We start from the raw sequence: 55,069 nt of genomic DNA, 5'->3' as shown, positions 1-55,069 counted from the left end.
CGACCTCGATGGCCCCGTCCTTCTTGCCCATGTCCTCCGCGTTTCGTCTTTGTGTGTCGACATACGTCTTGGTCGACGCAGCCCGCCGCGCACATACCCGACTAGCTTGGGGACACGCATGACGGAGACGGCGCAACGGGTGCGCCACCGAATCAGTGTACGCGTGCCCCGTGAACAGGAAAAATCAGCCCCCCATTACCGGGGCTTGGGCACGAACGGGGGTCACCCGTCCGAGTGAGACGACCGTCACGGGGACCACGATGGGCGACCGGCGCGGTGTCTTTCTGGTGGTCTTCGGGGCCTCCGGGTCCGAAGACCCACGCACCATCTCAGGGGGCGGTCAACACCCAGGGACCGTCTTCGGTGACCGCCACCGTGTGCTCCCAGTGTGCGGCCCGCGAGCCGTCGACCGTCACGACGGTCCAGCCGTCGGACAGCTCCTCCGTCGCGTGGCTGCCCAGCGTCAGCATCGGCTCGATGGCGATGGCCATGCCCGCACGCAGGCGGGGGCCCTTGCCCGGCTTGCCGAAGTTCGGCAAGAACGGCTCCATGTGCATGGACGTGCCGATCCCGTGGCCGCCGTACTCGCGGATGATGCCGTACGTCGTGCCCGCGGCCCGCTCGGTCGCGTGGACCGACTCCTCGATGGCGTGCGAGATGTCGGTCAGGCGGTTACCGATGACAACCGCCTTGATACCCGCCTCCATGGCCACGCGGGTGGCTTCCGACAGCGCCAGGTCCTCCGCCGGGACAGTGCCGACCGGGACCGTGACGGCCGAGTCGCCGTGCCAGCCTTCGAGGATCGCGCCGCAGTCCACGGAGATCAGGTCACCGTCGGACAGGACCTGGGTCTTCGACGGGATGCCGTGCACGATCTGGTGGTTGACCGACGCGCAGATCGTCGCCGGGTAACCGTGGTAGCCGAGGAACGACGGCACAGCCCCCGCGTCGCGGATGGTCTGTTCGGCCAGCTCGTCGAGCTCGGCCGTGCTCACCCCGGGGCGGACCGCAGCCACGACATCGGCCAGGGCCTTCGCGACCACCAGACCGGCGGCACGCATGGCCTCGATCTCGGCCGGGCTCTTCAGCTCGATCATGGAACGCCCACGCCACTGGCGCAGGGTGTCGACGAGCGCACGGGTCACGTCCGGTCGCGCAGCGCGGCGAGCACCCGGTCGGTGACCTCGTCGACCTCGCCGACGCCGTCCACGGTCACCAGGCGGTCCCGGTAGTAGTCGAGCAGCGGCGCGGTCTCCGACTGGTACACGTGCTGGCGGTGCCGGATGACGTCCTCGTTGTCATCCGAGCGGCCGCGTGCCAGCAGCCGCCCGACCACGACGTCCTCCTCGACCTCGAGCTGCACGACCGCGTCCAGCTTCTGGTCGGAGTCGGCCAGCTCCTTCGCGAGCACCTCGGCCTGGCCGATGTTGCGCGGGAAGCCGTCGAGCAGGAACCCGTTCTTCGTGTCCGCCTGGCGCAGCCGCTCGATCAGCATCTGGTTGGTGATCTCGTCCGGCACCAGCTTGCCGCTGTCGAGGATGTGCTTGACCTGCTGACCCAGCTCGGTCTCGTCCGCGATGTGCTTGCGGAACAGGTCACCGGTGGAGATGTGCGGGATGCCCAGCTTGTCGCCCAGCGCGGTCGCCTGAGTGCCCTTGCCCGCACCTGGCGGACCCACGAGAAGGAGTCGTGTCACTTCAGGAACCCTTCGTAGTTGCGCTGCATGAGCTGGCTTTCGATCTGCTTGACGGTGTCAAGTCCCACGCCAACCATGATCAGAACAGCGGTGCCACCGAAGGGGAAGTTCTGGTTCTGACCGTCACCGGTGATGTCCAGGAAGAAGTTGGGCAGCACAGCGATGATGCCGAGGTACATCGAGCCGGGCAGGGTGATCCGGCTGAGTACGAACTGCAGGTACTCGGCGGTCGGGCGGCCGGGGCGGATGCCCGGGATGAAGCCGCCGTACTTCTTCATGTCCTCGGCCCGCTCCTGCGGGTTGAACTGGATGCCGATGTAGAAGTACGTGAAGAAGATGATCATCGCGAAGTAGATCGCGATGTGCACCCAGTCCGACTGCTTGGTGAGGTGCTCGGAGACGAAGCGCGTCCACCAGTTGTTGTTGTTGCCCGCGAGCCTGGTGATCAGGTCGGGCAGGTACAGCAGGGAGGACGCGAAGATGATCGGGATGACGCCTGCCTGGTTGACCTTCATCGGCAGGTACGTCGAGGTGCCGCCGTACATGCGCCGGCCGACCATGCGCTTGGCGTACTGCACCGGGATGCGGCGCTGTCCCTGCTCGAGGAACACGACGCCGACGATGATCGCGAGGCCGAAGGCGCAGACGATCGTGAAGACCAGCGGGCCGTTCTGCGTGAGGATGTTGCCACCCTCGGCCGGGATGCGGGCCGCGATGTTGACGAACATCAGCAGGGACATGCCGTTGCCGATGCCGCGCTCGGTGATGAGCTCGCCGAACCACATGATCACGGCGGTGCCCGCGGTCATCGTCACGACGATGATGGCCAGTTCCCAGATGCCGTTCTTCGGGATGATCGGGTCCTGGCAGTCACCGAACAGGCCGCCGCGGTTCGCCATGGCGATGATGCCCGTGGCCTGCAGGATCGCGAGACCGATCGTCAGGTACCGGGTGTACTGCGTGAGCTTGCCCTGGCCGGACTGGCCTTCCTTCTTCAGCTGCTCGAACCGCGGGATGACCACGGTGAGCAGCTGGATGATGATGCTCGCGGTGATGTACGGCATGATCCCGAGCGCGAAAACGGACAACTGGAGCAGAGCGCCGCCGCTGAACAGGTTCAGCAGCTGGTAGATGCTCTGGTTGTCGACGTCGGCGATGCACTTCTGCACGTTCGGGTACGACACCCCTGGGGATGGAATCATCGCGCCGATGCGGTAGATCGCGATGATCATCAGGGTGAAGAGAATCTTGCGGCGCAGGTCCGGCGTCATGAGAGCCGAGCGGAAGGCGCTGAGCACGCAAGGACCTCCTAGGCGTCGCCGACGATCTTCGCCGACGATCGGCTTCGCCGGATTGGTCACCGGCCGGGGACACGCACCTGGCCGTCAGGTAACTGGCAAGCCAGAACGCTTCGGGGGACACTCCACCCGAAGCGTGCTCCGACTTTAACAGTTGCGCCGGGGGCTCCTGCACCCCCTCGGCTGTTCGGGCCGAGGTGGGGCCGTTCGGCCTACGGAGATCGGACACTCCGGCGACGACCGGGCGCACGGCGAAGGACCACCTCGGTTGCCCGCGAGGCGCTCCGAAGATCGCGGGTGCTCAGGTACGCGGCGGCTCGGCCAGCGGATCCTCGCTCGCCGGGACCGCGGGACCCGGCGGCGACGGCGGCGCCTCCGGCAGGACCACCGGCGCGGCCTGCGCCGGCGAGGCGCCGTTGACCCCCCGGACCGGCTCGGGTGAGAACGGCTGTACGGGTACGCCGGTCGGCGGGCTCTGCGTGAGCGGCTGTCCGGTGAGGGGGTCGACGGCCCCTGGTCGAACTGTCAGCTGGTCGACGGCCGGTGTGGGCAGCGGCTGCCCGGTCAGCGGGTCGACCGCGTGGACGCGGCCCTGTCCGGGGTCCACGGGTGCCATCGGGGCCATCCGCATCGGATGGACCACCGGGAGTCCCTGGGCCGCCTGCGGCGGGATGGGGATGCCGTAGGGGGGCGTCGGGAGGAACGGGTTCACCGGGGCCTGCGGGGGCACCCACTCGGGCCTGCGGGACGGCAGCAGCGACAGCACCGCCGCGACGAGGCCCAGCAGGGTCGCGAACAGGAGGAACCAGAAGCCCACGAGGTAGATGGCGTCCGTCGCGATGCCCTGGCTCAGCGTGCCGAGCAGGAGGATCGAGTCGACGGCGTTGGTGACCAGCAGTGCGATGGTCCAGACCGTGCCGACCATGAACGCGGCGCTGACCGCCGTGACGGTGCCCGCCACCCGACCCGCGGTGCGGCCCGCGCCCGGGTTCGCGGCGGCCCAGCACGCGACCGCGGCGCAGATCAGCCCCACCGCCGCGAACACCAGCGGGTAGCCGAGCCGGAGGGCCTCACCCGGGGCCGCGTTCATCGACGGGTCGTCGTACTCGACGCTCCACGCGTTGAACGTCATCTCCAGGCTGTTCTGGCCGCCGACAGTCCCCCCGTCGATCGTCAGCTCACCCGAGTACAGCGGCAGGAACAGGCCCGCGACGACCATCACCAGCGCGAAGAAGCACAGCACCGCCGCGGTCACCCTGGCGGGCTGCCAGCGGCCCGGCACCGTCATCGACTGCGGTAGCGCCGCCATCGCCACCTGGTACATGGGCATGGCCGGTCGCTCCCCCATCGTCATTCCTGGAGCGTCGCGTATCGGGCGCTCCGACCACAAGGCGGAATTGTCACGATTGAACGCGAAGCGGCCGGTGGGGTGAAACCCCACCGGCCGCTCTGTCGTACGCGAAGAAACTACAGCTTGGTGGCGCTGCCACCCGCCGCCGTCAGCTTCTCCTGCGCGCTCTTCGAGAACGCGTGCGCGGTGATGTCGAGCTTCACCGACAGCTCGCCGTCGCCGAGCACCTTGACGAGCTCGTTCTTGCGGACCAGGCCCGCCGCGACCAGCTCCTCGACCCCGACCTTGCCGCCGTCGGCGAACGCCGTGGCGATGGCGCCGAGGTTCACCGGCTGGTACTCGGTGCGGAAGCGGTTCGTGAAGCCACGCAGCTTCGGCAGCCGCATGTGGATCGGCATCTGGCCGCCCTCGAAGCGCGCGGGCACGTTCTTGCGTGCCTTCGTGCCCTTGGTACCGCGGCCGGCGGTCTTGCCGCCCTTGCCACCCTCACCACGACCGACCCGGTGCTTCTCCGTCTTGGCGCCGGGCGCCGGACGGAGGTGATGGATCTTGATGGCCATCAGTCTTCGACCTCCTCGACCGTCACCAGGTGACGGACGGTGTGAATCAGGCCGCGAACCTCCGGGGTGTCCTCACGCACGGTGGACTGGCGGATCTTCCGCAGGCCCAGCGTGCGTAGCGACTCCCGGTGGTTGCGCTTGGTCCCGATGACGCTGCGGACCTGGGTCACCTTGAGCTGTGCCATGTCACTTCCCCTGACCAGCCTGCGCACGCGCACGGAGCATGCCGGCGGGGGCCACGTCCTCCAGCGGCAGACCGCGGCGGGCCGCGACCTCCTCCGGACGCTGCAGGCCCTTCAGCGCGGCAACCGTGGCGTGCACGATGTTGATCGCGTTGTCGCTGCCGAGCGACTTCGACAGCACGTCGTGGACACCGGCGCACTCCAGCACGGCACGCACCGGGCCACCGGCGATGACACCGGTACCGGCGGAGGCCGGACGCAGGAGCACGACACCGGCGGCACGCTCGCCCTGGATCGGGTGCGGGATGGTGCCCGCGATCCTCGGGACCTTGAAGAAGTTCTTCTTCGCTTCCTCGACACCCTTGGCGATCGCGGCAGGCACCTCCTTCGCCTTGCCGTAGCCGACACCGACCATGCCGTCACCATCGCCCACCACGACCAGCGCGGTGAAGCTGAAGCGACGACCACCCTTCACGACCTTGGCGACCCGGTTGATGGCCACCACGCGCTCGAGGTGCGGGGTCTTGTCCTGGGCCGCCCCGCCACGGCCCCCATCGCGACGGTCCCGACGGTCCCGACGGTCACCGCGATCGTTGCCGCCGCGGTTGTCACCGCCCTGGCCGCCCTGCTGGTGGCCGCCGCCGAATTGCCGTGAACGTCCCGGCATCAGGCGATCCTTCCCGTGTTCTTGTGCATGTCTAGAACTCCAGCCCGGCTTCCCGAGCCGCGTCGGCGAGCGCCGCGATCCGGCCGTGGTAGTCGTGGCCACCCCGGTCGAACACGACCTTGGTGAACCCGGCGCTCTTGGCGCGGTCGGCGACCAGCTGGCCGACCTTGGCCGCGCGGGCCTTCTTGTCGCCGTCCAGGGCACGGACGTCGGCCTCGAGGCTGGTCGCCGAGGCGACCGTGTGCCCGGTGAGGTCGTCGACCAGCTGGGCCACGATGTGGCGCGAGGAACGCGTGACCGACAGGCGCGGACGCTCCGCGGTGCCCTGGAGCTTCCGGCGGACCCGGAAGTGCCTGCGGGCCTTCGCGACCCGGCGACGCGTCGAGATGTCCTTGCCAAGCGGCTTGCGCTTGGTAACAGTCGCTTCGCTCATGATCACTTACCCGTCTTTCCGACCTTGCGGCGGATCTTCTCGCCCGCGTACCGCACACCCTTGCCCTTGTACGGGTCGGGCTTGCGCAGCTTGCGAATGTTCGCGGCGACCTCGCCGACCCGCTGCTTGTCGATCCCCTGAACGGAGAACCGGGTCGGCGCCTCGACCGCGAAGGTGATGCCCTCCGGCGGCGAGACCTTGACCGGGTGGCTGAACCCGAGCGAGAACTCCAGGTCCGAGCCCTTGAGCTGCACGCGGTAACCGACGCCGTGGATCTCGAGCTTCTTCTCGTAGCCGTCGGTGACACCGACGACCAGGTTGTTCACCAGCGACCTGGTGAGGCCGTGCAGTGCGCGGTTGCGGCGCTCGTCGTCCGGGCGCTTGACCTCGAGGACGCCGTCCTCACCGCGCTCCACGACGATCGGCTCAGCGACCGTGTGCGCCAGGGTGCCCTTGGGGCCCTTCACGCTGACCTGCTGCCCGTCGATCTTCACGTCCACGTTGGCCGGGACGGGGATCGGCAGCTTTCCGATGCGAGACATCGTGTCTACTCCCCTTTCCCGCTACCAGACGTAGGCGAGGACTTCCCCGCCCATCCGCTGCTTGCTGGCCTGCCGGTCGGTGAGGAGGCCCGCGGACGTGGAGATGATCGCCACGCCGAGACCGCCGAGCACCTTCGGCAGGTTGGTCGACTTCGCGTAAACCCGAAGACCGGGCTTGGACACCCGGCGCAGACCGGCGATGCTGCGCTCGCGGTTCGGGCCGTACTTGAGCTCGACGACGAGGTTCTTGCCCTTCTCGCCGTCCTCGTCGCGGTAGCCCATGATGTAGCCCTCGCGCTTGAGGATCTCCGCGATGTTGGCCTTGAGCTTCGAGTGGGGCAGCACGACCTCGTCGTGGTACGCCGAGTTGGCGTTACGCAGACGGGTCAAGAAGTCTGCGATCGGGTCGGTCATCGTCATGGTGACCTGTCAACCTTTCTCGCCATGGTTCCCATACTCCCGGGGCAACCTGGGGTATTCCGGGCCTGTGGCGGGATGGATCCTGTGGGTTTACCAGCTGGACTTGGAGACGCCGGGGAGCTCGCCGCGGTGGGCCATCTCCCGCAGGCAGACACGGCAGAGACCGAACTTGCGGAACACCGCACGCGGACGGCCGCACCGCTGGCAGCGGGTGTAACCCCGCACCTTGAACTTCGGCTTCTGCGCAGCCTTGTGGACCAGAGCTTTCTTGGCCATGCCTCAGTTCTCCTTGAACGGGAAGCCGAGGCGCCGCAGCAGCGCCCTGCCCTCCGCGTCGTTGGTGGCGGTGGTGACCACCGTGATGTCCATGCCTCGCGGCCGGTCGATGGCGTCCGGGTTGATCTCGTGGAACATCGACTGCTCGTTGAGACCGAAGGTGTAGTTGCCGTTGCCGTCGAACTGCTTCGGCGACAGACCCCGGAAGTCACGGATACGCGGCAGCGCGATGGTCAGCAGCCGGTCCAGGAACTCCCACATGCGGTCGTTGCGCAGGGTCACCTTGGCGCCGATCGGCATGCCCTCACGCAGCTTGAACTGCGCGATGGACTTCGTGGCCCGCCGGACCTGGGGCTTCTGGCCGGTGATCAGCGAGAGGTCGCGCAGCGCGCCCTCGATCAGCTTGCCGTCGCGGGCGGCGTCGCCGACACCCATGTTCACCACGACCTTGACCACGCGGGGCACCTGCATCGCGTTGTCGTAGGTGAACTCGTCGCGCAGGCCGGCCACGATCTCCTCGCGGTACCGGGTCTTGAGCCGCGGAACGATTTTCTCTGCGGTGGTCATCAGACTTCCTTCGGCTCGCCGTTCTTGTCCAGGCCGGCCTTGCCGCGTGCGACGCGGACCTTCTTGCCGTCCTCGCCGATCTTGTAGCCGACACGGACGGCTTTGCCGTCATGGACCAGCATCACGTTGCTGACGTCGATCGCGGCTTCCTGCGTGACGATGCCGCCCGACTGGGCGCCGCGCTGCGTCTGCGTGATACGGGTGTGCTTCTTGATCCGGTTGACGCCCTCGACGAGGACCTTGCCGCGGTCGGGGTAGGCCTGGATGACCTTGCCCTTCGCGCCCTTGTCCCGGCCGGCGATGACGACGACCTCGTCACCCTTCTTGATCTTCATCTCAGAGCACCTCCGGAGCCAGCGAGATGATCTTCATGAACTTCTTGTCGCGCAGCTCGCGACCGACCGGTCCGAAGATGCGGGTGCCCCGCGGCTCGTTGTCCTGCTTGATCAGCACGGCGGCGTTCTCGTCGAAGCGGATGTAGCTGCCGTCCGGGCGGCGCTTCTCCTTGGTGGTCCGAACGATGACCGCCTTGACGACGTCACCCTTCTTCACACCGGCACCCGGGATCGCGTCCTTGACCGTCGCGACGATGATGTCGCCGATGCCCGCGTAGCGACGCGCGGAGCCGCCCAGCACACGGATGCAGAGGATCTCCTTCGCACCCGTGTTGTCGGCGACGCGCAGTCGCGATTCCTGCTGGATCACTTTGCCTTCTCCACGATCTCCACGAGCCGCCACCGCTTGGTGGCCGACAGCGGACGGGTCTCCATCAGCAGTACGCGGTCGCCCACGCCTGCCGTGTTCTCCTCGTCGTGCGCCTTGACCTTGGTCGTGGACCGCAGCACCTTGCTGTAGCGCGGGTGCTTCTTGCGGTCCTCGAGCGAGACCACGATCGTCTTGTCCATCTTGTCCGACACGACCAGGCCCTCGCGCACCTTGCGGCGACCGCGCGGCTTCGGCTGTGTCGTCTCGGTCTCGGTCGTCTCACTCATGCGGCACCCTCACCACTCGGAACCTCGTCGGGGGACACCGACAGGCCCAGCTCGCGCTCGCGCATCACGGTGTAGATCCTGGCGATGTCGTGCCGGATCATCCGAAGGCGGCGGTTGTTGTCCATCTGTCCGGTCGCCATCTGGAACCGAAGGTTGAACAGCTCCTCCTTCGCCTCGCGGAGGCGGAGGACCAGCTCCTCGTCGTTCAGCTCACGCATCTCGGAAGCCTGCGTACCAGCGGCCATCAGAAGTCACCACCCTCGCGCGTGACGATGCGGCACTTCATCGGGAGCTTGTGGATAGCCCTCGTGAGTGCCTCGCGCGCGACCGTCTCGTTGGGGAAGCTCAGCTCGAACATGACGCGACCCGGCTTGACGTTCGCGATCCAGTACTCCGGCGAGCCCTTGCCGGAACCCATGCGGGTCTCGGCGGGCTTCTTGGTCAGCGGGCGGTCCGGGAAGATGTTGATCCAGACCTTGCCGCCACGACGGATGTGCCGGTTGATGGCGATACGAGCGGACTCGATCTGCCGGTTGGTCACGTACGCCGGCTGGAGCGCCTGGATACCGAACTCACCGAAGGTGACCCGGGTACCGCCCTTGGCAGCCCCACCCCGCTTCGGGTGGTGCTGCTTGCGGTGCTTGACCTTGCGCGGGATGAGCACTGCTCAGCCCTCCCCATTGGTCGTCGAGGCCTCGCCGCTCCCGTTCACGGACGGGGTCTGCGGCTCGGCCGATTCTGCTGGTGCCGAGGCCTCTGCCGCGGCGCGGCCTGCCTCGGTACTCGTCGGCGTGGTGCCTGAGGAGCCGGAACGGCGGGCCCTGGTGGGACGCTCCCGGCGCGGCGCGCGCTCCTGCGGGGCCTGGCTGCGCGCCTCGACCTCGCGGCGACCGCCGACGACGTCACCCTTGTAGATCCACACCTTGACGCCGATGCGGCCGAAGGTCGTGCGGGCCTCGAAGAAGCCGTAGTCGATGTCGGCACGCAGCGTGTGCAGCGGCACCCGGCCCTCGCGGTAGTGCTCGGAGCGGGACATCTCGGCACCGCCGAGGCGGCCGCCGCACTGCACGCGGATGCCCTTCACCTGCGGCGAGCGCATGGCCGACTGGATGGCCTTGCGCATCGCGCGGCGGAAGGACACGCGGTTGGACAGCTGCTCGGCGGTCACCTGGGCGACCAGCTGCGCGTCGGCCTCGGGGTTCTTCACCTCGAGGATGTTCAGCTGCACCTGCTTGCCCGAGAGCTTCTCCAGCTCGCCGCGGATGCGGTCCGCCTCGGCGCCGCGGCGGCCGATGACGATGCCCGGGCGGGCGGTGTGGATGTCGACGCGGACCCGGTCGCGGGTGCGCTCGATCTCCACCTTCGAGATCCCGGCACGCTCCATGCCCTTGGACAGGAGCTTGCGGATCTTGACGTCCTCGGCCACGTACTCCGCGTACTGCTTGTCGGCATACCAGCGGGACTTCCAGTCAGTGGTGATCCCGAGCCGGAAGCCGTGCGGGTTGATCTTCTGACCCACTAGCTGGCACTCCTCTTCGCACTGGACTTACGGCTCTTGGCAGCCGCCTTCTTCACCGGCTCCTGCTTCGGCCGCGACTCCACCTCGACGGTGATGTGGCTGGTCCGCTTCCGGATCCGGTAGGCACGGCCCTGGGCCCGCGGGCGGAACCGCTTGAGGGTCGGGCCCTCGTCCACGTACACCTGGCTGATCCAGAGGGTCTCCGGGTCGAGGTCCAGGTTGTTCTCGGCGTTGGCCATGGCGCTCGCGAGCACCTTGGCCACCGGCTCGCTCGCGGCCTGCGGCGCGAACCGCAGGACGTTGAGCGCGTCCTCGGCGTTGCGGCCCCTGATGAGCTCGACCACCCGGCGCACCTTCATCGGCGTGGCGCGGACGTAGCGAGCCCGAGCAATCGCGCGGGGAAGCTCTTCCACCGCGGTCTCGTCACTCATCGCTTACTCCCTTGTCCTCTAGCGCCTACGCGCCTTGCGGTCGTCCTTCACGTGGCCCTTGAAGGTGCGCGTCGGGGCGAACTCGCCCAGCTTGTGCCCCACCATGGACTCCGAGATGAACACCGGCACGTGCTTGCGACCGTCGTGCACCCCGATCGTGTGCCCCAGCATGTCGGGGATGATCGTCGAGCGGCGCGACCAGGTCTTGATGACCGTCTTCTTGCCGGACTCGTTGAGCGCGTCCACCTTCTTGAGCAGGTGGTCGTCGACGAACGGGCCCTTCTTCAAACTCCTAGGCATCTGTCACTCCCTCCTGCTCTTTAGCGCTTCTTGCCGGTCCGGCGACGACGGACGATCATCCGGTCGCTGGCCTTGCCCTTGTGGCGGGTACGTCCTTCTGGCTTGCCCGCGGGGTTCACCGGGTGGCGACCACCGGAGGTCTTGCCCTCACCACCACCGTGCGGGTGGTCCACCGGGTTCATCGCGACACCGCGGACGGTCGGGCGCTTGCCCTTCCACCGCATGCGGCCCGCCTTGCCCCAGTTGATGTTGGCGTGCTCGGAGTTGCCGACCTCGCCGACCGTCGCGCGGCAGCGCACGTCCACGTTGCGGATCTCGCCGGAGGGCATACGCAGCTGGGCGTAGGGGCCTTCCTTCGCGACCAGCTGGACGCGGGTGCCCGCCGAGCGGGCGATCTTGGCGCCGCCACCGGGCCGCAGCTCGATGGCGTGGATCACCGTGCCGACCGGGATGTTGCGCAGCGGCAGGGCGTTGCCCGGCTTGATGTCCGCGCTCGGCCCGTTCTCGATCCGGTCGCCCTGCTTGAGCTTGTCCGGCGCGATGATGTACCGCTTCTCGCCGTCCGCGTAGTGCAGCAGCGCGATGCGCGCGGTGCGGTTCGGGTCGTACTCGATGTGCGCCACCTTGGCGGGCACACCGTCCTTGTCGTGCCGGCGGAAGTCGATCAGCCGGTACGCACGCTTGTGGCCACCGCCCTTGTGCCGGGTGGTGATCTTGCCGTGCACGTTGCGGCCGCCTCGGCCATGCAGCGGGCGGACCAGCGACTTCTCCGGCTCCGAGCGGGTGATCTCGGCGAAGTCGGAGACGCTCGCGCCACGACGCCCTGGCGTCGTCGGCTTGTACTTGCGAATGCCCATCTCTACGCAGTCCCTAGTGTCTCTGTTCGCCAGCTCAGGAAGCCGGGCCGCCGAAGATCTCGATCGGCTTGCTCTCCTCGGACAGGGTCACGATCGCGCGCTTGGTGTCCTTGCGCTTGCCGTAACCGGTCCGCGTGCGCTTGCGCTTGCCCTGCCGGTTCAGCGTGTTCACGTTGACGACCTGCACGCCGAACACCTTCTCGACCGCGATCTTGATCTCGGTCTTGTTCGCGTGCGGTGCGACGACGAACGTGTACTTGTTCTCCTCGAGCAGTCCGTAGGACTTCTCGGAGATCACCGGCGCGAGCAGCACGTCGCGGGGGTCGGGGATCACTTGTCCTCCTCCTGCTCGACCTCGCCGGAACGCGCGCTGCCCTTGGCGGAGCGGCCCTGGACCGGGCCCTCCAGGAAGGCCTGCAGCGCGTCCTTCGTGAAGACGACGTCGTCGTTGACCAGCACGTCGTAGGTGTTGAGCTGGTCAGGCGCGATCACGTGCACGTTCGGCAGGTTCCGCACGGACAGCCAGCTGGTCTCGTCCTCACGGGTCAGCACGACCAGCAGGTTCCTGGCCTCGGTGACCGAGGCGAGCACCGTGCGGGCGACCTTGGTGGACGGCTTCTCGCTGTCGACCAGAGCGCTCACCACGTGGACCTGGCCCGCGCGGGCGCGGTCGGAGAGGGCGCCCTTGAGAGCGGCGGCCTTCATCTTCTTGGGCACCCGCTGCGTGTAGTCACGCGGCTGGGGGCCGTGGACCGTGCCACCACCGGCGAACTGCGGCGCGCGGGTCGAGCCCTGACGGGCGCGGCCGGTGCCCTTCTGCCGGTACGGCTTCTTGCCACCGCCGCTGACCTCACCGCGGGTCTTCGTGCTGTGCGTGCCCTGACGGGCCGCGGCCTGCTGCGCGACGACCACCTGGTGCATCAGCGCGACGTTGGCCTGCACGTCGAAGATCGCCTCGGGCAGGTCGACGGTGCCGTCGGTCTTGCCGTCCGGGGTCTTGATCTCAACGCTGGTCACTGGGCATCACCCTTCGCGGCGGTCTTGAGGAACACCACGCCGCCCTTGGGCCCGGGGACCGCGCCCTTGAGGAGGATCAGCCCGTCCTCGGCGTCCACGCGGTGGACCGTGAGGTTCTGGGTGGTGACCTTGACGTGGCCCATGCGGCCGGCCATGCGCAGGCCCCTGAACACGCGGCCGGGGGTGGCGCAGCCACCGATGGAGCCGGGCGAGCGGTGCTTGCGCTGCGTGCCGTGGGAGGCGGACAGGCCCTTGAAGCCGTGCCGCTTCATGACACCCGCGGTGCCCTTGCCCTTGCTCGTGCCGGTGACGTCGATGACGGCGCCTGCCTCGAACACCTCTGCGGTGATCTCCTGGCCGAGCTCGTAGCTGTCGGCGTCGGTGGTGCGCAGCTCGGCGAGGTAGCGGCGCGGCGTGACGCCCGCCTTGCTGAAGTGACCCGTCCGCGGCTTGTTCACCTTGCGGGGGTCGATCTCGCCGAACGCCAGCTGCACCGCGACGTAACCGTCGGTGTCCTGGGTACGGACCTGGGTGACCACGTTCGGGCCGGCCTTCACGACGGTCACCGGGACGATCCGGTTGTTCTCGTCGAAGACCTGGGTCATCCCGAGCTTCGTGCCCAGGATCCCTTTCATCTGCCGGGAAGACATTAGTGCTCAGGCCTCACTGAATGTTGACGTCGACGCTGGCCGGGAGGTCGATGCGCATGAGGGCGTCAACCGTCTTCGGCGTCGGGTCGAGGATGTCGATCAGACGCTTGTGCGTGCGCATCTCGAAGTGCTCGCGCGAGTCCTTGTACTTGTGCGGCGAGCGGATGACGCAGTACACGTTCTTCTCGGTGGGCAGCGGCACCGGCCCGACGACCCGAGCGCCCGTGCGGGTAACCGTCTCCACGATCTTGCGCGCCGAAGCGTCGATCGCCTCGTGGTCGTAGGCCTTGAGCCGGATGCGGATCTTCTGTCCCGCCATGGTGGCTTGCCGTCCTTGTCTTAAGACTCGTGCCGCTCCGGTCCACGCGGTCGGGTGTGTCGCGCCCTATGCACAGACCGGCCCCTTGGACCTTTGTCCTTCGGGAGTGGTCATAAGTGGCCCGGCGATCCGTACTCGATGTCGAACACGGTAACCGCGAGCCCGCCCGAGCATGGCCGATCGCAAGACCGTCCATGACGAGCAACCTGTCAAGGATGCCACACGCGTTTGGAGGCACCCAAACCGGGGGGCCCCAGGTGCTTGACCTGGGGCCCCTGCCGGGCTAACTACTTGATGATCTTGGTGACGCGACCCGCGCCAACCGTCCGGCCACCCTCGCGGATGGCGAACCGCAGACCCTCGTCCATGGCGATCGGCTGGATCAGCTTGACCAGCATGCCCGTGTTGTCGCCCGGCATGACCATCTCGGTGCCCTCGGGGAGGGTCACGACACCGGTCACGTCGGTGGTGCGGAAGTAGAACTGCGGGCGGTAGTTGTTGAAGAACGGCGTGTGCCGCCCGCCCTCGTCCTTGCTCAGGATGACGACCTGGGCCTCGAACTCGGTGTGCGGCGTGGTGGTGCCGGGCTTCACGACGACCTGGCCGCGCTCGACGTCCTCACGCTTGATGCCGCGGAGCAGCAGACCCACGTTCTCACCGGCGCGCGCGTCCTCGAGAGTCTTGCGGAACATCTCGATGGCGGTGACGGTGGTCTTCTGGGCCTTCTCGCGGATGCCGACGATCTCGACTTCCTCCATCGGCTTGAGCACGCCGCGCTCGACACGACCGGTGACCACGGTGCCACGACCGGAGATCGTGAACACGTCCTCGACCGGCATCAGGAACGGCTTCGCGATCTCGCGCTCCGGCTCCGGGATGCTCTCGTCGACGGCGTCGAGCAGCTCGAGCAGCTTGCTGCCCCACTCGGCGTCGCCCTCGAGGGCCTTGAGCGCGGACACACGCACGACCGGGAGGTCGTCACCCGGGAACTCGTACTCGGTCAGCAGCTCGCGGACCTCGAGCTCGACGAGCTCCAGGATCTCCTCGTCGTCGACCATGTCGGCCTTGTTCAGCGCGACCACGATGTAGGGCACGCCGACCTGACGGGCGAGGAGCACGTGCTCCTTCGTCTGCGGCATCGGGCCGTCGGTAGCGGCCACCACCAGGATCGCGCCGTCCATCTGCGCGGCACCGGTGATCATGTTCTTGATGTAGTCCGCGTGACCCGGGCAGTCCACGTGCGCGTAGTGGCGCTTCTCGGTCTCGTACTCGATGTGCGCGATCGAGATCGTGATACCGCGCTGCTTCTCCTCCGGCGCCTTGTCGATCTCGTCGAACGGCGTGAAGGGGTTCAGGGTCGGGTACTTGTCGTGCAGAACCTTGGAGATGGCCGCGGTCAGCGTGGTCTTCCCATGGTCGATGTGACCGATGGTCCCGATGTTGACGTGCGGCTTGGTCCGCTCGAACTTCGCCTTCGCCACTTCTCTCGTCCTCCTGGACTTGTTCTCTCCACCGTCTTTTGGTTAGCGACGATGGCATTTAAAAGGTCAGTTGTGCGGAACCATAGAGGGCACTACCCAGGCAGCCCGCACCGGATTCAGTTACTCGCCGGTTGCCTTGGCGATGATCTCCTTCGCGACGTTCGTGGGAACCTCGGCGTAGGAGTCGAACTGCATGGAGTAGTTCGCCCGGCCCTGGGTCTTCGACCGGAGGTCGCCGACGTAGCCGAACATCTCCGACAGCGGCACCAGCGCCTTGACGACGCGGGAGCCTGCCCGCTCCTCCATGGCCTGGATCTGGCCACGGCGGGAGTTCAGGTCACCGATGACGTCACCCATGTACGTCTCCGGCGTGGTCACCTCGACGGCCATCATCGGCTCGAGGAGCGCCGGGCTCGCGAGGCGAGCGGCCTCCTTGAGCGCCATCCGGCCCGCGATCTTGAAGGCCATCTCCGAGGAGTCGACCTCGTGGTACGAACCGTCGAGGAGGGTCATCTTGATGCCGACCAGCGGGTAGCCCGCCAGCACGCCGTCCTGCATGGCGTCCTGCGCGCCGGCGTCCACCGACGGGATGTACTCCCTCGGCACACGCCCACCGGTGACCTTGTTGTCGAACTCGTACATCGCGCCGTCCGCGGTCGACATCGGCTCGATCTTGATGATGACCTTCGCGAACTGCCCGGAGCCACCGGTCTGCTTCTTGTGCACGTAGTCGTACTTGTCGACGGTCTTGCGGATCGTCTCGCGGTACGCCACCTGCGGCTTGCCGATGTTGGCCTCGACCTTGAACTCGCGGCGCATGCGGTCCACCAGGATGTCCAGGTGGAGCTCGCCCATGCCTGCGATGATCGTCTGACCGGTCTCGTCGTCCTGGTGGACCCGGAACGTCGGGTCCTCCTCCGCGAGCTTCTGGATCGCGGTCGACAGCTTCTCCTGGTCGGCCTTGGTCTTCGGCTCGATGGCGACCTGGATGACCGGCTCGGGGAACGTCATCGACTCGAGGACGATCGGGTTCGCCGGGTCGGACAGGGTCTCACCGGTGGTGGTGTCCTTCAGGCCGATCACCGCGTAGATGTGACCCGCCATGGCCTCGCCGACCGGGTTCTCCTTGTTGGCGTGCATCTGGAAGATCTTCCCGATGCGCTCCTTGCGGTCCTTGGTCGAGTTGATGACCTGGGCGCCGCTCGCCACCTTGCCCGAGTAGACCCGGATGTAGGTGAGCTTGCCGAAGAACGGGTGGACAGCGATCTTGAAGGCCAGCGCCGAGAACGGCTCGTCGGTGCTCGGCTTGCGGAAGGCCGGCGTCTCGCCGTCCTGCAGCGTGCCCTCGACCGGCGGCAGGTCCGTCGGCGCGGGCAGGTAGTCGATCACCGCGTCGAGCATGGGCTGGACGCCCTTGTTCTTGAACGCGGAGCCACACAGCACCGGGTAGGCGGTGCCCTCGCGGACGATCGTGCGCAGGCCCGTCTTGATCTGGTCGACCGTGAGCTCCTCGCCGCCGAGGTAGAGCTCCATGAGCTCGTCGTCGGTCTCGGCGACCGCCTCGATCAGCTTCTCGCGGTACTCGGCGGCCCGGTCGACGAGGTCGGCCGGGATCTCCTCGACCGCGTAGTCCTCGCCCTTCTGGACCTCGCCGCGCCACGTGAGCGCACGCATGTTCACCAGGTCGACGACGCCGATGAAGTCGCTCTCCGCGCCGATGGGCAGCTGGAGAGGCAGGGGCTTCGCACCGAGGCGCTCGGAGATGGTCCGGATGGTGAAGTAGAAGTCCGCACCCAGCTTGTCCATCTTGTTGACGAAGCAGATGCGCGGGACGTCGTACTTGGTCGCCTGCCGCCAGACCTGCTCGGACTGCGGCTCGACACCTTCCTTGCCGTCGAAGACCGCGACCGCACCATCGAGCACGCGCAGGTTCCGCTCCACCTCAACGGTGAAGTCGACGTGTCCCGGCGTGTCGATGAGGTTGATCTGGTGGTCCTTCCAGAAGCACGTCGTCGCGGCGGACGTGATCGTGATGCCGCGCTCCTGCTCCTGCTCCATCCAGTCCATCGTCGCGGCGCCGTCGTGCACCTCGCCGATCTTGTAGTTGATCCCGGTGTAGAACAGGATCCGCTCGGTCGTCGTGGTCTTGCCCGCGTCGATGTGGGCCATGATGCCGATGTTGCGCACCTTGGCCAAGTCGGTCAGCACGTCCTGTGCCACGGGTCTCTTCCCCTGTCTTCAATCAGCGTTGGTGCGGCCGGGTCTGTTCGGCCGCGGCCGTCACCAGCGGTAGTGGGCGAATGCCTTGTTCGACTCCGCCATCTTGTGCGTGTCCTCGCGGCGCTTCACGCTCGCCCCGAGGCCGTTGCTCGCGTCGAGCAGCTCGTTCATCAGCCGCTCCTGCATGGTCTTCTCCCGGCGCGCCCGCGAGAAGGTGACCAGCCAGCGCAGTGCCAGCGTCGTGGAGCGGCCCGGCTTGACCTCGATCGGCACCTGGTAGGTAGCGCCACCGACGCGGCGGCTCTTCACCTCGATGGTGGGCTTCACGTTGTCGAGCGCACGCTTGAGCGTGACCACCGGGTCGGTGCCGGTCTTGTCGCGCGCGCCCTCGAGGGCGCTGTACACGATCTTCTCGGCCACCGAGCGCTTGCCGTCGCGCAGCACCTTGTTGATCAGCTGCGTGACCAGCGGGGAGCTGTAGACCGGGTCGGTGATCAGCGGCCGCCGAGGAGCGGGTCCCTTGCGAGGCATCTCAGGCCTTCTCCTTCTTCGCGCCGTAGCGGCTGCGTGCCTGCTTCCGGTTCTTCACGCCCTGCGTGTCCAGCGAGCCACGAATGATCTTGTAGCGAACACCAGGCAGGTCCTTCACTCGGCCGCCACGCACGAGCACCATCGAGTGCTCCTGCAAGTTGTGGCCCTCACCCGGGATGTAAGCGGTGACCTCGATGCCACTGGTCAGCTTGACGCGCGCGACCTTGCGCAGCGCGGAGTTGGGCTTCTTCGGAGTGGTGGTGTACACACGGGTGCACACGCCACGCCGCTGCGGACTCCCCTTGAGGGCCGCAGTCTTCTGCTTGGCGACCTTGTCCTGGCGGCCCTTACGGACCAGCTGCTGGATCGTGGGCATGGACCGGCTTTCTCCCTGGTGTACTGCTTATTGCTGTTGTTGGCGCTCCCGCCGTATCACGAGGTCGGGCGTGTCGCCCTTCCCTGTAACGCTCGCGCAGGATTGAATCATCCCTACGAGGCTCGGAAGGAACTCCGCGGTTACTGCGAGGTGTCCGCTCACGCGAACTCCGCGCACAGGCACGCGGATCGACCCGACATAGGTCGGGCGCGAGTACCAACGATACCTGGCACCCCACAGAGGGTCAAAACCGGGGTCGACCTACGCTGCAACGCCCTACCGGTCCTTACTGTTCCCGGCACGGAAAGGGATCTTGCCAGCCAGCCGCCACCCTGGTCAGGGGCTATGTCAGACGCCGACGATCTCAACGAGGTCGCCGAGCCCCACGAAATCCGTCACGTTGCGGGTGTACAGCGGCAGCTCACGACACGATGCGATCGCGGCGATCATCAGGTCCATGGCGCGTGGCCGAGGATCCCGTTTCGCTGCCACAGTCATCGCGACCAGCGACCCGTACCTGGTAGCGGCCTCGCCGTCGAACGGCAACGGCTCGAAGGCGGCGATCGCCGCACCCAGCCTCTCGGTGCGCGCCGCCCTGGTCGCGGGATCCTTCGCTATGACCACACCTTTGTGCAGCTCTGCCAAGGTGATGGCGGTTATTGAAGAGCGCATCGGAATGACCGACCGGTCCAACAGATCGAGGTCGATGTACAGGCACGTGTCCAGCACCCCGGTCTCGTGGCGTTCAGCCACGGGCCCGCTCCCACGGGTCGTAGTCGCCTACCCGTTCCTCGCCGAAGAACTCGTCGGACTCACGACGCATCTCCTCGTAGTCCACCCGAGGTAGCTTCCGAAGACGCTCGACAAGCTCCTCCGTGGCCACCTGCTGGCGCCGACGTATCGGTCGCAACTCCGCGATCTCCACGCCGTTGCGGGTGACGTGGAACGTCTCTCCCGCCTCCACCGCGTCCATCACCGCTGCGGAGTTGTTGCGGAATTCTCGCTGGCTGATGACCTTCACAAGGACGGTGTAGCCGCGTGTCGCACGCGGGGCTACACAACGCCCCTGGTGACGTCGTGCAGGTGGTGGACCGGGTCGTGGACGAGGTAGCGGGCGAACGTGTCGACGGTGAAGTGCGCGCCGTCGCTCCGGCTGCCGGTCCGGTCCCACTGCTCACCGGCGACCTTCGCGAAGTCGCCCGCGAGGCGGTCGGCCGCCTCCGCCAGCTCCCCCGCGACCCTCGTCGGGTCCTGCTCGCCGTAGCGGTCCTCGACGGCCGTCGCGTCCTGGTCCCAGTTCGGGTAGGTCGGGCCGTCCTGGGTGAGCATCAGGTGCAGGCGTTCGGTGAAGACGCGGCACACGTCGCGGACGTGGGCGGCGTACTCCAGCGGCGACCAGGTGTTCTCGTCCGGGCGCTCGCGGACGGCCGGGCGGGTCAGGACCTCCTGCCAGGCCGAGGCGTTCGCGCGTAGCAGGTCGGGGATGTCGTCGTGGTGGATCTCGCTGGTGTCGAGCCCGCACTCGGGGCAGGGGCGCTCGAGGACCCAGGTCCAGTCCTTGGTGTCCGGTTCCATGCCGTCAGCCTCGGGGACGCGGCGGCCCGACACCAGCGAGGGTTGCTTCACGGTTCGTTAAGCGCGGCTTCAGATCCCGCAGTTCGGGGCGGACCAGAGCTGGCCGGACCGCAGCGCCACGTGGACGTGGTCGTTGTGGTCGGGGTAGCCGGGGCCGAGGATCTCGGTGAAGCCGTGGTTGCGTGCCTGGCGGGCGATGTTGCAGAAGCCCTGCGCACCGGCGCCGAGGTCGGCCGCGTCGCCGTAGAGGTGGCGGCTGTTGGTGGCGCCGCCCGCGTTGTTGTTGCACGTGACGCTGCGGAAGCCGCCGTTGACGGTGACTGGCCGGTCGCCCATGGCATGACGCAGAGCCTGGAGCTTCCACATGGTGACAAGTGCGTTCGCCTTGGCCGCGCTCGCCGAGACGCGGCCGCCGGACCAGTCGGAGTTGCAGTTGTTCAGCTCGTCGTAGCTGAAGTTGACGGGGGTGCAGTCGTTGTCCTGCAGGTCGTAGAGCTTCGCGAAGGTCTGCGGGCCCGCGATGCCGTCGGCGGACAGGCCATAGGCCTGCTGGAAGCGGGTGACCGCGGCCTTGGTGGCCGGGCCGAACTCACCGTCGAGGCCGAGCACCGCGTTGTAGCCGGGGTAGCCGGCGACGCGGATCTGGAGCTGGCGCACGTCGTCGCCCGTGGCGCCCTGGGAGAGCGAGCGACTCCACGTGTAGCAGGCGTCCGCGGCGTGGACGTCCTGCGTGGTGACCTGGCCGGGGTCGGCGGTGGCGGCGGTGGTCGCGGCGGTCAGCGCGAGTAAGCCCGCCGCCAGCACGGACATGAGGATCTTCATCTGTGGGGCACCTTTCGAGGCAGGGGTGAAGGCACGCCCAGGAAGGTTGTCCGAAAGATCGCGTTTCGGTCAATGAATCACGACAAAGTGCCCTGTTTCGGTCGTATCCCACCAGCTGGTTGGCCTAATACTTTCGGCGGGATTGACGTGGGTCAGAGTCGTGTGCCGCAGTCCGAACAGAACACCGAACCCGGCTTGTTCGCCGCGGAACCGCAGCCGCCGCACGTCGTGGTCACCGCGAGGGACGACCCGCAGGACGAGCAGAACTTGCCGCCGTCCACCTTGCTGCCGCACGACGGGCAGCTCACCTTGGCCCGCGTGGCGAGGTCCAGGTCGGCGGTCCAGTCGGTCTCCCTGGCCCTGTCCCAGATCTGGCCGCGCTGTGCCTCGGCCTGCGCGCGGGACATCTCCTCCGCGACGCTCGGCGAGCAGCGCAGACACTGCCCGATCTCGTCGTTCCAGCACTGGGACGAGCACATCCAGTCGCCGCATCCCCGGCACTGGCGGAAGTTCGGGCTGATCTCCTGGACCGCGGCGGCCAGTGCGGCGTCTTTGGCGGGCGAATTCGAGGCGCGGTTGTAGCGCCACTGCTCGGCGGAGTAGCTGATCTCCTGGAGCTTGCCACCGAAGAGCGAGCCGACGGCCCGCAGGGCGCTGCGGCCCAGCTCCATCTTGTCCCTGACGAACGCCGATCGGAAACCGTTGCCGCAGCGTTCGCAACGGAACTCGAACTGGTAGCCGTCCTGGTTGGACAGGTCGCTGACGTTGTCGGTGAAGGGAACCGGAGTAGGCACGGTCGGAAACTATCATCGCGTCCGGCCATGTGAAGGTTGTTCGTGACAACGGCATCACCGCAGGTCGCCCGCTATGCGACAGATGCCCGAGTTCTCTGAGGACAGTCCCCGGAACGCGAGGGAGCCCCCGACCGAGATGGTCGGGGGCTCCCTTTCACATCGCTTATCGGTAGTCGCGGCCGAAGTCGTAGTCGTCCAGGGGGACGGCTGCGCCCGTGCCGGTGCCGAACACATCCGGGGTGTAGTAGCCGTCGTCGTAGCTCGGGATCGCGTACGCCGCGACCCGCGCCTCCTCGGTCGGCTGGACCTGGATGTTGCGGTACTTGTTGATGCCGGTCCCCGCGGGGATCAGCTTGCCGATGATCACGTTCTCCTTCAGGCCGACCAGCTTGTCCGACCGGCCGTTGATCGCGGCGTCGGTCAGGACACGCGTGGTCTCCTGGAAGGAGGCCGCCGACAGCCACGAGTCAGTGGCCAGCGACGCCTTGGTGATGCCCATCAGCACCGGGCGGCCGGAGGCCGGCTCGCCACCTGCGGCGACGACCCGACGGTTCTCCCGCTCGAACTCGGCCCGCTCGATGAGCGCGCCGGGCAGGAACTCCGCCGAACCCGAGTCGAGGATCGTGACCCGGCGCAGCATCTGCCGGACGATGACCTCGATGTGCTTGTCGTGGATGGACACACCCTGCGCCCGGTACACCTTCTGGACCTCGTCGACGAGGTGCAGCTGCGCCTCGCGCGGACCCATGACACGCAGAACCTCGTGCGGGTCAGGCGTACCTTCGAGCAGCTGCTGACCGACCTTCACGTGGTCGCCGTCCGCGAGCGGGCCGTCCGGCGTCACCGCGAGGCGCTGACGCTTCGACAGCTTCTCGAAGATGATCTCCTCGCTGCCGTCGTCCGGGACCAGCGTGATCTTCCAGTAGCGGTCGCCGTCCTCGATGCGCACGCGGCCGTCGACCTCGGCGATCGGGGCCTTGCCCTTGGGCTGGCGGGCCTCGAACAGCTCCTGGACACGCGGCAGACCGGTCGTGATGTCCTCGCCGGCCACACCACCCTGGTGGAACGTACGCATCGTGAGCTGGGTACCCGGCTCACCGATGGACTGCGCCGCCACGATGCCGACCGCCTCGCCGACGTCCACCAGCTGGCCGGTCGCCATGGACCGCCCGTAGCAGGTGGCGCAGACACCGACCACCGACTCGCAGGTGAGCACCGACCGGACCTTCGCGTCGGTGACACCGGAACCGAGCAGCTTCTCGATCGCCGGGTCGCCGAGGTCGTCGCCCCGGTTGAGCAGGACGTTGCCGTCCTTGTCGGTGATCTCCGAGGACAGCGTGCGCGCGTAGACCGAGGTCTCCACGTGCTCGGCGCGGAACGCCGTGCCATCCGGACCGCCCGGCTCGCCGACCTTCATCATGATGCCGCGCGTGGTGCCGCAGTCGACCTCGCGGACGATGACGTCCTGCGACACGTCCACCAGACGACGGGTCAGGTAACCCGAGTCGGCGGTACGCAGCGCGGTGTCGGCCAGACCCTTGCGGGCACCGTGCGTCGCGATGAAGTACTCCAGCACCGACAGGCCCTCACGGAAGTTGGCCTTGATCGGACGCGGGATGAACTCACCACGCGGGTTCGTCACCAGGCCGTTCATGCCGGAGAGCTGACGGATCTGGGTCATGTTGCCCGCCGCGCCCGACTTCACGATCGTGGGGATCGGGTTGGTGTCGGGGTAGTTGGCCTCCATGGCCTTCGCGACGTCCTCCGTCGCGAGGCTCCAGACCTTGACCAGCTCGTTGTTCCGCTCGGTGGCGGAGAGCTGACCACGCTGGTACCGCTTCTCGACCGCGTCGGCCTTCAGCTCGTACCCGTCGAGGATCTCCTGCTTGTTCGGCGGCACGACCACGTCGGAGATCGCGATGGTGACACCCGAACGAGTGGCCCAGTGGAAGCCGGCGTCCTTCAGCTTGTCCAGCGTCCTGGCCACGGTGACCATCGGGTACCGCTCGGCGAGGTCGTTCACGATCGCGGCCTGACGCTTCTTGGGCATCGGCTCGTTCATGAACGGGTAGTCGTCGGGCAGCAGGTCGTTGAACAGCACGCGACCGAGGGTGGTCTCGGCCAGCCACGGCTGACCGGGCTGCCAGTCCTCCGGCTGCATGCCCGGGCCGGGCGTGCGGTCGGCGATGCGGATCTTGATCAGGGCCTGCAGGTCGATCACTTCGCGGTCGAAGGCCATGATGGCCTCGGCAGGCGACGAGAACGCCAGTCCGGTGCCCTTGCCGTCCTCCTTGAGGCGGGTCAGGTGGAACAGACCCGTCACCATGTCCAGTCGCGGCATGGCCAGGGGGCGACCCGAGGCAGGCGACAGGATGTTGTTGGACGACAGCATCAGGATGCGTGCCTCGGCCTGGGCCTCGGCCGACAGCGGCAGGTGGACCGCCATCTGGTCACCGTCGAAGTCCGCGTTGAACGCCTCGCAGACCAGCGGGTGCAGCTGGATGGCCTTGCCTTCCACCAGCTGCGGCTCGAAGGCCTGGATGCCGAGGCGGTGCAGCGTCGGCGCGCGGTTGAGCATCACGGGGTGCTCGGTGATGACCTCTTCCAGCACGTCCCACACCGCGGGGCGTGCGCGCTCCACCATCCGCTTGGCGGACTTGATGTTCTGCGCGTGGTTGAGGTCGACCAGCCGCTTCATGACGAACGGCTTGAACAGCTCGAGCGCCATCGCCTTGGGCAGACCGCACTGGTGCAGCTTGAGCTGCGGGCCGACCACGATGACCGAACGGCCGGAGTAGTCGACACGCTTGCCGAGCAGGTTCTGGCGGAACCGGCCCTGCTTGCCCTTGAGCAGGTCGGACAGCGACTTGAGCGGCCGGTTGCCCGGGCCCGTCACCGGCCGGCCGCGGCGGCCGTTGTCGAACAGCGCGTCGACGGCCTCCTGCAGCATCCGCTTCTCGTTGTTGACGATGATCTCGGGCGCGCCGAGGTCGATCAGCCGCTTCAACCGGTTGTTGCGGTTGATGACGCGGCGGTACAGGTCGTTCAGGTCCGAGGTGGCGAAACGGCCACCGTCGAGCTGGACCATCGGCCGCAGGTCCGGCGGGATCACCGGGATGCAGTCGAGGACCATGCCCATCGGCGAGTTGTTCGTCTGCGAGAACGCCGCGACGACCTTCAGCCGCTTGAGGGCGCGGAGCTTCTTCTGCCCCTTGCCGTTGCGGATGGTGTCGCGCAGGTTGTCGGCCTCGGCGTTGACGTCGAAGTCGGCGGCCAGCTTCTGGATGGCCTCCGCGCCCATGGCACCGGTGAAGTGGTCGCCGTAGCGGTCGACCAGCTCGCGGTACAGGAGCTCGTCCGCGATCAGCTGCTTGGGCTCGAGCTTGGTGAAGGTGGTCCAGATCTCCTCGAGCCGGTCCAGCTCACGCTGGGTCCGGTCGCGGAGCTGGCGCATCTCCCGCTCGCCGCCCTCCTTGACCTTGCGGCGGACGTCGGACTTGGCACCCTCCTCCTCGAGGGCGGCCAGGTCGGCCTCGAGCTTCTGCGCGCGGGCCTCGATGTCGGCGTCGCGCCGGTTCTCGACCTGCTTGCGCTCGACCTGCATCTCGCTCTCGAGCGTGGGCAGGTCGGTGTGCCGCTGCTCGGTGTCCACCGTGGTGATCACGTACGCGGCGAAGTAGATGATCTTTTCCAGGTCCTTCGGCGCCAGGTCGAGCAGATAGCCCAGCCGCGAAGGCACACCCTTGAAGTACCAGATGTGAGTGACAGGCGCGGCCAGCTCGATGTGGCCCATGCGCTCACGGCGCACCTTGGCGCGTGTGACCTCGACGCCACAGCGCTCACAGATGATGCCCTTGAAGCGCACGCGCTTGTACTTGCCGCAGTAGCACTCCCAGTCCCGGGTGGGGCCGAAGATCTTCTCGCAGAAGAGTCCGTCCTTCTCCGGCTTCAGGGTGCGGTAGTTGATGGTCTCCGGCTTCTTGACCTCGCCGAAGGACCACTGGCGGATGTCGTCAGCGGTCGCCAGGCCGATGCGGAGCTCATCGAAGAAGTTGACGTCAAGCACGTCGGGTCTTCCCCTTTTGTTGGTTCAAGCCTTGAAGATTCTTCTGGGGATCGGGGCGGGCGCGGCGAGAAGGCCGCGCCCGCGACCCGGTCAGTTCACGACGTCGTCAACAGACGGCGACTCATTGCGAGAGAGGTTGATGCCGAGGTTCGCGGCCGCACGCTCGAGGTCCTCGTCGTCCCCGTCGCGCATCTCGATCGCGGCGCCGTCGGACGACAGCACCTCGACGTTGAGGCACAGGGACTGCAGTTCCTTGAGCAGCACCTTGAACGACTCCGGGATGCCCGGCTCCGGGATGTTCTCGCCCTTGACGATCGCCTCGTAGACCTTGACGCGACCGAGCACGTCGTCGGACTTGATCGTCAGGAGCTCCTGGAGCGTGTACGCCGCGCCGTAGGCCTGCATGGCCCAGCACTCCATCTCACCGAAGCGCTGGCCACCGAACTGCGCCTTACCACCCAGCGGCTGCTGCGTGATCATCGAGTAAGGGCCGGTCGAGCGGGCGTGGATCTTGTCGTCCACCAGATGGTGCAGCTTGAGGATGTACATGTAGCCGACGGCCACCGGGTACGGGAACGGCTCGCCCGAACGCCCGTCCAGGAGCGTCGCCTTGCCGGCCTCGCTGACCATCCGCTCGCCGTCCCGGTTGGGGAGCGTCGAGCCGAGCAGCCCGGTGATCTCGTTCTCCTTGGCACCGTCGAACACCGGCGTCGCGGTGTTCGTGTCCGGGGCCACGTCGTACAGCTCCTCGGGCAGGTTCTTCGCCCAGTCCGGGCTGCCCTCGACCTTCCATCCCTGGGAAGCGAGCCAGCCCAGGTGCAGCTCCAGCACCTGGCCGATGTTCATACGACGGGGCACACCGTGGGTGTTCAGGACGACGTCGACCGGGGTGCCGTCGGACATGAACGGCATGTCCTCGACGGGCAGCACCTTGCCGATGACGCCCTTGTTGCCGTGGCGGCCGGCGAGCTTGTCGCCGTCCTGGATCTTGCGCTTCTGCGCCACGTACACCCGGACCAGCTCGTTGACACCCGGGGGCAGCTCGTCCTCGTCCTCGCGGGAGAAGACACGCACGCCGATGACCTTGCCGGTCTCGCCGTGGGGCACCTTCAGCGAGGTGTCGCGGACCTCGCGCGCCTTCTCGCCGAAGATCGCGCGGAGCAGCCGCTCCTCGGGGGTCAGCTCGGTCTCGCCCTTCGGGGTGACCTTGCCGACCAGGATGTCGCCGTCGCTGACCTCGGCACCGATGCGGACGATGCCGCGCTCGTCGAGGTCGGCCAGGACCTCCTCGGAGACGTTCGGGATGTCCCGCGTGATCTCCTCGGCGCCCAGCTTCGTGTCGCGCGCGTCGATCTCGTGCTCCTCGATGTGGATCGAGGTGAGCACGTCGTCCTGGATGAGCCGCTGCGAGATGACGATGGCGTCCTCGTAGTTGTGGCCCTCCCACGGCATGATCGCGACGAGCAGGTTCTTGCCGAGCGCCATCTCACCGTTCTCGGTGCACGGCCCGTCGGCGATGACCTGGCCCGCCAGGACCCGGTCGCCCTCGCCGATGATCGGCCGCTGGTTGACGCAGGTGCCCTGGTTGGACCGGCGGAACTTGTGCAGCCCGTAGGTCCGGCGGGTGCCGTCGTCGGCCATCACCGTGATGAAGTCCGCGGACAGCTCCTCGACGACGCCGTCCTTCTCGTTGACGACGACGTCACCGGCGTCGACGGCGGCCTTGAGCTCGGTGCCCGTGCCCACCAGCGGCGACTCGCTGCGCAGCAGCGGGACGGCCTGGCGCTGCATGTTCGCGCCCATGAGGGCACGGTTGGCGGCGTCGTGCTCGAGGAACGGGATCATCGCGGTCGCGACGGAGACCATCTGACGCGGCGAGACGTCCATGTAGTCCACGTCGAACGGCTCGATGAACTCGACCTCGCCGCCCTTCTTGCGGACCAGGACGCGGTCCTCGGCGAAGTGGCCCTCGGGGTCGAGCGGCGCGTTCGCCTGGGCGATGACGTGCCGGTCCTCCTCGTCGGCGGTCAGGTAGTCGATCGTGTCGGTTACCTGGCCCTCGATGACCTTGCGGTACGGCGTCTCGATGAAGCCGAACGGGTTGACCCGCGCGTACGACGAGAGCGAGCCGATCAGGCCGATGTTCGGGCCTTCCGGGGTCTCGATCGGGCACATGCGGCCGTAGTGGCTGTGGTGGACGTCGCGGACCTCCATGCCGGCACGCTCACGCGACAGACCGCCCGGACCCAGCGCGGAAAGGCGGCGCTTGTGGGTCAGACCGGCGACCGGGTTGGTCTGGTCCATGAACTGCGAGAGCTGCGAGGTACCGAAGAACTCCTTGATCGCGGCGACGACCGGCCGGATGTTGATCAGGGTCTGCGGCGTGATGGCCTCGACGTCCTGCGTGGTCATGCGCTCGCGGACGACACGCTCCATGCGGGACAGGCCGACGCGGATCTGGTTCTGGATCAGCTCGCCGACGGTGCGGAGGCGGCGGTTGCCGAAGTGGTCGATGTCGTCGACCTCGACGGGCACGTCGTCCTCGTTGGCGCCACGCATGGTGGTCTCACCGGCGTGCAGGCGGACGAGGTACTCGATCGTGGTGACGATGTCGTCCTCGGTCAGCACCCCGATGTCGCTGGCGGTGGTCAGGCCAAGCTTCTTGTTGACCTTGTACCGGCCCACCTTGGCCAGGTCGTAGCGCTTGTCCTTGAAGAACAGGTTCTCCAGCAGCGTCTGCGCGGACTCCTTGGTCGGCGGCTCACCCGGGCGCAGCTTGCGGTAGATGTCGAGCAGCGCCTCGTCGGTGCCGGCCGTGTGGTCCTTCTCCAGGGTCGCGAGGAGCGTCTCGGAGAACTCGAAGCGCTCCCGGATCTGCTCCGTGGTCCAGCCGAGGGCCTTGAGCAGGACCGTCACCGGCTGGCGGCGCTTGCGGTCGATGCGGACACCCACCGTGTCACGCTTGTCGACGTCGAACTCCAGCCAGGCACCACGGCTGGGGATGACCTTGGCGACGTACACGTCCTTGTCGGTGGTCTTGTCGACGGACGTGTCGAAGTAGACGCCCGGCGAACGGACCAGCTGCGACACCACGACGCGCTCGGTGCCGTTGATGATGAAGGTGCCCTTGTCCGTCATGACCGGGAAGTCACCCATGAACACCGTCTGGCTCTTGATCTCGCCAGTCTGGTGGTTGGTGAACTCGGCCGTCACGAACAGTGGGGCCGCGTAGGTCATGTCCTTGTCCTTGCACTCCTCGGTCGAGGCCTTGACCTCGTCGAAGCGCGGGTCGTCGAAGGACAGCGACATGGAGCCGGAGAAGTCCTCGATGGGGGAGATCTCGTTGAGAACCTCCTGGAGACCACCCACCGGGTTCTCGTCACCGGCGTCGACACGGCGTTGGAACCACGCCTCGTCACCGGTGAACCACTGGAACGATTGGATCTGCAGGTCGAGCAAGTTCGGCGTGCCCAGCGGCTCGCGGATCTTCGCGAACGAGACCCGTAGCGGCGCGCCTGGGATGCCAGAGTTCGACATGGTGGAGTTGGTCGCAGCAGTGGCTTGGGTCGCGCGGGAGACTGCCAAGATGCGTCCTTCCAGGACTAATGTGCGGTTGAGCAGCCTCGTTAGCAACTGTAACTGAACTGCTCAGGGGTGCGGTCGTGCCCAACTAGTCTAGGGCAAGCAAAAGTGGGCAGCGCAAAGGGGCAGTCTAGCCATAGAGTTGGCGACTGTCTAGGCCCGCACTCAACCGTCCTCCCGCCGAAGGCGTGCTTGGTGAATAGCGTGACCCTGAGGTGGCCCTGAGTCAAGATGCCGCGCCATGATCTCACGGGCTTTTCCGGTGGGATGTCAGCGATGTTCAAGCGGTAGTTCAGCAGGTGAACGCAGGTAAGCGGGGTTCTGAACCGAGCCAGCCGCGCTTCGGCGGAGCTGGTTGACGGGTACCGTTCCGCGACGAAGTGTTATGTGCGCAACATCACATTTTCTGGTCTTGTCAGTCGTCGTCCTCGTCGCCGATGACGGCCGGGGCCACTGGTGGGGAGTCGTCCCAGAAGTCGTCGTGGTAGTCGACGAGGTAGGCGGGGCCGCGGTGCTCGTCGTCCTCGTCGTCCCGGCCGCGTCCGGCGCCGACCGGGGTGATTCCGGTGCTCCCGGCCCTGCCGGCAGGCTGGGCGGTACCGGCTCGTACTGCCTCCCCATTCGCCCCGCGGGCGCCGACACCTCGCAGCCCGCCTCGTCCGTCTGGTCCGGGCTCGCCCGTGACGCCGCCGCGCGGTGAGGCCGTGGTCGGCCGTTCGCCGAAACCGGTCAGGCCGACGAGTGGCGCCGAACCCGCCTGACGTGGTGTGTCGACCGCACCAGGCGCGGGTCCGAACGAGGCCCCGGGGCCAGGTGATGACGACAAGCCCTGGCCGGTGGCCGCGCCTGGTGTGGTTGCTGCCGGGCTCTCTCCGGTCGTGGATCCAGGTGGGCGGTGGTCGGGACCCGACTGTGGCCGTGGCGTGCTGTCCGGCTCGCCGACCTCGCCCGTTCGGGGACCAACCGGCGGTGGCGTGCTCACCCTGGGGCCGTCCACCTTGATCACGTCCGGCGACTCGGCCCTGGACACGGTGGCAGCGGGCGCCGGCTCGAACCGGGGAAGCGCGCCCGCCGCGTCAGCCGCGGCGGTGTCGTAGGACCGCGCGAGGTCCCGTGCTCGCTGCTCGGCCTCGTTGGCGGCGGCCTCGTGCGCGGCGACGTCGTGGAAGTACTGCGCGATGTTCCCGGCCTGTGCCTCGAGGAAGATGTTCTGGCTGGGTGCCGGGGTGGGTTCGGGCAGCGCGAGCGCGGTCGCCTTCGCGTGGGCGAGCTGGCCCACCGTCGTGAAGCCCGCCTGGGTGGCGGCGTCCTTGGCCCGGAGGGCGTGCTCGGCCAGCGGGCTCGCGGCGTCCCGCATGGCGTCGGCCGCCGCGCCCTCCCACTCGATACCGGCTGCTCGCAACGCCTCGTCGACCTTGTCCGCGGCGGCCTGGAAACGCGCGGCCACGTCGTCTGTCACGGCATCGGTCCAGGCCTGCATCTCCACCAGCCGCGGCTCGGCGAACCATTCCCACAACTGCTGGTGCGACACAGCATCCCAGTTGATCTGTTCCCCGAACGGCTCGTACTCACTCATCGCCGCCCCCTCAAGCGTCCGGCAGATTTCTGATGACCTCACTCATGATTTCCTCGGCGAAGCCACACGGGTCACCCTTCCCCGGCGCGTTCGCCGAGACCCTGGTCAGCTCCATGTTCAGTGTCTGCTCGTTGGAGACACCCATGATCAGAGCGCAGGACTGAGTGGCGAAGTTGACACGCACACCCGGATATCCGTCGACGTTGGTCTCGGCGAAGTTGTCGAACGAGTTCTTGGACCTGTATGCGCGATCAAGTCCGTCGCCGAGGACGGTGTTCGGGGAGAAGCTAATGCCGACAACCGAGCCCCCAAGATCACACAACTGCTCTCCCCATGGCGACATTTCCTTCTCGTCAGGAGCGGTGAGCTGGAGCTCCGCTCGTTGCTCCGGCGTGACGAACTCGCACGGATCGATGCCACGGAGATCCTTGGGTTTCTCCACCGATGGTGACAACCGCTCCGAGGTCGACGGGGACGTGCTGTCGGCCGTGTCCGGACGGTCGGAGGAGGCCCTGGGTGATCCCGCCACCGCGCTCTCGCACCCGGCCAGCATCAGCGCCACCAGCAGCATCATCGTGCCGAGAGCCGCGCGCCGAGTCGTCATGACCGCAACCGCCGAGTCCGACTCTGCGCCTCGTCCTCGCTGCCCTGGTAACCGGCCATTACCCGATCCAACTGGTCGATCACGCTTTGATACTCGGCAGCCGCACTGTCCGCCGCCATTGTCACGGACCCTCGGTCCCCATAGCCGACCTCGGCCAGGACGGAGAGGTACCGGTCCACGACAGGATTTACACTTCCACCGCTCAGGAACTGCATGTCGGTCATCGCCCGCCGCGCCTTCTTCAGCATCAGGATGGCTTCCTCGAAGGCGGCCCTGACGGCCGGGGCGGCGGCTGGGTCCACCCTGAAGCCGCCGGCAAGGTGTCTCGGCGCGCCCGACTTCGTCAGCGAACCGTCACCCGAGATGTTGGTCGAGAACCACTCGTCCCGACTGGCCATGTCACCCTCCCCCGTCACGACCAGTAGCTGCTCAACTCTGTCATGCGACGGAAGCTCGCCGCTAGCGGTTCCGGGAACCGACCACCCCTTCGGAGTGCAGTTCCCGTACGACCGTGACCAGCCAGTGCGTGCTCGCGCCCACGATCGTGCGATAGCCGCGACGTTCGTAGGTGGCGTAACGCCCTCGATCGGTGTCGAGAACATGGATCACCCACGGGACCCGAGTGCCCCTCCCCCACTGGTCGTAGGCCGTCGCGCCGATCTGACCCGCACGCAGCCTGCGTGCCTCGACCACATCGCGCCAGACCCGGGCATCGTCGCGGGACACCCCAGCGGCGACCAGCCGACGCTGGAAGAGCCCGGCGTCACCATTGCTCTCACGGGACGCACGCCCCACCGCCTCGGCGGGCGTGGTCACCGACCGACCAGCACCAGGCGGCGACTCGCCCAGCACCGCCACCAACTCGTCCGGCGCCGCGACGCTCCTGACCCCTCGGAGCGTCACCGACTCGCCGTCCCACAGAGCGAGGACACCGCTCCTACCACGCACCGCAACGAGACCCCGCAGCTCCGCCACGCCCCCACCGCGCGCCCAGCGGAGGTCCACCTGCGTGGCAGGCCGGGCGACCGTGTTCAACAGCCCGGCCACCTTCACCGCCGGGTCGTCACGAACCAGCAGGTCACGCCGTCGAAGCGCCTCAGCGGCCCGCGCGGACAGTCGGGCCGCCTCTGCCAGCGTCGCCCCCTGCGCCGGAACGTTCAGCTCCAGTGGCCGGGCCGGCAGGTCGAGCCGCCGCCACAACAGGTTGAACTCCGCAGGCTCCAGCCGCACTCGACACCCCCTGTTACCAAGTGTGCCCCGAGTGTAGGCACGCTAACAGGTGGTGACAGCCACGGAACGACTCAGCAGGTCGGCGCTGGCTTGCCGTTGAACAACGGCTGGCCGAACATGTCGAACTCGGTGATCTTCCAGTGGCCGCCGTCGCGTTTGGCCTGTACTGCGAACTGGCCGCCGACCGCGACGGTCTTGTTCACGTCGACCCTCGTGGAGAGTTGGTCGATGTAGACGAGGGCCTCTGCCCGGTCGCCGTCGATGCGGACCACCGCCAGCTCGCGGACCGTGGTGTCCAGGACGATCTTCTGCTGCGGCGCGTACTGCTTGACCTCCCCGAACAGGAGGTTGTACTCACACAGCGCCTTGCCGGTCAGGTTCTCCTTGACGGCCTTCTCCGTCGAGCCGAGGTCGGTGTAGTTGTAGCTGAACGTCTGCTTGATGGCGTTCGTCAGCTGACCCTTCACCTGGCTGGTGGTCGCGCTGTCCGTGAGTGCCGTGTTCGAGTCGTCGCTGGCCAGAGCGTCGGCCTTCCCTCGGAAGAACACCGCCAGGCCTGCCAGGACCACCGCGACCACGACCAGGATGATCGCCACCGAAATCTGGGTCTGGGCGGGCGTGCGGGTCGGGCGCTGCGGCGGGCGCGGGCGGCGGGGCTCCGTGTCGGTCTCGGCCGCCGACAGGTCGTCGGGGCGAACGCTGCCGGTGGACCGGCGTTTGCCTGCCGGGCGGACCGCGACCTTCGCCACCTGTGCGGTCTTCCTGCGTGGCTCGGGGCTCGGGGCGAGTTCGGGCTCGTCGACGACCGCGGGGGGCTCGTTCGTCTCCGGGTCGATCTCGCGGTCGTCCTCGGCCCGCGGCTCGTCGTCGGTGATCCTCGGCAGGACGGTCGTCTCGGCGTCGTCTTCGGGCCTGGACGGCGGGGTGCCGCGCAGTCCACTCAGGACACCAGTGACCCGGTCCTCCGAGAACTCGTCCACGTCGGACGGGCGGTTGCGCATCCCCGCGACCTTGGGGCGGCGGATCGGCGGTGCCTGGCCCTGGCTGGGGGCCGGGCGGCGGCGGTGCGGTGGCACGTCAGTCCTCCCTCACTGGCCCGGCTGCAGATACGGGACCTGCCCGATCTCGTACAGCTTCCAGCCGTCGGCGGTGCGCTGGAGCTTGCCTGCCAGACGCATGTACTTGTCGGCGGGCTGCTGGCCCTTCACGGCCACGTTCACCTTCAACGCGACCAGCACCGACGCCTGGCCCGCCCGGTCGTCGAGCTCCGAGACGGCCGAGGACAGCACGGTCGCCTTCGTCACCGACTGGGCGGCGACGATGGCGTCGCGGCTGTCCTTCTTGCCCTTCACGACCTCGTTGTGCAGGTCGCCGGTGGTGGCGGACTCCCAGTCCTTCAGCCCCTGGTCGACGCTGCGGTAGTCCAGCGTGTTCATCGTGACGATCGCGGCCTGGCCGACGCGGTTGACCTCGTCGCGGGTGCGCGAGAACGACAGCGAGTCGTCGTTCGACGCGTTGAACCACGACACGCCGTACCAGCCGGCCACCGCGGCCGCGGCGACGAGCAGCGCGACCGCGACCGTCATGAACAGCTGCGGCCCCTTCGGCCTGCCCGAACCGACGCGGGCGTCGGCGTCCTTCACGTCCTCGTCGCCGGACGAGGTCTTCGAGTCAGACAACGTGCATCACCCCGGTAGTCCGAGAAGTGTGGCGAGGCTGAGTGGGTCGCCACCCGGCTGGCTCACCGACCCCGGCAGGACGGCGAGTGGGTTCCTTGCGGCGTCCGAGCCGCCACCCGGCGGCGTGGCCGGCTGGTCCTGCGCGACCGGCACCCCACCGAACGGCGCGTTCGCCGAGCCGCGGACGTTGACGGGACTGCCCGTCGGCTCGGCACAGTAAGTCTGCTCCGGCACCGGCTGGGGTGCTGCCCCGATGTCGGTGCCGTTGCGGCGCGGTGTCTGCTCGTACCCCTTGGTGCACGGCGGCGGGTTGAACAGGTTGAGCACCAGCCCGAGGTGGACCTGCCCGGGGTCGGCCCCCAGCAGCCCCTGCCCGGCCGCACTGAACAGCGGGTACGCCACGAACGCGTACTCGAGCCCGTCCTTGCGTGCTCGCAGGATGTCGGAGGTGGTGAGCAGGTTCGCGACCGTCACGCCGAGGCCCGGACCCGACTCGGCCAGGAGGTCGGTCACCTGCGAGGCCACCCTCGGCGCCTGGGTGATCAGGTTGCGCAGGTCCGGGTCGGAGGACTTCAGCTGGTCGGACAGCAGGTGCAGCGAGTTCGCGAACGACGTGATGTTGCCTGCCTGCGCGTTCTGCGTGTCGAGCACCGAGCCGCCGTCGTCGATCAGCGTGATCGTCTGCGGCAGGTGCTCGCGGGCCATGGTCGTGAAGTCGCGCGTCGAGTCGAGCAGGACCTGCAGGTCGTCGCCGGTGCCCGCGAAGGCCTCGTCCAGCTCGTCGACGACCGTGCGCAGCGAGTCGGTCGGCACGGAGCTGGCGAGGCTGTCCAGGTCGCGGATGACCGTGTCGGTGCCGACCGGCGTGACCGTCCGGTCCGCCGAGATCACCGACGCCCCGGACAGGTACGGGCCGTCGCCGTCACGCGGCCGCAGGTCGACGTACTGCTCGCCGACCGCGGACCGGTTGGCGACCACGGCGTCGAGGTCCTCCGGGATCCGCGGCGCGTCCGAGTCGATGTTCAGGTCGACCTGGATGCCGTCGTGGGTCAGGTGGATCTCCCCCACCCGACCGACGTTGAAGCCACGGTAGGTGACCTCGGCGTTGGTGAAGATGCCGCCGGACTCCTTCAGGTTCATCTTCACCGTGTAGCCGTCGGCGCCGAAGACCTTGCCGACGTCGGTGAACCGGAACGCCGCGTACACGATCGCGACGACCGCGATCACCGCGAACGCGATCAGCTGGATGCGGACCCGCCTGGTGAGCACTACTTCCCACCTCCCAGCAGGCCACCCAGCAAGCCGCCCAGTCCGCCGCTGTCGGCCGGCGGCTGCTGTTGCTGGCCGGACGAGGAACCGCCGATGATCGGGATCGGCAGCAGCGGGCTGTCCGCACCACCCGACTGGCCGCCCAGGATGTCACCGACGACCGGCACGTTCTGCAGCGGGTTGTTCCTGCTGCGGGACAGGTTGTCGACGATGTCCTGCAGGTTGAGGTCGATCTTGGCGTACAGGTTGAAGTAGTCGCCCTCGATGCCGTTCACGGCCTCGTCGCTGAACGGGATGGTCAGCAGCAGCTCGAGCGACTTCGGCAGGTCCGCGCCCGCCTCGCCCAGCTTCTGCAGCGCGGGGGTCAGCGCCTTCAGGTCGGCGACGATGTCCGCCTGGCTCGCGTTCACCGTGTCCACGGCGACGTCCGACAGCGAGTCCAGCGACTGGAGCATGGTCACGAGCTGCGACCGCTGGTCGTTGAGCACCTGGAGGCCGGGGCCTAGCGAGTCGATGGCACCTGCCAGCTCGTCCTTCTCACTGGCCAGGGTGCCCGCGAGCTGGTTGACGCCGTCGATGGCCCTGACGATGTCCGACTTGCTCTCGTCGAGCGTGCCGACCAGCGTGTCGAGGTTCGTGAGCGTGGCACGCAGGTCGGGCTCCTTGCCCTCGAGCGCGGCGTTGAGCTCCTTCGTGATGCTCTGCAGCTGCTCGACGCCACCACCGTTGAGCAGCATGGACAGCGCGCCGAGCACCTCCTCGATGTCGGTGTTGCGGTTGGTCCGCGCGAGCGGGATCACCGCGTCGTCCGCGAGCCTCCCGGTCGCCTCGCCCTGCGGTGGCGCGGACAGCTCGACGTACTTCTCACCGAGCAGGCTCGACTGGCGCAGCATGGCGAGCGCGTTGGCAGGCAGCTCGACGTCGCCGTTGACCCGCATGGTGACCTCGGCGGTCCAGCCGTCGGGTGCGAGCTGGATGTCCTCCACCCGGCCGACGGGCACCTCGTTGACCTTGACGCCCGACTGCGGCACGAGGTCCAGTACGTCCTTGAAGTGCGCCTTCACCGTGTAGGGGTGGTCGCCGAGATCCGCGCCGCCCGGCAGCGGGATGTCGTAGATGCCGGTGAACGAGCTGCACCCGGACAACGCGAGCACGGCGGCCAGCAGCGGGACCAGGCGCTTCATCAGTTGCCCCCCGCGATGGTGCCGGGGATGGGCAGCTGCGGTGCCGTGCCGTTCTGCAGCGCGGTGAGGATCTGCGCCGGCGTCGGCAGCGCCCCTTCGAGCAGTGGTTTGAGCTGGTCACAGGTGTCCGCAAGCGCTTGCGGCAGCTGGTCGGGAGTGATCTGGCGGACCAGGTTGCAGACTGTCACGATCGGCGGCTGGGCCAGCTCGTTGAGGTCGGCACGCGCGTCGAGGGTGCCGGACGAGCCGTTGTAGGCGTTGATGATGTTCGACAGGGCGACGGGCGCGATGTCGAGGGTCTCCGCCAGCGCCGCCCGCTGGTCGACCAGCACCTGGGTGATCGACGCGAGCTTGTCGACGTTGGTCTTGAGGTGCTCGCGGTTGTCGTTGATGAACTGCTGCACGAGGCCGAGCGCGATGCCGAGCTGCCGGACGGCCTCGCCGAGGTCGCCACGCTCGTCGGCGAGGAACTTGGTCGCGTCGGCGGCCTGCTCGGCGAACGCGTTGACCGAGTCGTCGTTCGCGGCCAGTGACGAGGTGAACTTCTGCAGGTTGTCGACGGTGGCGAACAGGTCGTCGTCGCTGCCGGAGAGCGTCTTCGCGGCCTGTGAGAGCTGGGTGATGGTCTCGTTGGTGATCGCGCCGTTGCCGGACAGGTTCTTCGCGAGCACGTTCAGCAGGTCGGCGAGCGCGCCGTCCTTGTTCACGCCGTTGGGGCCGAGGGTGACGCTCACCCGGTTGAGGCTCGCGTAGAGGTCGTCGACCTCCAGCGGCGTCGCGGTGCGCTCCTTCGGCAGGACCGTGCCCTCGCTCAGGGTGGCGCCGCTGGTGTAGACCGGGGTGAACTGCACGTACCGGTCGCTGACGAGTGACGGCGCGACGATCACGGCCTTGGCGACGGCCGGGATCGTCACCGTGCGGTCGACCAGCATGTCGACGCGGACCGTGTCGCCCTCCGGGGTGACCTTGTCGACGTGGCCGACCTTGACGCCCAGGATCCGCACGTCGTTGGACTCGTAGAGCCCGACGACGCCGGTGAACACGGCCGAGTACCGGCGCTGGTTGCCCTCGACGAGTGCCCACCACAGGAAGAACGCGATCAGCAGCCCGAGCACGACGGCGATGGCGACGCCACGGGCGAGGTCGCGGGACAGCCGGGAGGCGAAGCTGCTCATGACGTTGCCCCCAGACAGCCTTCCTGGTTGACCGGTCCGACGGCCGGTGGCAGCAGGCCGCAGATGTAGTTGTCGAACCAGCGGCCGTTGCCGACCGCGTTGTTGAACAGCCGCACGAACGGGGCCATGTTCTTGATGCCCTGGCTGAGCGCGTCCTGGTTGCGGGCCAGCATGCCGGTCAGCTGGTCGAGGCTCGTGAGCACGGGCCCGAGCTGCTTCTGGTTGTCCCCGACCAGGCCCTGCAGCTCCTTCGCGAGCGCCTGCGTGCCGTCCAGGAGCGTGCCGATGGCCTCGCGACGGTTGTTGATCTCCTCCAGCAGCAGGTTGCCGTCCTGCAGGAGCTTCACGACCTCGGCGTCGCGGTCGGCGAGCGTGTCGCTGATCTCGCGGGTGTTGGACAGGAGCGTGGCGAGCTGCTGGTCGCGGCTGGAGACCGTCTGCGACAGCTGCTGCAGGCCGGTCAGGGCGCCGCGCACGTCGTCGGAGGTGTCGCCGAAGGTCTCGCCGATCACCTGGAAGCTCTGCGCGAGCTGGGTCGTGTCGATGGCGTTCGTGGTCTCGGCGAGTCCTCGGAACGCCTCGAGCACGTCGTAGGGCGCCACTGTTCTGTTCCGTGGGATCGGCGTCGACGGGTCGAGCACGTCATGCCCGTCCGGGTCCAGCGACAGGTACTTCTGACCGAGCACGTTCTTGATCTTGATGGCGGCGGACGACTGGTCGCCCACCCACGCGTCCTTGACCTTGAACGTGACGACGACCCTGTCGCCGGACAGCTCCACGTCGGTCACCTTGCCGACCTTCACCCCGGCGATGCGGACCTCGTCGTCGTCGCCAAGCCCGGCCGCCTCGCTGAACTCCGCGGAGTAGCTCGTGCCGCCGCCGATGATCGGCAGGTCGTCGGAGAACATCGCGACCGTCAGGGCGAGCCCGATCACCACCAGACCGGCGATACCGATCGGCATCGGATTCCGTGAACGGAACGACCTCATCGGGTGCACCTCGCCGAGCTGGCCGACGTGATCGGGACGTCGATGGGCTGGGTGATTATCCCCGGGATGCCGATCGAGCCCTCCGCCGAGCAGAGGTAGAAGTTGAACCAGGAGCCGTAGCTCACGAGGCGGGTCAGCTTCGCGGTCTTCTCCGGCAGGAACTGGATGAAGTGCTCGACCACCGACTCGCTGTCGTTGAGGTTGTTGACCAGGCCGCCGAGTGCGGAGATGTCGTCCTTCAGCGGCTGGCGGGCCTGTTCGAGCAGGCCGGCGGTGGTGTCGGTGAGCCCGCCGAGCGCGTCGATGGCATCACCGATCGGTTCGCGGTCGGCGGCGAGGCCGGACACCAGCTGTTGGACCGTCACGATCAGGTCGGAGAGCTTCTCCCCACGCTGGTTGATCGTGCCGAGCGCGCTGTTGAGGTTGTTGATCACCTCGCCGATCACCTGGTCCCGGCCGGCGATCGCGCTGGTCAGCGAGGCCGTGTGGGACAGGAGCGACTCGACGGTGCCACCCTCGCCCTGCAGCACCTGGATGATCTCGTAGGACAGCTTGTTGACGTCGTCCGGCGACAACGCCCGGAACAGCGGCTTGAAGCCGTTGAACAGCTCGGTCAGGTCGAGCGCGGGCCGGGTGTGCTGCAGCGGGATGGTCTCTCCTGGCTCCAGCACGTCGTTGGGGTCGCCGCCGCTGCCCTGCGCCAGCGACACGTACCGCTGGCCGACCAGGTTGCGGAACTTGATCTGCGCGGTGACGTTCCTCGGCAGCTTGCGCCCGGCGGCGACGGAGAAGGTGACCTCGGCCTGCTTGCGGTCGACGATGCCGACGTCCTCGACCTCGCCGACACGCACCCCCGCGATGCGCACCTCGTCACCGGGCAGCAGCAGGGTCGCGTCGGTGAAGCGGGCCTTGTAGTCGGTGGTGTCGGACAGGTCGACGTTCGCGATGCTGATCGCCAGGAGCGCGGTCGCGGACACCGTGACCAGCGTGAAGATGATCAGCTTGACGAGCGGCGCGACGATCCCCCTCATGCCGGCACCTCGCCCGCTCCTCGGCAACGCGCTCGATGGTTGGCTCCGCTACCCCGGCACCCCCCACGGTCGAGGCGCCGGCCTGACCATCGATGATTCGCGCTCATTTGACCGTCACCTCCGCTCCCCTGAACATCGGCCCGAGCAGGTAGGTCGCCCAGCCGGGCACCTGCGAGGGCGCGATGCCCATCTGCGGCGCGATCAGCTGCGCGAGGAAGTCGTTCTCGGCCGGGGTGTTGGCGATGGAGTCCGCGCTGCTCATCGCCGCGTTCGGGGACGTGGTGAAGCCCGAGGCGTTCGCGGGCGGCGACACGCCGTCCTCCTGCGTCCGGTTGGCCGGGCCGTGGGAGGTGCCGTCCCGCAGCTCACCGTCCGGCGGCTGGTCGGGGAACGGTGTGCCCATCTGGGCGGGGTCGTAGCAGCGCGGGCCGCGGTGCTCGTTGAACTCCGGGGTGTCCTTGCCCGGCTCGTACGGGCCCTTGTCGACGACGACCTCGATCGTCGCGTGCAGCCCCGGCTGGTCGGTGCCCCCGCCGAACACCGGCTTCGCCGCGTCGACCAGCGACGCCATCTGCTTGAGGAAGCACGGGTAGGACGGCGAGTACTTCGCGAGGATCTCCAGGGTGTCCCGCGAGCTGTCCGCCAGGTTGATCAGGTTGTCGGAGTTGGCACGCAGGAAGGACTCCAGGTCGCGGCCGGCCGTGGTCAGGTCGGCGAACAACGCGCTCAGCTCGGCACGCTGCTCGTAGATCGTCCGGGAGGTGACCGTCAGGTCGTCGAGCGCGCCGACGAAGTCGGGGATGGCCTGTGAGTAGGTGTCGCTGACGTCGACGAGTGCCTGCAGGTCGTGGGTCAGCTGCGGCACGTGCGGGTTGATCTCGTCGACCAGCTGGCCGAGCTGGACCAGGGTGTCGCCGAGCTGCTTGCCCCGGCCGTCGAGCGCGGTCGAGATGGCGGTGAGCGTGGTCGACAGCTTCTGCGGCTGGACCGCCTGCAGGACCGGCAGGAGGTGGTCGAGTGCCGTCGACAGCTCCACGGCAGGCGCGGACGTGTCCTGCTTGATCAGGTCGCCGTCGGACAGCGTGCGCTGGGCGGGTGTCCTGGGGATCTGCAGCGCCACGTACCGGTCGCCGAAGAGCGTCTTCGGGATGAACCGCGCGGTGACGTTGTCCGGGATGAGGTCGACCTTGTCCGGGTCGAGCGCGAGGTCGAGCTCCGCGCCGTGTTCGGTCGGCGTGATCCTGGAGATGGAGCCGACGATCAGGCCACGCACCTTGACGTCACCGAGCGGCTGGAGCTGGTTGCCGAGCTTGTCGGTCGTCAGCTTCACGTTCACCACGGGCGTGAACGCCTTGTTGTAGAGGGCGATCGAGAGGCTGACGAGCCCGGCGATCACGACGATGAAGCCGATGCCGAGCAGGCGCCGGCGGACCGTGGCCCACGTTCCCGTCCTCATCCGCCGATCCTCACCGTCACGTTCGTGCCCCAGATGGCGAAGCCGATGAAGAAGTTCAGCAGCGCCGCGGTCACGATCGTGGTCCTGACCGAGCGGCCGACCGCCACGCCGACACCGGCAGGGCCGCCGGAGGCGCGGTAGCCGTAGTAGCAGTGCACCAGGATGATCACCACGGCGAAGATCAGCACCTTGCCGAAGGACCAGAACACGTCCTGCGGCGGTAGGAACAGGTTGAAGTAGTGGTCGTACGTGCCCGCCGACTGGCCGTAGAAGTAGACGACGATCATGCGTGACGCGAGATAGCTGGACAGCAGCCCGATGATGTAGAGCGGGATGACCGCGACGAACCCGGCGATGATCCGCGTGGTCACCAGGAACGGCAGGCTCGGCACACCCATGACCTCGAGTGCGTCGATCTCCTCGGAGATCCGCATGGCGCCGAGCTGTGCGGTGAAGCCCGCGCCGACCGTGGCGCTCAGTGCGAGGCCCGCGACGAGTGGCGCGACCTCGCGGGTGTTGATGTAGGCGGAGGCGAACCCGGAGAACGCGGCGGTGCCGATCTGGTCGAGGGCCGCGTAGCCCTGGAGGCCGACGACCGTGCCGGTGAAGACGGTCATGCCGACCATCACGCCGATGGTGCCGCCGATGACGGCGAGCGCGCCGGAGCCGAAGCTGACCTCGGCGAGGATGCGCAGCGTCTCGCGCAGGTAGCGGCGGAGGGTGCGGGGGATCCACCCGAGTGCGCGCAGGTAGAAGGAGAGCTGGTCGCCGAGGGTGTCCAGCCACTTGAGCGGGGCGTTCGCCACCCGCCGCGCGGTGTCGCCGACGGCCATCTCAGCTGCCCTTCTGCGGGACGATGGTCAGGTACACGGCGGTCAGGATGAAGTTGACGAAGAACAGCAGCAGGAACGTGATCACGACGGACTGGTTGACCGCGTCACCGACGCCCTTGGGGCCGCCCTTGGGGTTGAGCCCCCGGTAGGCGGCCACGACGCCTGCGATGAACCCGTAGATCACGGCCTTGATCTCGGAGATCCAGAGGTCGGGGAGCTGGGCGAGGGCTGAGAAGCTGGCGAGGTAGGCGCCGGGGGTGCCGCCCTGGAGGACGACGTTGAAGAAGTAGGACCCGAGCACACCGACGACCGACACGAGACCGTTGAGCAGAACCGCGATGACCATGGCGGCGAGCACGCGGGGGACGACGAGCCGCTGGATGGGGTTGACGCCGAGGACCTCCATGGCGTCGATCTCCTCGCGGATGGTCCGCGCGCCGAGGTCGGCACAGATCGCGGAGCCGCCGGCGCCGGCGACCATGAGCGCGGTTACGAGGGGGGCGGCCTGCTGGATGATCGCGAGAACGGCGGCAGCACCGGTAAAGGACTGGGCGCCGAGCTGGACGATCAGCGAGCCCAGCTCCAGGGCGACGACCGCGCCGAACGGGATCGCGACCAGTGCGGTCGGCAGGATCGTGACGCTGGCGATGAACCAGCACTGCTGGATGAACTCCCGGAGCTGGAACGGCCGCCGGAAGGTCTGGACGATGACGTCGAGCGCGAGCGCGAACAGCCGCCCGGTCTCGCGAAGTGCGCCGGCGCCGGGAAAGTTGACGGGCTGACTACGGGTGGCGGTCATAAGACGCCCACCAGCAATTTCGCCGCTGCTGAAACAGCGACCCCAGATGGTTGCGCAGGCAGCCCCCACCCTGTCCCGGGGGCACCCCGCCACGCCAGTCTACTCGATGGCACTGACAAAAACGCTGGTCGGAGCGGGCTGTGGACAACATTGGCCATCGGGGTCGAGCGAATGGGACACCCGTGCGCTGCCGGGGTCATGCGCCACCGCCGGGCGGGGCGTTGCGCCAGCTCGAGTTGGGCAGCTCCGCCACTTCGCCGTCGCCCAGGTCACCGGACGAGCTGCGCCACTCGCCGGAGTCTCTCGGGCGCGGGCTGGGCCGGAACTGGCTGGCACCCACGCCGTAGCGGGCCTTCTCGTCCTCGGTCAGCGACTCCTTGATGCCCTCCTGCGCCGCGGGCGGCAGTGTGTGCAGGATCGACATGACCCGGTCGAGGCGCCGACCGACGGCGGACCGCTCACCGAGTCCCGGCGTCGGCTGGATCTGCGGGACGACACCACTCACGTCGTCGGTGGAGCCATCGTGGTGACCCGCGTCCACGTGCGCCTGCTCGGCGGCCATCGTGGCCTCGTCCTTCTCCTCGGACATGCCGATCGGACCGAGCCGCGAGCCGTTCAGGAACTGCTTGACGACCGGTTCCTCGCTGGTCAGGAGCACCTCGCGCGGGCCGAACATCACCAGCTCGCGGCGGAACAGCATGCCGATGTTGTCCGGCACCGTCCGCGCGAGGTTGATGTTGTGGGACACGATCAGGATCGTGGCGTCGATCTGTGTGTTCAGGTCGATCAGCAGCTGGGAGATGTAGCTGGTGCGGACCGGGTCGAGGCCCGAGTCCGGCTCGTCGACCAAGATGATCTCGGGATCGAGCACGAGCGCGCGGGCCAGGCCGGCACGCTTGCGCATGCCGCCGGAGATCTCGCCGGGGAGCTTCTTCTCCGCGCCGTTGAGACCGGTCATGTCGAGCTTCTCGAGGACGATCTTGCGGATCTCGGCCTCGGACTTCTTCGTGTGCTCGCGCAGCGGGAAGGCGACGTTGTCGTACAGGTTCATCGACCCGAAGAGCGCGCCGTCCTGGAACAGGACTCCGAAGAGCTTCCGGATCTCGTAGAGCTTGTGCTCCGAACAGGTGACGATGTCGACGCCGTTGATCTCGCAGCTGCCGCGCTCCGGCTTCAGCAACCCGATGATCGACTTGAGGAACACGGACTTGCCGGTGCCCGACGGGCCGAGCATGACGCTGACCTCACCGGGTGGCAGCGTCAGCGTGACATCCCGCCAGATCGTCTGGCGCCCGAAGGACTTCGTCAGGCCCTCGACGACAACCTCGGCGCCCATCCGACCCTCCCGCTCCACTGCGGCACACCACCGACACGTGCCGTCGTACGTGCAACGAGCACATCCCACCTTGGTTACTGGTGAGTCAGCACCCGCATGGAGGGCGAAGGTACTCAGTTACTCACCGTGCGTGAACCCCGGGGTGCACCCGAACGAAGGAACGGGCCGGCACCCAAATGGGTACCGGCCCGTTTCGTCCTGTTAGGACGGAGTCACTTGAGGCTGACGGTCGCGCCCGCGCCTTCCAGCTTCTCCTTGGCGGCCTCGGCGGCCTCCTTGGTGATCTTCTCCAGGACGGCCTTGGGGGCGCTCTCGACGAGCTCCTTGGCCTCCTTCAGGCCGAGGCCGGAGACGACCTCGCGCACGACCTTGATGACCTGGATCTTCTTGTCACCAGCGGCCTCGAGGACGACGTCGAACTCGTCCTGCTCCTCGGCAGCCTCGGCGACGGCCGGGCCGGCACCCGGGGCGGCAACCGCGACCGGAGCGGCGGCGGTGACGTCGAAGGTGGTCTCGAACTCCTTCAGGAAACCTGAGAGCTCGAGAAGCGTCATCTCCTTGAACGCGTCGAGCAGCTCGTCGGTGCTGAGCTTCGCCATGACGGCATTTCCTTTCTAGAAGTGATTTCAGCTCTCGGCGGGAGCCGCTTGCTCGGCGGACGCCTTCTTCTCCTGCAGTGCTGCCGCCAGGCGAGCCATCTGCGAGGCCGGGGCGTTGAACAGCCCGGCGGCCTTGGAGAGGTTGCCCTTCATGGCGCCCGCCAGCTTGGCGAGCAGCACCTCGCGGGAGTCGAGGTCGGCGATCTTGTCGACCTCGTCGACCGTGAGCGGGCGGCCGTCCATGTAGCCGCCCTTGATGACCAGGCCCTTGTTGTCCTTGGCGAACTCGCGAAGTGCCTTCGCGGCGTCCACGGGCTCGCCCTCGACGAACGCGATCGCGGTCGGACCGACGAACAGGGCGTCCAGGCCCTGGATCTCGGCGTCTTCCGCGGCACGCTTGACGAGGGTGTTCTTAGCGACCTGGTAGGTGGTGCCCTTGCCGAGAGCGCGACGCAGGGACGTCAGCTGGGACACGGTCAGCCCGGTGTACTCGGTGACAACGGCTGCCGAGCTGCTGCGGAACCGGTCCGCGATCTCAGCGACGGCCTCGACCTTGCCTGCCTTCGCCATGGTCGCCTCCTCTCTGTGGCTGTAGCCACTGGCCCTTTCGGGGCCCGGAGACGACGAACGCCCCGGCGCAGAACGGCACGGGGCGTAGCTTGGTGCACGAGTGCACGGCCTCGTTCTCGCCTGCGCGGGCCGCCCGCGGTCGCGGGACCTTCGCCTGCCCGTGGGCAGGAACCAGCGGTCTTCGGTAGAACCACCGACAATCGTACGTTGCGGTTGTGAGACCCCCCGAACCGGGTGTACCCGTGAGCCGACACGGCATGATGGGGGCCGTGGCCACCAACGAGCACCCGGGTGAGGAACCCCCCGCGCTACCGCCTGGCCTGGTGCCGGGCCCGGGCCCCGCTCCCCCGCCCGCGCAACGGCCACCCAACGACATCACGCCGGAGCAGGTCCGCCAGTTCCAGGAGTTCCAACGCTTCCAGGAGCTGATGCGCAAGGCCGCCGACGAGGGCATGCCGCCCGGCAACCCGCCACCCGGCCTCCTCCAGCCGTGGGGTCAGCCCCCGCCGAAGGAGAGCCTGCCGAAACGCATGCTGAAGGCGGCCGTCAGCAAGATCATCACGGGCCTCGTCGTGCTCGCGGTTCTGGTAGTGGCGGGTTATTTCGCCGTCGACTACTTCCTCGGCGAGGACCACGACCAGCCGCCCGCGCACGAAACCGGCGGCGGCAAGGCGACCACGAACCTGATCTTCGAAACGTCGCCGAGAAACGCGGTGCAGAAGGTCTACGACGACATCGCGCAGGGCGACGCCAAGAGCGCGTGCAGCCGTTTCACCGACGACGGGCGCGCCCAGTTCACCGAGAACATGTCCGAGTACGGGAACACGTGCTCGCAGATCGTGATGACCATCCACAACGGAATCGCCGCGAAGCACATGAAGTCCGAGTACGCCAACCCGTGGATCCCCACTTCCGCGGTGCCTGCGACCGGCGACACGGTGTCGGTCAGCTCCTGTGCCCTGGAGGTCACCGGCGGCCCGCGACTGGGCCTGCTGACGCTGAGCAAGATCCCCAACTCCGAGGGCGCGGGCGGCGGAGACGCCCAGTGGATTGTCTCAGGCCACCAGGTAGAACCGGAGAACTGCGGCGGGTCCGCAAGCACTCCTCCGACCACCTGACGTTTCGTTTCGGCTGAGTCGATCACGGCTTCCGTGAACCGTTACCAAATCTTTCTCGTGTGTGGGTGGACACCAGTGCGCACCAATCCACTACCGAGGAGGTCGCGAATTGCGTGCCAAACACAAGCCGGCCACGCGGAAAGCCCTGTTCCTGGGAGCAGGCGGCGTAGCGCTCGTCGCACTCGTCGCGGTGCTGTTACCGCAGGCCAACGCGGAGGACGCCAGGAGCGCGCCCTCCGGGGACCGTGATCTGGCGACGTTGAGAACGATGCGGCAGGACCACATCCCCGGCACGGCGTGGGCCACGGACCCCACCACCGGGAAGATGGTCGTCACCGCCGACTCGACCGTCACCGGGAACACCTGGGACAACCTCGAGTCCACCGTGAACGCGGTCGGGGACGACGTCGCCACGCTCAAGCGGACCAAGGGCAAGTTCGAGCTGCGTGCCGAGGGCGGTGACGCGATCTTCGCGGAAGGCGCGCGGTGTTCCCTCGGCTTCAACGTCGCCACGGCGGACGGCAACCCCGCCTTCCTGACCGCAGGCCACTGCGGCGTCGCCTTCGACCAGTGGTCCGACGAGCAGAACGGTGGCCCCATCGCCACCGTCCAGGAGGCGCTCTTCCCCGGTGATGGTGACTTCGCCCTGGTGACCTACGACGACGAGACCACGAACGCCCCGAGCGTCGTGGACCTCGGCAACGGCCAGCAGTTCCAGATCAACCAGGCCGCCGACGCGCAGGTCGGCCAGCAGGTCTTCCGCATGGGCAGCACCACCGGCCTGTTCGACGGTGACGTCGTCGCGCTGGACGCCACGGTGAACTACCCGGAGGGCACGGTCACCGGTCTGATCCAGACGACCGTGTGCGCGGAGCCCGGCGACAGCGGTGGCCCCCTGTTCACCGACGACGGCAGCGCCATCGGCCTGACCTCCGGCGGCTCGGGTGACTGCACCGACGGTGGCGTGACGTTCTTCCAGCCCGTCACGACCGCACTGGAGGCGGTGGGCGCAGAGATCGGCTAGCCGGAACGACGAGAGCGGGCCCCCTTCGCCGAACGAAGGGGGCCCGCTCTCGTCGTGTCAGAAGGGGATCAGACCGGCTCGTCCTGCAGCAGGTTGCGGGTGCGAGCGGGGTCGACCGGGATGCCCGGGCCCATGGTCGTCGAGAAGGTGACCTTCTTCAGGTACCGGCCCTTGGCGGCCGACGGCTTCGCACGCAGGACCTCGTCGAGGGCCGCGGCGTAGTTCTCCACCAGCTTGTCCTGGTCGAAGGACGCCTTGCCGATCACCAGGTGCAGGTTGGCCTGCTTGTCGACCCGAAAGTTGATCTTGCCACCTTTGATCTCGGTGATGGCCTTGGTCACGTCCGGGGTGACGGTGCCGGTCTTCGGGTTCGGCATGAGGCCGCGCGGGCCGAGGATGCGGGCGATGCGACCGACCTTGGCCATCTGGTCGGGGGTCGCGATCGCGGCGTCGAAGTCGAGCCAGCCACCCTGGATACGCTCGATCAGGTCCTCGGCGCCCACCTCGTCCGCACCGGCGGAGACGGCCTCGTTGGCCTTGTCACCGGTCGCGAACACGATCACGCGTGCGGTCTTGCCGGTGCCGTGCGGCAGGTTGACCGTGCCGCGCACCATCTGGTCGGCCTTGCGGGGGTCCACGCCGAGACGGATGGCGACCTCGACGGTCGCGTCCATCTTGACCCTGGACGTCTCCTTCGCGAGCTTCGCGGCCTCGAGCGGCGAGTACAGCCGCTCACGGTCGATCAGTTCTGCGGCCTGACGGTAGGCCTTACTGCGCTGTGCCATAACACTTCCTTACGAAACGAAGCCAGTGGTTGGTGAGCCAGCGCCTGGCTCTCCCACGAGTTCAGTGACTATTCGACCGTGATGCCCATGGAGCGAGCCGTGCCGGCGATGATCTTGGCTGCCTGGTCGACGTCGTTGGCGTTGAGGTCCGACTTCTTGGTCTCGGCGATCTCACGCACCTGGTCCCAGGTCACCTTGCCGACCTTGGTGCGGTGCGGCTCGCCCGAGCCCTTGTCGACGCCCGCGGCCTTGAGCAGCAGCTTCGCGGCAGGCGGGGTCTTGAGCTTGAAGTCGAACGAACGGTCCTCGTAGACCGAGATCTCCACAGGCACCACGGTGCCGCGCTGCGACTCGGTCGCGGCGTTGTACTGCTTGCAGAAATCCATGATGTTGACGCCGTGCTGACCGAGGGCGGGACCCACGGGCGGCGCCGGGTTGGCCTGGCCGGCCGTGATCTGCAGCTTGATGATCGCGGCCAGCTTCTTCTTCTTGGGTGGCATTTCTTTCCCTGACTAGTGAATTCGGCGGCGATCAGGCTCAGATCTTCGAGACCTGGCTGAACGACAGCTCGACCGGAGTCTCGCGGCCGAAGATCGACACGAGGACCTTGAGCTTCTGCCCGTCCGCGTTGACCTCGCTGATCGTCGCGGGCAGGGTGGCGAACGGACCGTCCATGACGGTGACCGACTCGCCGACCTCGAAGTCGACCTCGACGACCGGACCCTTGGCCGGCGTCGCCGTCGTGCCCTTGCCGGCTGCCGCCGGTTTGGCCTCCTCCACCTGCGGAAGGAGGAACTTGAGGACCTCGTCGATGGTGAGCGGCGACGGCTTGGACGTCGCGCCGACGAACCCGGTGACGCCCGGGGTGTTGCGCACCGCGGACCACGACGGGTCGTTCAGCTCCATCCGCACGAGGATGTAGCCGGGCAGCACCTTGCGCTGCACCTGCTTGCGCTGGCCGTTCTTGATCTCGGTGACCTCTTCGGTCGGCACCTCGACCTGGAAGATGTAGTCCTCCATGTCGAGGGTCCCGATGCGGGTCTCGAGGTTGGTCTTGACCTTGTTCTCGTAGCCCGCGTAGGAGTGCACGACGTACCAGGCGCCCGGCGCGCGACGCAGCGCGTCACGCATCTCGGCGGCGGGGTCGACCTCTTCCTCGACCGCGTCCTCGGCCACGTCGTCCGCATCGGCGTCGTCGTCAGTGTCCGTGTCGTCGACGTCGTCCGCATCGGCGTCGGCGAGGTCGTCGACGTCGTCGTCATCCTCGGCGGCGGCCTCGACCTCTGGGTCGACGGCCAGCGCGGCCTCGGCGGCCGCGACCTCCTCGGTGCGCACGTCGCCGTCCTCGGACAGGCCGGTCAGCTCGTCGCTGTCGGCCACACCGTTGTCGGAGCTCACTGTTCGGTCCCGCTTCCTTTCATCGATCGCGTACTCCGCCCACCCTGCCGGCGCGCCCGCGTGGGCGCGGCTCAGCCGAACAGTGCCAGCACGCCCTTGGCGAGCCCGAAGTCGATTCCCGCGATCAGCGCCACCATGAAGGCCACGAAGACCAGCACGACGGCCGTATACGTAATCATCTGCTTGCGCGTCGGCCAGATGACCTTGCGCAGCTCCGCGACCACTTCCTTCAGGAAGCGGAAGATCCTCGCGAAGAAGCCGGGGCCCGACTCCTTGCGGTCGCGCGTCGGCGTCGGCCTGCCCTTCTTGTGCTCGCCCTTGGTGGCGGCAGTCTTGGCATCCGACTTCGCGTCGACCTTGGCCTTGGCCTTCGGCTTCACCTTCTCGTCCGCGGTGCTCTTCGCACCCGTCCGCGCCGGCTTGGCGGCCTCGTCCGTCGAGGCCTCCTTCCGCGCCGCGGGGCGAGCGGAAGCACGGCGCTCACGCCGCGCAGCGGCGGTGACCGGACGAGAGGGGCGTTCCTGTCCCTTGCTCTCTTCCTTGTCCCGGTCGTCGACCACGCCAGTTCCTCCGCTCGAAGATCATCACGGACCCGGTGTTCACCGGCTTGCGCCTGACGCAGGGGTGACAGGACTTGAACCTGCAACCTGCGGTTTTGGAGACCGCTGCTCTGCCAGTTGAGCTACACCCCTTCGCGCCACCGATCACTCGGCAACCCGATTATTGGACGCATTCGACCTGCCCCGTGTCGCACGCGGAGCGGGATCGGCAACTTCCAAGTTCAAGAGTGTACGGCAAGGACGAAACCCGCCCGCAACCGCGCCGGTCAAACCGGCTCAGACGAACCCCTGCTCGGTCAGCACGCACCCGTCGCGGGTGATCAGGTGCCGCTGGCCGGAGCCCCCGACCACTCGGCTCCAGCTCTCGACCGCGAGCTCCTCACCTCGCAGGACGATGTGGAAGCCGCCGTACATTCCCGGCACGGCGAACCACAGGCCGGGGTCGCCGAGCTCGGTCAGCACGACAGGCTCCGGCAGGCGCAGCTCCTGCTCGTCCACCAGCTCCGCCGCGCGCTCGCGGACCAGCCCGTGGAGGTGGCGCCGGAGCGCGGTCAGGGTGTCGGTCGACACCGGGTTGCGGACCACCGGCACGAGTGGCCCGTCGAGGTGTGCGCGGCCGCCACGCAGTGCGATGTCCAGCGGCCGGTCGCCCCGCGCGTCACGCAGCGTCAGCCACGGGCCGTAGGTGAGCAGCCTGCGCACGGTCGGCAGGTCGACGCCGTGCCAGGCCGCCTGGTGCACCGGCGTGTACCAGCTGGTTCCACCCGGCCGCCAGGCGTTGACCAGCGACGGGTCCTCGTCGAGACGGGCGAACACCTCGTCCCACCTGCCGTCGCGGGCGGCGTCCGCCAACGCGTCCCTGTTCGCGAGCACGTGTTCCTTGTAGGTGTCACGGCGTGTCACACCGTCCCACTCCGCCGTAGCCACGGGTTCGACGTTAACGGCCAGTCGCTATCACGTTTGCCGAATCTGCGACGATGCCAGCATGAGCGAGACCACCGTCACCCCTCGCCGGATCTCCGCACGAATCGGCGGCATCGCCGAGTCCGCCACGCTGGCGGTGGACGCGAAGGCGAAGGCGCTGAAGGCTGCGGGCCGCCCCGTCATCGGCTTCGGCGCGGGTGAGCCCGACTTCCCCACCCCACCCGAGATCGTCGAGGCCGCCGCGGCGGCGACCCACGACGCGAAGAACCACCGGTACACCCCGGCCGGCGGCCTGCCCGAGCTGCGCGAGGCCATCGCGGCCAAGACGCTGCGTGACTCCGGCTACGAGGTCGCGGCAAGCCAGGTGCTGGTCACCAACGGCGGCAAGCAGGCCGTCTACCAGGCGTTCGCCACCCTGATCGACCCGGGCGACGAGGTGCTCCTGCCCGCGCCGTACTGGACCACCTACCCCGAGTCCATCGGCCTCGCGGGCGGCGTCACCGTGCCCGTGGTGGCCGACGAGACGACCGGGTACCTGGCCACGGTCGAACAGCTCGAGGCCGCCCGCACGCCGAGGACCAAGGCGCTGCTGTTCTGTTCGCCGTCCAACCCGACCGGCGCGGTGTACCCGCGTGAGCAGGTCGAGGCCATCGGCCGCTGGGCCGTCGAGCACGGCATCTGGGTGATCACCGACGAGATCTACGAGCACCTGACCTACGACGGCGTCGAGTCCGTCTCCATGCCGGTCGTCGTGCCCGAGCTGGCCGACACCTGTGTGGTCATCAACGGTGTCGCCAAGACCTACGCCATGACGGGCTGGCGGGTCGGCTGGATGATCAGCCCCGCCGACGTCACGAAGGCCGCCGCCAACCTGCAGTCGCACCTGACGTCGAACGTCGCGAACGTGTCGCAGCGGGCCGCCCTGGCCGCCGTGTCCGGTTCGCTGGACGCCGCGCACGGGATGCGCACCGCGTTCGACCGCCGCAGGCAGACCATCGTGAAGATGCTCTCGGAGATCCCCGGCGTCACCTGCCCGACACCCCAGGGCGCGTTCTACGTGTACCCGTCGGTCAAGGACCTGCTCGGCAAGGAGATCCGCGGCGTGCGTGCGGCCACGAGCGTCGACCTCGCCGCTCTCGTGCTCGAGCACGCCGAGGTCGCGGTCGTGCCCGGCGAGGCGTTCGGCACGCCCGGCTACTTCCGGCTTTCGTACGCGCTGGGTGACGACGACCTCGTCACCGGGGTCACCCGGATGGGTGCCCTGCTGTCGGAAGCGAAGTAAAGCCCTGCCTGAATGACGCCTTCCGCGGATCCGAGAGCCCGGAAGGCGCCATTCAGGTTCCTCCGGCAGGGTCAGGGCCGGAAGAGCCATCGCGGGGGTTGCTCCGAGGCTGACAGCGCGCGGGTCCCGGTAGAAAGTCGTAAAATTTCAGATAGTGACAAAGCCGCGCTCGCGGGACGGTGACGCATGCGCGACAGTGCGCCCCAGCCAACGGACCTGATCCAGTCCGTCTCCCGGGCCTTCCGCATTCTGGAGGAGGTCGGGCGCAGTCGCGCGCCCCTGACGGTCAAGGCCATCGCCCGTCGGTGCCAGCTCAACCTCTCGACCGCGTACCACCTCGTGCGCACCCTCGCCTACGAGGGCTACCTCGCACGCTCACCGGACGGCGGCTTCGTGCTCGGCCCGTCGGTCGCCCGCCGCTTCCACGACCTGATGGCGTCCTTCGACCAGCCGCCGCAGGTCCGTGAGGTGCTGCGCCACCTGTCGGCCATGACCCAGCGCACCGCCTACCTCGGCCGTTTCGTGTCGGGCCGGGTCGTCGTCGCGGACATGGTCGAAGGCCCGATGTCGCCGTACCTGGAGGACCTGGAGGTCGGCCTGGACGTGGCCGCCCACGCGACGGTCCTCGGCAAGGTCCTGCTGGCCGAGCTGCCGAAGGCCCAGCGTGCCGAGTACCTGACCGACCAGGGCATGCGCCGTTTCACCACGCGCACGGTGATCGACATAGAGGCCCTGGACCGGGAGCTGTCGTCCTTCGGCACCGGGCCGGTCATGGAGCACGGCCAGTACCGCGATGGCGTGTCCTGCGTGGGTGCCGTGGTCCGCCGCGACAGCCCCGAGTCGTCGTGGGCGATCGTGGCGTCGACCAGGGAGGACGAGGTGCCGCCCGAGGTGATCTGGCACACGGTCCGCGCGGCTGAGGACCTGGCCCCGGTGCCGTTCTAGCCCTTCGGCAGGCGGACGACCGCGGTCGCCTTGCCCAGTACCGCCTTGCCGTCGAACTTGGCGGTGATGTCGACGCGGGCGGTGCCGTCGTCGCGGACTTCCTTGACCTTGCCGGTCAGCTCGACCAGCGCGCCGTCGGCGTCGTTGGGAACCACGACCGGGCGGACGAACCGCGCGCCGTACTCGACGAACGCACCCGCGTCGCCGAGCCAGTTGGTGACGAGGCGTCCCGCGAGCGCCATGGTGAGCATTCCGTGCGCGATCACGTTCGGCAGCCCGACCTCGGTGGCGAGCTTCTCGTTCCAGTGAATGGGGTTGAAGTCGAGTGAGGCACCCGCGTAGCGGACCAGGTCCGCGCGGTGCAGCCGCACCTCGAGCGGGGGCAGCTCGTCGCCTGCGGCGGTCATGCTTCCTCCGCCCGGATCACGAGCTGGGACAACGCGGTGACGACACGGTCGCCCGCCTCGGTGTCGATCTCCGAGCGCAGCGTGAGGAAGTCGTTGCCCATGCGGGTGTCGATCTCGGCGATGTGCGTGGTCACGGTCAACCGGTCACCCGCGTACACCGGGCGCTCGTAGGCGAACTTCATGTCGCCGTGCACGAGGCGCTCGTAGTCGACGCCGAGCTTCTCGTCGTTGACGATGTCCTCCATGGCGTACCTGCCGAAGAGGATGGTGGCGAACGTCGGAGGCGCGACCACGTCCGGGTGGCCGGCCGCTTGCGCGGCCGCCACGTCGCGGTACATCGGGTGGTCGTCACCGATCGACTCGGCGAACTCCCGGATCTTGGCCCTGCCGACTTCGTAGACCTCCGAACGCGGGTACACGTGACCCACGTACGCGGGATCCAGCGGCACTGCTAGCGGGTTTCCTTGTGCGTCCGGTGCGTGCCACAGTTCGGGCAGAACTTCTTCATCTCCAAGCGGTCCGGGTCGTTACGCCGGTTCTTCTTGGTGATGTAGTTGCGGTGCTTGCACTCCTCACACGCAAGCGTGATCTTGGGGCGAACGTCACTGCTGCTAGCCACCTGAGGTCCCTCTTCTCCGAACTCAACGGCCCCGACCCATCGGCCCGCAGGGCTATGGGGGTCCGGGGGCTAGCCCCCGGCCGGGGTCTGGGGGCTGGGCCCCCAGTGTTATGCGAAGCGATCAAGGTCCGCGCACTCCGCGGACACATGTCG

The 55,069-nt window shown here is 67.8% G+C and carries 66 protein-coding genes and 1 tRNA gene (1 of these 67 running past the window's edge); 4 read left to right on the top strand and 63 right to left on the bottom strand.

Translation table 11 applies throughout. From position 1 onward, the window contains the following. The 54 genes from infA to rplJ all read right to left on the bottom strand — a co-directional run. Positions 1-31 carry the 5' portion of a translation initiation factor IF-1 gene (gene infA, locus CLV71_RS30485; RefSeq protein ID WP_005166804.1) on the bottom strand. Its footprint begins 191 nt before the window's first position, so 31 of the gene's 222 nt are visible here — the first part of the coding sequence; it begins with the start codon at positions 29-31; its stop codon lies beyond the left edge, outside the window. Between the two features lie 298 nt (positions 32-329). Continuing rightward, positions 330-1,097, bottom strand: coding sequence for a type I methionyl aminopeptidase (map, locus tag CLV71_RS30480; protein ID WP_133906350.1), 768 nt, complete (start codon positions 1,095-1,097; stop codon positions 330-332). A gap of 44 nt (positions 1,098-1,141) precedes the next feature. Further along, positions 1,142-1,696: an adenylate kinase gene (locus CLV71_RS30475; protein ID WP_133906309.1), complete on the bottom strand. Its 555-nt coding sequence runs from the start codon at positions 1,694-1,696 to the stop codon at positions 1,142-1,144. Beyond that, a complete protein-coding gene (gene secY / locus CLV71_RS30470; RefSeq protein ID WP_133906308.1) occupies positions 1,693-2,994 on the bottom strand; it encodes a preprotein translocase subunit SecY in 1,302 nt (433 codons plus the stop codon). Before secY ends, CLV71_RS30475 begins: the two co-directional genes overlap by 4 nt. Before the next feature lie 301 nt (positions 2,995-3,295). Continuing rightward, positions 3,296-4,342, bottom strand: coding sequence for a hypothetical protein (locus CLV71_RS30465; RefSeq protein ID WP_133906307.1), 1,047 nt, complete (start codon positions 4,340-4,342; stop codon positions 3,296-3,298). Between the two features lie 119 nt (positions 4,343-4,461). Then, positions 4,462-4,908 (bottom strand): 50S ribosomal protein L15, encoded by a 447-nt coding sequence (gene rplO, locus CLV71_RS30460; protein WP_208297819.1) that lies wholly within the window; start codon positions 4,906-4,908, stop codon positions 4,462-4,464. Continuing rightward, the gene (gene rpmD / locus CLV71_RS30455) at positions 4,905-5,090 is read right to left on the bottom strand and encodes a 50S ribosomal protein L30 (RefSeq protein ID WP_133906305.1); all 186 of its coding nucleotides are present in this window, start codon (positions 5,088-5,090) and stop codon (positions 4,905-4,907) included. The genes rplO and rpmD overlap by 4 nt, the downstream gene beginning before the upstream one ends. Before the next feature lies 1 nt (position 5,091). Next, on the bottom strand, positions 5,092-5,754 hold the full coding sequence (gene rpsE / locus CLV71_RS30450; RefSeq protein ID WP_133906304.1) for a 30S ribosomal protein S5: 663 nt from the start codon (positions 5,752-5,754) through the stop codon (positions 5,092-5,094). 31 nt (positions 5,755-5,785) lie between these two features. Continuing rightward, complete coding sequence (rplR, locus tag CLV71_RS30445) at positions 5,786-6,187, bottom strand: 50S ribosomal protein L18 (RefSeq protein WP_133906303.1); 402 nt, start codon at positions 6,185-6,187, stop codon at positions 5,786-5,788. Between the two features lie 2 nt (positions 6,188-6,189). Further along, complete coding sequence (gene rplF, locus CLV71_RS30440) at positions 6,190-6,729, bottom strand: 50S ribosomal protein L6 (RefSeq protein WP_133906302.1); 540 nt, start codon at positions 6,727-6,729, stop codon at positions 6,190-6,192. Positions 6,730-6,750: 21 nt separating this feature from the next. Then, positions 6,751-7,149, bottom strand: a complete 399-nt coding sequence (gene rpsH / locus CLV71_RS30435) for a 30S ribosomal protein S8 (protein ID WP_133906301.1) — start codon at positions 7,147-7,149, stop codon at positions 6,751-6,753. A gap of 90 nt (positions 7,150-7,239) precedes the next feature. Continuing rightward, positions 7,240-7,425 carry a type Z 30S ribosomal protein S14 gene (locus CLV71_RS30430; RefSeq protein ID WP_075133135.1) on the bottom strand — a complete coding sequence of 62 codons (186 nt, stop codon included), beginning with the start codon at positions 7,423-7,425 and terminating at the stop codon, positions 7,240-7,242. A 3-nt stretch (positions 7,426-7,428) separates the two neighbouring features. Continuing rightward, positions 7,429-7,992 (bottom strand): 50S ribosomal protein L5, encoded by a 564-nt coding sequence (rplE, locus tag CLV71_RS30425; protein ID WP_133906300.1) that lies wholly within the window; start codon positions 7,990-7,992, stop codon positions 7,429-7,431. After that, positions 7,992-8,327, bottom strand: a complete 336-nt coding sequence (rplX, locus tag CLV71_RS30420; RefSeq protein ID WP_133906299.1) for a 50S ribosomal protein L24 — start codon at positions 8,325-8,327, stop codon at positions 7,992-7,994. Before rplX ends, rplE begins: the two co-directional genes overlap by 1 nt. Before the next feature lies 1 nt (position 8,328). After that, on the bottom strand, positions 8,329-8,697 hold the full coding sequence (gene rplN, locus CLV71_RS30415; protein WP_133906298.1) for a 50S ribosomal protein L14: 369 nt from the start codon (positions 8,695-8,697) through the stop codon (positions 8,329-8,331). Beyond that, entirely contained in the window at positions 8,694-8,984 is a 291-nt protein-coding gene (gene rpsQ, locus CLV71_RS30410; RefSeq protein WP_133906297.1) for a 30S ribosomal protein S17, read from the bottom strand. The genes rplN and rpsQ overlap by 4 nt, the downstream gene beginning before the upstream one ends. Further along, the gene (rpmC, locus tag CLV71_RS30405) at positions 8,981-9,229 is read right to left on the bottom strand and encodes a 50S ribosomal protein L29 (RefSeq protein ID WP_133906296.1); all 249 of its coding nucleotides are present in this window, start codon (positions 9,227-9,229) and stop codon (positions 8,981-8,983) included. The genes rpsQ and rpmC overlap by 4 nt, the downstream gene beginning before the upstream one ends. Then, on the bottom strand, positions 9,229-9,648 hold the full coding sequence (rplP, locus tag CLV71_RS30400; protein ID WP_133906295.1) for a 50S ribosomal protein L16: 420 nt from the start codon (positions 9,646-9,648) through the stop codon (positions 9,229-9,231). Before rplP ends, rpmC begins: the two co-directional genes overlap by 1 nt. A gap of 3 nt (positions 9,649-9,651) precedes the next feature. Continuing rightward, positions 9,652-10,503 carry a 30S ribosomal protein S3 gene (rpsC, locus tag CLV71_RS30395; RefSeq protein ID WP_133906294.1) on the bottom strand — a complete coding sequence of 284 codons (852 nt, stop codon included), beginning with the start codon at positions 10,501-10,503 and terminating at the stop codon, positions 9,652-9,654. Further along, entirely contained in the window at positions 10,503-10,934 is a 432-nt protein-coding gene (gene rplV / locus CLV71_RS30390) for a 50S ribosomal protein L22 (protein ID WP_133906293.1), read from the bottom strand. Before rplV ends, rpsC begins: the two co-directional genes overlap by 1 nt. Positions 10,935-10,952: 18 nt before the next feature. After that, positions 10,953-11,234, bottom strand: coding sequence for a 30S ribosomal protein S19 (gene rpsS / locus CLV71_RS30385; protein ID WP_133906292.1), 282 nt, complete (start codon positions 11,232-11,234; stop codon positions 10,953-10,955). Positions 11,235-11,254: 20 nt separating this feature from the next. Then, positions 11,255-12,091, bottom strand: coding sequence for a 50S ribosomal protein L2 (gene rplB, locus CLV71_RS30380; protein WP_133906291.1), 837 nt, complete (start codon positions 12,089-12,091; stop codon positions 11,255-11,257). 34 nt (positions 12,092-12,125) lie between these two features. Further along, positions 12,126-12,425 carry a 50S ribosomal protein L23 gene (gene rplW, locus CLV71_RS30375; RefSeq protein ID WP_133906290.1) on the bottom strand — a complete coding sequence of 100 codons (300 nt, stop codon included), beginning with the start codon at positions 12,423-12,425 and terminating at the stop codon, positions 12,126-12,128. Further along, a complete protein-coding gene (gene rplD / locus CLV71_RS30370) occupies positions 12,422-13,108 on the bottom strand; it encodes a 50S ribosomal protein L4 (protein WP_133906289.1) in 687 nt (228 codons plus the stop codon). Before rplD ends, rplW begins: the two co-directional genes overlap by 4 nt. Continuing rightward, positions 13,105-13,758 carry a 50S ribosomal protein L3 gene (gene rplC, locus CLV71_RS30365; protein WP_133906288.1) on the bottom strand — a complete coding sequence of 218 codons (654 nt, stop codon included), beginning with the start codon at positions 13,756-13,758 and terminating at the stop codon, positions 13,105-13,107. The genes rplD and rplC overlap by 4 nt, the downstream gene beginning before the upstream one ends. A gap of 13 nt (positions 13,759-13,771) precedes the next feature. After that, positions 13,772-14,077 carry a 30S ribosomal protein S10 gene (rpsJ, locus tag CLV71_RS30360; protein ID WP_003938093.1) on the bottom strand — a complete coding sequence of 102 codons (306 nt, stop codon included), beginning with the start codon at positions 14,075-14,077 and terminating at the stop codon, positions 13,772-13,774. Positions 14,078-14,364: 287 nt separating this feature from the next. After that, on the bottom strand, positions 14,365-15,558 hold the full coding sequence (gene tuf, locus CLV71_RS30355) for an elongation factor Tu (RefSeq protein ID WP_133906287.1): 1,194 nt from the start codon (positions 15,556-15,558) through the stop codon (positions 14,365-14,367). Between the two features lie 120 nt (positions 15,559-15,678). Then, on the bottom strand, positions 15,679-17,778 hold the full coding sequence (gene fusA / locus CLV71_RS30350; RefSeq protein ID WP_133906286.1) for an elongation factor G: 2,100 nt from the start codon (positions 17,776-17,778) through the stop codon (positions 15,679-15,681). Positions 17,779-17,838: 60 nt separating this feature from the next. Next, a complete protein-coding gene (rpsG, locus tag CLV71_RS30345) occupies positions 17,839-18,309 on the bottom strand; it encodes a 30S ribosomal protein S7 (RefSeq protein WP_133906285.1) in 471 nt (156 codons plus the stop codon). Between the two features lies 1 nt (position 18,310). Then, positions 18,311-18,685, bottom strand: coding sequence for a 30S ribosomal protein S12 (gene rpsL / locus CLV71_RS30340; RefSeq protein WP_133906284.1), 375 nt, complete (start codon positions 18,683-18,685; stop codon positions 18,311-18,313). Between the two features lie 348 nt (positions 18,686-19,033). Beyond that, entirely contained in the window at positions 19,034-19,438 is a 405-nt protein-coding gene (locus tag CLV71_RS30335) for a type II toxin-antitoxin system VapC family toxin (protein WP_243866799.1), read from the bottom strand. Further along, positions 19,431-19,706, bottom strand: coding sequence for a type II toxin-antitoxin system Phd/YefM family antitoxin (locus CLV71_RS30330; protein ID WP_133906283.1), 276 nt, complete (start codon positions 19,704-19,706; stop codon positions 19,431-19,433). Before CLV71_RS30330 ends, CLV71_RS30335 begins: the two co-directional genes overlap by 8 nt. A gap of 32 nt (positions 19,707-19,738) precedes the next feature. Further along, positions 19,739-20,260: a DinB family protein gene (locus CLV71_RS30325; protein WP_133906282.1), complete on the bottom strand. Its 522-nt coding sequence runs from the start codon at positions 20,258-20,260 to the stop codon at positions 19,739-19,741. 69 nt (positions 20,261-20,329) lie between these two features. Further along, complete coding sequence (locus CLV71_RS30320; RefSeq protein WP_133906281.1) at positions 20,330-21,082, bottom strand: D-Ala-D-Ala carboxypeptidase family metallohydrolase; 753 nt, start codon at positions 21,080-21,082, stop codon at positions 20,330-20,332. 152 nt (positions 21,083-21,234) lie between these two features. After that, positions 21,235-21,876, bottom strand: coding sequence for a zinc ribbon domain-containing protein (locus CLV71_RS30315; RefSeq protein ID WP_133906280.1), 642 nt, complete (start codon positions 21,874-21,876; stop codon positions 21,235-21,237). 163 nt (positions 21,877-22,039) lie between these two features. After that, the gene (locus CLV71_RS30310; protein WP_133906279.1) at positions 22,040-25,942 is read right to left on the bottom strand and encodes a DNA-directed RNA polymerase subunit beta'; all 3,903 of its coding nucleotides are present in this window, start codon (positions 25,940-25,942) and stop codon (positions 22,040-22,042) included. 90 nt (positions 25,943-26,032) lie between these two features. Continuing rightward, the gene (rpoB, locus tag CLV71_RS30305; RefSeq protein ID WP_133906278.1) at positions 26,033-29,527 is read right to left on the bottom strand and encodes a DNA-directed RNA polymerase subunit beta; all 3,495 of its coding nucleotides are present in this window, start codon (positions 29,525-29,527) and stop codon (positions 26,033-26,035) included. Between the two features lie 412 nt (positions 29,528-29,939). Next, complete coding sequence (locus CLV71_RS48005) at positions 29,940-31,100, bottom strand: hypothetical protein (RefSeq protein WP_166664312.1); 1,161 nt, start codon at positions 31,098-31,100, stop codon at positions 29,940-29,942. A 10-nt stretch (positions 31,101-31,110) separates the two neighbouring features. Beyond that, complete coding sequence (locus CLV71_RS30295) at positions 31,111-31,704, bottom strand: DUF3558 domain-containing protein (RefSeq protein WP_133906277.1); 594 nt, start codon at positions 31,702-31,704, stop codon at positions 31,111-31,113. Continuing rightward, on the bottom strand, positions 31,701-32,102 hold the full coding sequence (locus tag CLV71_RS30290) for a hypothetical protein (protein ID WP_133906276.1): 402 nt from the start codon (positions 32,100-32,102) through the stop codon (positions 31,701-31,703). Before CLV71_RS30290 ends, CLV71_RS30295 begins: the two co-directional genes overlap by 4 nt. Before the next feature lie 61 nt (positions 32,103-32,163). Next, positions 32,164-32,934: an ESX secretion-associated protein EspG gene (locus CLV71_RS30285; protein WP_133906275.1), complete on the bottom strand. Its 771-nt coding sequence runs from the start codon at positions 32,932-32,934 to the stop codon at positions 32,164-32,166. 71 nt (positions 32,935-33,005) lie between these two features. Further along, a complete protein-coding gene (locus tag CLV71_RS30280; RefSeq protein ID WP_133906274.1) occupies positions 33,006-34,010 on the bottom strand; it encodes a nuclear transport factor 2 family protein in 1,005 nt (334 codons plus the stop codon). A gap of 12 nt (positions 34,011-34,022) precedes the next feature. Then, a complete protein-coding gene (locus CLV71_RS30275) occupies positions 34,023-34,613 on the bottom strand; it encodes a hypothetical protein (protein ID WP_208297816.1) in 591 nt (196 codons plus the stop codon). 6 nt (positions 34,614-34,619) lie between these two features. Then, positions 34,620-35,882 carry an MCE family protein gene (locus CLV71_RS30270; RefSeq protein WP_133906273.1) on the bottom strand — a complete coding sequence of 421 codons (1,263 nt, stop codon included), beginning with the start codon at positions 35,880-35,882 and terminating at the stop codon, positions 34,620-34,622. Next, positions 35,882-37,066 (bottom strand): MCE family protein, encoded by a 1,185-nt coding sequence (locus CLV71_RS30265; RefSeq protein ID WP_133906272.1) that lies wholly within the window; start codon positions 37,064-37,066, stop codon positions 35,882-35,884. Before CLV71_RS30265 ends, CLV71_RS30270 begins: the two co-directional genes overlap by 1 nt. Beyond that, positions 37,066-38,241: an MCE family protein gene (locus CLV71_RS30260; RefSeq protein ID WP_133906271.1), complete on the bottom strand. Its 1,176-nt coding sequence runs from the start codon at positions 38,239-38,241 to the stop codon at positions 37,066-37,068. Before CLV71_RS30260 ends, CLV71_RS30265 begins: the two co-directional genes overlap by 1 nt. Then, positions 38,238-39,230 carry an MCE family protein gene (locus CLV71_RS30255; protein ID WP_133906270.1) on the bottom strand — a complete coding sequence of 331 codons (993 nt, stop codon included), beginning with the start codon at positions 39,228-39,230 and terminating at the stop codon, positions 38,238-38,240. The genes CLV71_RS30260 and CLV71_RS30255 overlap by 4 nt, the downstream gene beginning before the upstream one ends. Then, entirely contained in the window at positions 39,227-40,261 is a 1,035-nt protein-coding gene (locus CLV71_RS30250) for an MCE family protein (protein ID WP_133906269.1), read from the bottom strand. Before CLV71_RS30250 ends, CLV71_RS30255 begins: the two co-directional genes overlap by 4 nt. Positions 40,262-40,364: 103 nt before the next feature. Beyond that, positions 40,365-41,717: an MCE family protein gene (locus CLV71_RS30245; RefSeq protein ID WP_133906268.1), complete on the bottom strand. Its 1,353-nt coding sequence runs from the start codon at positions 41,715-41,717 to the stop codon at positions 40,365-40,367. Further along, positions 41,714-42,550 carry an MlaE family ABC transporter permease gene (locus CLV71_RS30240; protein WP_133906267.1) on the bottom strand — a complete coding sequence of 279 codons (837 nt, stop codon included), beginning with the start codon at positions 42,548-42,550 and terminating at the stop codon, positions 41,714-41,716. Before CLV71_RS30240 ends, CLV71_RS30245 begins: the two co-directional genes overlap by 4 nt. A 1-nt stretch (position 42,551) precedes the next feature. Beyond that, entirely contained in the window at positions 42,552-43,349 is a 798-nt protein-coding gene (locus CLV71_RS30235; protein ID WP_133906266.1) for an MlaE family ABC transporter permease, read from the bottom strand. 196 nt (positions 43,350-43,545) lie between these two features. Further along, positions 43,546-44,685 carry an ABC transporter ATP-binding protein gene (locus CLV71_RS30230; RefSeq protein ID WP_133906265.1) on the bottom strand — a complete coding sequence of 380 codons (1,140 nt, stop codon included), beginning with the start codon at positions 44,683-44,685 and terminating at the stop codon, positions 43,546-43,548. A gap of 212 nt (positions 44,686-44,897) precedes the next feature. After that, positions 44,898-45,284 carry a 50S ribosomal protein L7/L12 gene (gene rplL, locus CLV71_RS30225; RefSeq protein WP_133906264.1) on the bottom strand — a complete coding sequence of 129 codons (387 nt, stop codon included), beginning with the start codon at positions 45,282-45,284 and terminating at the stop codon, positions 44,898-44,900. Positions 45,285-45,311: 27 nt separating this feature from the next. Then, positions 45,312-45,854, bottom strand: a complete 543-nt coding sequence (rplJ, locus tag CLV71_RS30220; protein ID WP_133906263.1) for a 50S ribosomal protein L10 — start codon at positions 45,852-45,854, stop codon at positions 45,312-45,314. Positions 45,855-46,096: 242 nt separating this feature from the next. Between rplJ and CLV71_RS30215 the strand changes: the two genes are divergently transcribed. Next, positions 46,097-46,972: a hypothetical protein gene (locus CLV71_RS30215; protein ID WP_133906262.1), complete on the top strand. Its 876-nt coding sequence runs from the start codon at positions 46,097-46,099 to the stop codon at positions 46,970-46,972. A 109-nt stretch (positions 46,973-47,081) separates the two neighbouring features. After that, a complete protein-coding gene (locus tag CLV71_RS30210; protein WP_208297815.1) occupies positions 47,082-47,996 on the top strand; it encodes a S1 family peptidase in 915 nt (304 codons plus the stop codon). 68 nt (positions 47,997-48,064) lie between these two features. On the opposite strand, the gene rplA is transcribed toward CLV71_RS30210, so the two are convergent. The 6 genes from rplA to CLV71_RS30180 all read right to left on the bottom strand — a co-directional run bounded on the left by rplA (position 48,065) and on the right by CLV71_RS30180 (position 51,666). After that, positions 48,065-48,781 carry a 50S ribosomal protein L1 gene (rplA, locus tag CLV71_RS30205; RefSeq protein ID WP_133906261.1) on the bottom strand — a complete coding sequence of 239 codons (717 nt, stop codon included), beginning with the start codon at positions 48,779-48,781 and terminating at the stop codon, positions 48,065-48,067. Between the two features lie 68 nt (positions 48,782-48,849). Next, positions 48,850-49,281: a 50S ribosomal protein L11 gene (gene rplK, locus CLV71_RS30200; protein ID WP_133906260.1), complete on the bottom strand. Its 432-nt coding sequence runs from the start codon at positions 49,279-49,281 to the stop codon at positions 48,850-48,852. Between the two features lie 37 nt (positions 49,282-49,318). Next, a complete protein-coding gene (nusG, locus tag CLV71_RS30195) occupies positions 49,319-50,179 on the bottom strand; it encodes a transcription termination/antitermination protein NusG (protein ID WP_133906259.1) in 861 nt (286 codons plus the stop codon). A gap of 71 nt (positions 50,180-50,250) precedes the next feature. Next, a complete protein-coding gene (gene secE, locus CLV71_RS30190) occupies positions 50,251-50,739 on the bottom strand; it encodes a preprotein translocase subunit SecE (protein ID WP_133906258.1) in 489 nt (162 codons plus the stop codon). A 59-nt stretch (positions 50,740-50,798) separates the two neighbouring features. Beyond that, positions 50,799-50,871, bottom strand: a tRNA-Trp gene (locus CLV71_RS30185). Positions 50,872-51,015: 144 nt separating this feature from the next. Then, on the bottom strand, positions 51,016-51,666 hold the full coding sequence (locus CLV71_RS30180) for an ankyrin repeat domain-containing protein (RefSeq protein WP_133906257.1): 651 nt from the start codon (positions 51,664-51,666) through the stop codon (positions 51,016-51,018). A gap of 58 nt (positions 51,667-51,724) precedes the next feature. Between CLV71_RS30180 and CLV71_RS30175 the strand changes: the two genes are divergently transcribed. Further along, entirely contained in the window at positions 51,725-52,945 is a 1,221-nt protein-coding gene (locus CLV71_RS30175; protein ID WP_133906256.1) for a pyridoxal phosphate-dependent aminotransferase, read from the top strand. 186 nt (positions 52,946-53,131) lie between these two features. Then, complete coding sequence (locus tag CLV71_RS30170) at positions 53,132-53,890, top strand: IclR family transcriptional regulator (RefSeq protein ID WP_133906255.1); 759 nt, start codon at positions 53,132-53,134, stop codon at positions 53,888-53,890. Here the strand turns inward: CLV71_RS30170 and CLV71_RS30165 are convergent. Genes CLV71_RS30165 through rpmG form a run of 3 tightly spaced genes read right to left on the bottom strand, consistent with a single transcriptional unit; the run spans position 53,887 to position 54,916 of the window. Then, a complete protein-coding gene (locus tag CLV71_RS30165; protein WP_133906254.1) occupies positions 53,887-54,297 on the bottom strand; it encodes a MaoC family dehydratase in 411 nt (136 codons plus the stop codon). The two genes, CLV71_RS30170 and CLV71_RS30165, sit on opposite strands and share 4 nt — an antisense overlap. Then, positions 54,294-54,746, bottom strand: a complete 453-nt coding sequence (locus tag CLV71_RS30160) for a MaoC family dehydratase N-terminal domain-containing protein (RefSeq protein WP_133906253.1) — start codon at positions 54,744-54,746, stop codon at positions 54,294-54,296. Before CLV71_RS30160 ends, CLV71_RS30165 begins: the two co-directional genes overlap by 4 nt. A 2-nt stretch (positions 54,747-54,748) precedes the next feature. Then, a complete protein-coding gene (gene rpmG, locus CLV71_RS30155; RefSeq protein WP_133906252.1) occupies positions 54,749-54,916 on the bottom strand; it encodes a 50S ribosomal protein L33 in 168 nt (55 codons plus the stop codon). Positions 54,917-55,069 lie beyond the last annotated feature (153 nt).

Source organism: Actinophytocola oryzae (genome assembly GCF_004364325.1).
GTDB classification, from domain to species: domain Bacteria; phylum Actinomycetota; class Actinomycetes; order Mycobacteriales; family Pseudonocardiaceae; genus Actinophytocola; species Actinophytocola oryzae.
The sequence above is the reverse complement of the archived record's forward strand: the minus strand, read 5'-3'. Positions and strand labels throughout refer to the sequence as shown.

What these genes read in the sequence shown, in the direction of transcription:
- map (WP_133906350.1), bottom strand. Translation starts at nt 1,097, where the DNA reads ATGATCGAGCTGAAGAGCCCGGCCGAGATCGAGGCCATGCGTGCCGCC.
- CLV71_RS30465 (WP_133906307.1), bottom strand. Translation starts at nt 4,342, where the DNA reads ATGGGGGAGCGACCGGCCATGCCCATGTACCAGGTGGCGATGGCGGCG.
- rpmD (WP_133906305.1), bottom strand. Translation starts at nt 5,090, where the DNA reads ATGGCACAGCTCAAGGTGACCCAGGTCCGCAGCGTCATCGGGACCAAG.
- rpsE (WP_133906304.1), bottom strand. Translation starts at nt 5,754, where the DNA reads ATGCCGGGACGTTCACGGCAATTCGGCGGCGGCCACCAGCAGGGCGGC.
- rplR (WP_133906303.1), bottom strand. Translation starts at nt 6,187, where the DNA reads ATGAGCGAAGCGACTGTTACCAAGCGCAAGCCGCTTGGCAAGGACATC.
- rplF (WP_133906302.1), bottom strand. Translation starts at nt 6,729, where the DNA reads ATGTCTCGCATCGGAAAGCTGCCGATCCCCGTCCCGGCCAACGTGGAC.
- rpsH (WP_133906301.1), bottom strand. Translation starts at nt 7,149, where the DNA reads ATGACGATGACCGACCCGATCGCAGACTTCTTGACCCGTCTGCGTAAC.
- CLV71_RS30430 (WP_075133135.1), bottom strand. Translation starts at nt 7,425, where the DNA reads ATGGCCAAGAAAGCTCTGGTCCACAAGGCTGCGCAGAAGCCGAAGTTC.
- rplE (WP_133906300.1), bottom strand. Translation starts at nt 7,992, where the DNA reads ATGACCACCGCAGAGAAAATCGTTCCGCGGCTCAAGACCCGGTACCGC.
- rplX (WP_133906299.1), bottom strand. Translation starts at nt 8,327, where the DNA reads ATGAAGATCAAGAAGGGTGACGAGGTCGTCGTCATCGCCGGCCGGGAC.
- rpsQ (WP_133906297.1), bottom strand. Translation starts at nt 8,984, where the DNA reads ATGAGTGAGACGACCGAGACCGAGACGACACAGCCGAAGCCGCGCGGT.
- rpmC (WP_133906296.1), bottom strand. Translation starts at nt 9,229, where the DNA reads ATGGCCGCTGGTACGCAGGCTTCCGAGATGCGTGAGCTGAACGACGAG.
- rplV (WP_133906293.1), bottom strand. Translation starts at nt 10,934, where the DNA reads ATGAGTGACGAGACCGCGGTGGAAGAGCTTCCCCGCGCGATTGCTCGG.
- rpsS (WP_133906292.1), bottom strand. Translation starts at nt 11,234, where the DNA reads ATGCCTAGGAGTTTGAAGAAGGGCCCGTTCGTCGACGACCACCTGCTC.
- rplB (WP_133906291.1), bottom strand. Translation starts at nt 12,091, where the DNA reads ATGGGCATTCGCAAGTACAAGCCGACGACGCCAGGGCGTCGTGGCGCG.
- rplC (WP_133906288.1), bottom strand. Translation starts at nt 13,758, where the DNA reads ATGTCTTCCCGGCAGATGAAAGGGATCCTGGGCACGAAGCTCGGGATG.
- rpsJ (WP_003938093.1), bottom strand. Translation starts at nt 14,077, where the DNA reads ATGGCGGGACAGAAGATCCGCATCCGGCTCAAGGCCTACGACCACGAG.
- rpsG (WP_133906285.1), bottom strand. Translation starts at nt 18,309, where the DNA reads ATGCCTCGCAAGGGACCCGCTCCTCGGCGGCCGCTGATCACCGACCCG.
- rpsL (WP_133906284.1), bottom strand. Translation starts at nt 18,685, where the DNA reads ATGCCCACGATCCAGCAGCTGGTCCGTAAGGGCCGCCAGGACAAGGTC.
- CLV71_RS30325 (WP_133906282.1), bottom strand. Translation starts at nt 20,260, where the DNA reads ATGGAACCGGACACCAAGGACTGGACCTGGGTCCTCGAGCGCCCCTGC.
- CLV71_RS30320 (WP_133906281.1), bottom strand. Translation starts at nt 21,082, where the DNA reads ATGAAGATCCTCATGTCCGTGCTGGCGGCGGGCTTACTCGCGCTGACC.
- CLV71_RS48005 (WP_166664312.1), bottom strand. Translation starts at nt 31,100, where the DNA reads ATGAGTGAGTACGAGCCGTTCGGGGAACAGATCAACTGGGATGCTGTG.
- CLV71_RS30295 (WP_133906277.1), bottom strand. Translation starts at nt 31,704, where the DNA reads ATGACGACTCGGCGCGCGGCTCTCGGCACGATGATGCTGCTGGTGGCG.
- CLV71_RS30290 (WP_133906276.1), bottom strand. Translation starts at nt 32,102, where the DNA reads ATGGCCAGTCGGGACGAGTGGTTCTCGACCAACATCTCGGGTGACGGT.
- CLV71_RS30265 (WP_133906272.1), bottom strand. Translation starts at nt 37,066, where the DNA reads ATGAAGCGCCTGGTCCCGCTGCTGGCCGCCGTGCTCGCGTTGTCCGGG.
- CLV71_RS30260 (WP_133906271.1), bottom strand. Translation starts at nt 38,241, where the DNA reads ATGAGCAGCTTCGCCTCCCGGCTGTCCCGCGACCTCGCCCGTGGCGTC.
- CLV71_RS30255 (WP_133906270.1), bottom strand. Translation starts at nt 39,230, where the DNA reads ATGAGGTCGTTCCGTTCACGGAATCCGATGCCGATCGGTATCGCCGGT.
- CLV71_RS30250 (WP_133906269.1), bottom strand. Translation starts at nt 40,261, where the DNA reads ATGAGGGGGATCGTCGCGCCGCTCGTCAAGCTGATCATCTTCACGCTG.
- CLV71_RS30245 (WP_133906268.1), bottom strand. Translation starts at nt 41,717, where the DNA reads ATGAGGACGGGAACGTGGGCCACGGTCCGCCGGCGCCTGCTCGGCATC.
- CLV71_RS30240 (WP_133906267.1), bottom strand. Translation starts at nt 42,550, where the DNA reads ATGGCCGTCGGCGACACCGCGCGGCGGGTGGCGAACGCCCCGCTCAAG.
- CLV71_RS30235 (WP_133906266.1), bottom strand. Translation starts at nt 43,349, where the DNA reads ATGACCGCCACCCGTAGTCAGCCCGTCAACTTTCCCGGCGCCGGCGCA.
- CLV71_RS30230 (WP_133906265.1), bottom strand. Translation starts at nt 44,685, where the DNA reads ATGGGCGCCGAGGTTGTCGTCGAGGGCCTGACGAAGTCCTTCGGGCGC.
- rplL (WP_133906264.1), bottom strand. Translation starts at nt 45,284, where the DNA reads ATGGCGAAGCTCAGCACCGACGAGCTGCTCGACGCGTTCAAGGAGATG.
- rplJ (WP_133906263.1), bottom strand. Translation starts at nt 45,854, where the DNA reads ATGGCGAAGGCAGGCAAGGTCGAGGCCGTCGCTGAGATCGCGGACCGG.
- rplA (WP_133906261.1), bottom strand. Translation starts at nt 48,781, where the DNA reads ATGGCACAGCGCAGTAAGGCCTACCGTCAGGCCGCAGAACTGATCGAC.
- rplK (WP_133906260.1), bottom strand. Translation starts at nt 49,281, where the DNA reads ATGCCACCCAAGAAGAAGAAGCTGGCCGCGATCATCAAGCTGCAGATC.
- CLV71_RS30175 (WP_133906256.1), top strand. Translation starts at nt 51,725, where the DNA reads ATGAGCGAGACCACCGTCACCCCTCGCCGGATCTCCGCACGAATCGGC.
- CLV71_RS30170 (WP_133906255.1), top strand. Translation starts at nt 53,132, where the DNA reads ATGCGCGACAGTGCGCCCCAGCCAACGGACCTGATCCAGTCCGTCTCC.
- CLV71_RS30165 (WP_133906254.1), bottom strand. Translation starts at nt 54,297, where the DNA reads ATGACCGCCGCAGGCGACGAGCTGCCCCCGCTCGAGGTGCGGCTGCAC.